This is a genomic window from Lutibacter aestuarii, assembly GCF_042676885.1.
GTDB lineage: Bacteria > Bacteroidota > Bacteroidia > Flavobacteriales > Flavobacteriaceae > Lutibacter > Lutibacter aestuarii.
Genome location: NZ_JBHTIC010000006.1, coordinates 57,672 through 115,342, shown reverse-complemented (window position 1 = coordinate 115,342; position 57,671 = coordinate 57,672). Strand labels below are relative to the sequence as shown.

General features: G+C 29.9%; 54 protein-coding genes (1 of these 54 only partly in view). 26 read left to right on the top strand and 28 right to left on the bottom strand.

Annotated elements, in window-relative coordinates; translation table 11 throughout:
- The first annotated feature begins 24 nt into the window (after positions 1 to 24).
- From ACFQZW_RS05215 to phoU, 5 genes are all read left to right on the top strand, one after another.
- Entirely contained in the window at positions 25 to 981 is a 957-nt protein-coding gene (locus ACFQZW_RS05215; RefSeq protein WP_298262859.1) for a PstS family phosphate ABC transporter substrate-binding protein, read from the top strand.
- Between the two features lie 70 nt (positions 982 to 1,051).
- Positions 1,052 to 1,930: a phosphate ABC transporter permease subunit PstC gene (gene pstC, locus ACFQZW_RS05210; RefSeq protein ID WP_298262860.1), complete on the top strand. Its 879-nt coding sequence runs from the start codon at positions 1,052 to 1,054 to the stop codon at positions 1,928 to 1,930.
- Complete coding sequence (pstA, locus tag ACFQZW_RS05205) at positions 1,923 to 2,777, top strand: phosphate ABC transporter permease PstA (protein ID WP_298262861.1); 855 nt, start codon at positions 1,923 to 1,925, stop codon at positions 2,775 to 2,777. The genes pstC and pstA overlap by 8 nt, the downstream gene beginning before the upstream one ends.
- Positions 2,768 to 3,592 carry a phosphate ABC transporter ATP-binding protein PstB gene (pstB, locus tag ACFQZW_RS05200; protein ID WP_298262962.1) on the top strand — a complete coding sequence of 275 codons (825 nt, stop codon included), beginning with the start codon at positions 2,768 to 2,770 and terminating at the stop codon, positions 3,590 to 3,592. Before pstA ends, pstB begins: the two co-directional genes overlap by 10 nt.
- Positions 3,593 to 3,604: 12 nt before the next feature.
- Entirely contained in the window at positions 3,605 to 4,270 is a 666-nt protein-coding gene (gene phoU, locus ACFQZW_RS05195) for a phosphate signaling complex protein PhoU (RefSeq protein WP_298262862.1), read from the top strand.
- 34 nt (positions 4,271 to 4,304) lie between these two features.
- On the opposite strand, the gene ACFQZW_RS05190 is transcribed toward phoU, so the two are convergent.
- From ACFQZW_RS05190 to ACFQZW_RS05170, 5 genes are all read right to left on the bottom strand, one after another.
- The gene (locus ACFQZW_RS05190; RefSeq protein WP_386781610.1) at positions 4,305 to 6,086 is read right to left on the bottom strand and encodes a Na/Pi cotransporter family protein; all 1,782 of its coding nucleotides are present in this window, start codon (positions 6,084 to 6,086) and stop codon (positions 4,305 to 4,307) included.
- A gap of 92 nt (positions 6,087 to 6,178) precedes the next feature.
- A complete protein-coding gene (locus tag ACFQZW_RS05185) occupies positions 6,179 to 8,434 on the bottom strand; it encodes an inorganic phosphate transporter (protein ID WP_298285328.1) in 2,256 nt (751 codons plus the stop codon).
- 230 nt (positions 8,435 to 8,664) lie between these two features.
- Entirely contained in the window at positions 8,665 to 11,046 is a 2,382-nt protein-coding gene (locus ACFQZW_RS05180; protein ID WP_386781607.1) for a ribonucleoside-diphosphate reductase subunit alpha, read from the bottom strand.
- Positions 11,047 to 11,168: 122 nt separating this feature from the next.
- Positions 11,169 to 12,140, bottom strand: a complete 972-nt coding sequence (locus tag ACFQZW_RS05175) for a ribonucleotide-diphosphate reductase subunit beta (RefSeq protein ID WP_386781605.1) — start codon at positions 12,138 to 12,140, stop codon at positions 11,169 to 11,171.
- Positions 12,141 to 12,421: 281 nt separating this feature from the next.
- Positions 12,422 to 12,988, bottom strand: coding sequence for a DUF3109 family protein (locus ACFQZW_RS05170; RefSeq protein WP_386781603.1), 567 nt, complete (start codon positions 12,986 to 12,988; stop codon positions 12,422 to 12,424).
- A gap of 89 nt (positions 12,989 to 13,077) precedes the next feature.
- On the opposite strand from ACFQZW_RS05170, the gene ACFQZW_RS05165 reads away from it, so the two are divergent.
- On the top strand, positions 13,078 to 13,659 hold the full coding sequence (locus ACFQZW_RS05165) for a MarC family protein (protein ID WP_386781602.1): 582 nt from the start codon (positions 13,078 to 13,080) through the stop codon (positions 13,657 to 13,659).
- A gap of 11 nt (positions 13,660 to 13,670) precedes the next feature.
- Entirely contained in the window at positions 13,671 to 14,282 is a 612-nt protein-coding gene (locus tag ACFQZW_RS05160; RefSeq protein ID WP_386781601.1) for an FAD-dependent oxidoreductase, read from the top strand.
- On the opposite strand, the gene ACFQZW_RS05155 is transcribed toward ACFQZW_RS05160, so the two are convergent.
- Genes ACFQZW_RS05155 through ACFQZW_RS05140 form a run of 4 tightly spaced genes read right to left on the bottom strand, consistent with a single transcriptional unit; the run spans position 14,279 to position 19,075 of the window.
- Positions 14,279 to 14,830 (bottom strand): toxin-antitoxin system YwqK family antitoxin, encoded by a 552-nt coding sequence (locus tag ACFQZW_RS05155; RefSeq protein WP_298285339.1) that lies wholly within the window; start codon positions 14,828 to 14,830, stop codon positions 14,279 to 14,281. The genes ACFQZW_RS05160 and ACFQZW_RS05155 overlap by 4 nt on opposite strands.
- 15 nt (positions 14,831 to 14,845) lie before the next feature.
- On the bottom strand, positions 14,846 to 16,696 hold the full coding sequence (gene glmS, locus ACFQZW_RS05150) for a glutamine--fructose-6-phosphate transaminase (isomerizing) (RefSeq protein ID WP_298262871.1): 1,851 nt from the start codon (positions 16,694 to 16,696) through the stop codon (positions 14,846 to 14,848).
- Between the two features lie 14 nt (positions 16,697 to 16,710).
- Entirely contained in the window at positions 16,711 to 18,240 is a 1,530-nt protein-coding gene (locus ACFQZW_RS05145) for a DUF4270 domain-containing protein (protein ID WP_298262872.1), read from the bottom strand.
- A gap of 28 nt (positions 18,241 to 18,268) precedes the next feature.
- Entirely contained in the window at positions 18,269 to 19,075 is an 807-nt protein-coding gene (locus tag ACFQZW_RS05140; protein WP_298262873.1) for a glycogen/starch synthase, read from the bottom strand.
- A gap of 108 nt (positions 19,076 to 19,183) precedes the next feature.
- Between ACFQZW_RS05140 and panC the strand changes: the two genes are divergently transcribed.
- From panC to radA, 4 genes are read left to right on the top strand one after another with little or no spacing between them, the layout of a single operon-like run.
- Positions 19,184 to 20,023: a pantoate--beta-alanine ligase gene (panC, locus tag ACFQZW_RS05135; RefSeq protein ID WP_298285345.1), complete on the top strand. Its 840-nt coding sequence runs from the start codon at positions 19,184 to 19,186 to the stop codon at positions 20,021 to 20,023.
- 38 nt (positions 20,024 to 20,061) lie between these two features.
- On the top strand, positions 20,062 to 20,412 hold the full coding sequence (gene panD, locus ACFQZW_RS05130) for an aspartate 1-decarboxylase (protein ID WP_386781600.1): 351 nt from the start codon (positions 20,062 to 20,064) through the stop codon (positions 20,410 to 20,412).
- A 2-nt stretch (positions 20,413 to 20,414) separates the two neighbouring features.
- Positions 20,415 to 21,392 carry a lysylphosphatidylglycerol synthase transmembrane domain-containing protein gene (locus ACFQZW_RS05125; protein WP_372801282.1) on the top strand — a complete coding sequence of 326 codons (978 nt, stop codon included), beginning with the start codon at positions 20,415 to 20,417 and terminating at the stop codon, positions 21,390 to 21,392.
- Positions 21,393 to 21,428: 36 nt separating this feature from the next.
- On the top strand, positions 21,429 to 22,787 hold the full coding sequence (gene radA, locus ACFQZW_RS05120; RefSeq protein ID WP_298285351.1) for a DNA repair protein RadA: 1,359 nt from the start codon (positions 21,429 to 21,431) through the stop codon (positions 22,785 to 22,787).
- Between the two features lie 48 nt (positions 22,788 to 22,835).
- Here radA and ACFQZW_RS05115 read toward each other — a convergent pair whose 3' ends face one another.
- A complete protein-coding gene (locus ACFQZW_RS05115; protein WP_298262878.1) occupies positions 22,836 to 23,582 on the bottom strand; it encodes a uroporphyrinogen-III synthase in 747 nt (248 codons plus the stop codon).
- A 19-nt stretch (positions 23,583 to 23,601) separates the two neighbouring features.
- The gene (locus tag ACFQZW_RS05110; protein ID WP_363317270.1) at positions 23,602 to 24,264 is read right to left on the bottom strand and encodes a DUF4271 domain-containing protein; all 663 of its coding nucleotides are present in this window, start codon (positions 24,262 to 24,264) and stop codon (positions 23,602 to 23,604) included.
- A 69-nt stretch (positions 24,265 to 24,333) separates the two neighbouring features.
- Between ACFQZW_RS05110 and ACFQZW_RS05105 the strand changes: the two genes are divergently transcribed.
- Genes ACFQZW_RS05105 through ACFQZW_RS05095 form a run of 3 tightly spaced genes read left to right on the top strand, consistent with a single transcriptional unit; the run spans position 24,334 to position 26,828 of the window.
- Positions 24,334 to 25,053 carry a polyprenol monophosphomannose synthase gene (locus ACFQZW_RS05105; RefSeq protein ID WP_298262879.1) on the top strand — a complete coding sequence of 240 codons (720 nt, stop codon included), beginning with the start codon at positions 24,334 to 24,336 and terminating at the stop codon, positions 25,051 to 25,053.
- Between the two features lie 13 nt (positions 25,054 to 25,066).
- On the top strand, positions 25,067 to 26,416 hold the full coding sequence (locus tag ACFQZW_RS05100) for a dihydroorotase (RefSeq protein ID WP_298285354.1): 1,350 nt from the start codon (positions 25,067 to 25,069) through the stop codon (positions 26,414 to 26,416).
- A complete protein-coding gene (locus tag ACFQZW_RS05095; RefSeq protein WP_298262881.1) occupies positions 26,409 to 26,828 on the top strand; it encodes a DUF4296 domain-containing protein in 420 nt (139 codons plus the stop codon). The genes ACFQZW_RS05100 and ACFQZW_RS05095 overlap by 8 nt, the downstream gene beginning before the upstream one ends.
- On the opposite strand, the gene ACFQZW_RS05090 is transcribed toward ACFQZW_RS05095, so the two are convergent.
- Entirely contained in the window at positions 26,829 to 27,830 is a 1,002-nt protein-coding gene (locus ACFQZW_RS05090; protein WP_298262882.1) for an NAD-dependent epimerase/dehydratase family protein, read from the bottom strand. It abuts the gene before it with no gap.
- An 83-nt stretch (positions 27,831 to 27,913) separates the two neighbouring features.
- Between ACFQZW_RS05090 and tyrS the strand changes: the two genes are divergently transcribed.
- Positions 27,914 to 29,200, top strand: coding sequence for a tyrosine--tRNA ligase (gene tyrS / locus ACFQZW_RS05085; RefSeq protein ID WP_298262883.1), 1,287 nt, complete (start codon positions 27,914 to 27,916; stop codon positions 29,198 to 29,200).
- A 47-nt stretch (positions 29,201 to 29,247) separates the two neighbouring features.
- Here tyrS and ACFQZW_RS05080 read toward each other — a convergent pair whose 3' ends face one another.
- Entirely contained in the window at positions 29,248 to 30,225 is a 978-nt protein-coding gene (locus ACFQZW_RS05080; RefSeq protein WP_372801290.1) for an acyl transferase, read from the bottom strand.
- A gap of 88 nt (positions 30,226 to 30,313) precedes the next feature.
- Here ACFQZW_RS05080 and ACFQZW_RS05075 point away from each other — a divergent pair, with 88 nt between their 5' ends.
- The 3 genes from ACFQZW_RS05075 (at position 30,314) to amaB (ending at position 33,773) form a co-directional block, all read left to right on the top strand.
- Positions 30,314 to 30,850, top strand: a complete 537-nt coding sequence (locus ACFQZW_RS05075; RefSeq protein WP_386781599.1) for an RNA polymerase sigma factor — start codon at positions 30,314 to 30,316, stop codon at positions 30,848 to 30,850.
- Between the two features lie 12 nt (positions 30,851 to 30,862).
- A complete protein-coding gene (locus tag ACFQZW_RS05070; protein ID WP_298262886.1) occupies positions 30,863 to 32,086 on the top strand; it encodes an outer membrane beta-barrel protein in 1,224 nt (407 codons plus the stop codon).
- 133 nt (positions 32,087 to 32,219) lie between these two features.
- Positions 32,220 to 33,773, top strand: a complete 1,554-nt coding sequence (gene amaB, locus ACFQZW_RS05065; RefSeq protein ID WP_386781598.1) for an L-piperidine-6-carboxylate dehydrogenase — start codon at positions 32,220 to 32,222, stop codon at positions 33,771 to 33,773.
- Between the two features lie 48 nt (positions 33,774 to 33,821).
- On the opposite strand, the gene dxs is transcribed toward amaB, so the two are convergent.
- On the bottom strand, positions 33,822 to 35,591 hold the full coding sequence (gene dxs, locus ACFQZW_RS05060) for a 1-deoxy-D-xylulose-5-phosphate synthase (RefSeq protein ID WP_386781597.1): 1,770 nt from the start codon (positions 35,589 to 35,591) through the stop codon (positions 33,822 to 33,824).
- Positions 35,592 to 35,649: 58 nt separating this feature from the next.
- On the opposite strand from dxs, the gene ACFQZW_RS05055 reads away from it, so the two are divergent.
- On the top strand, positions 35,650 to 36,099 hold the full coding sequence (locus ACFQZW_RS05055) for a nucleoside deaminase (RefSeq protein ID WP_386781596.1): 450 nt from the start codon (positions 35,650 to 35,652) through the stop codon (positions 36,097 to 36,099).
- Here ACFQZW_RS05055 and ACFQZW_RS05050 read toward each other — a convergent pair.
- The 4 genes from ACFQZW_RS05050 to aspS form a co-directional block, all read right to left on the bottom strand.
- Positions 36,096 to 36,341, bottom strand: a complete 246-nt coding sequence (locus tag ACFQZW_RS05050) for a hypothetical protein (protein ID WP_298262890.1) — start codon at positions 36,339 to 36,341, stop codon at positions 36,096 to 36,098. The two genes, ACFQZW_RS05055 and ACFQZW_RS05050, sit on opposite strands and share 4 nt — an antisense overlap.
- A 63-nt stretch (positions 36,342 to 36,404) precedes the next feature.
- Positions 36,405 to 38,195, bottom strand: coding sequence for a chloride channel protein (locus ACFQZW_RS05045; RefSeq protein ID WP_298262891.1), 1,791 nt, complete (start codon positions 38,193 to 38,195; stop codon positions 36,405 to 36,407).
- Between the two features lie 272 nt (positions 38,196 to 38,467).
- A complete protein-coding gene (locus ACFQZW_RS05040) occupies positions 38,468 to 40,240 on the bottom strand; it encodes an APC family permease (protein ID WP_386781595.1) in 1,773 nt (590 codons plus the stop codon).
- Positions 40,241 to 40,306: 66 nt separating this feature from the next.
- The gene (aspS, locus tag ACFQZW_RS05035; RefSeq protein WP_386781594.1) at positions 40,307 to 42,064 is read right to left on the bottom strand and encodes an aspartate--tRNA ligase; all 1,758 of its coding nucleotides are present in this window, start codon (positions 42,062 to 42,064) and stop codon (positions 40,307 to 40,309) included.
- Positions 42,065 to 42,260: 196 nt separating this feature from the next.
- Here aspS and ACFQZW_RS05030 point away from each other — a divergent pair, with 196 nt between their 5' ends.
- The 4 genes from ACFQZW_RS05030 to rsmI all read left to right on the top strand — a co-directional run bounded on the left by ACFQZW_RS05030 (position 42,261) and on the right by rsmI (position 47,941).
- Entirely contained in the window at positions 42,261 to 42,620 is a 360-nt protein-coding gene (locus tag ACFQZW_RS05030; RefSeq protein WP_298285377.1) for a cupin domain-containing protein, read from the top strand.
- Entirely contained in the window at positions 42,621 to 44,417 is a 1,797-nt protein-coding gene (locus tag ACFQZW_RS05025; RefSeq protein ID WP_386781593.1) for an AMP-dependent synthetase/ligase, read from the top strand.
- Between the two features lie 139 nt (positions 44,418 to 44,556).
- Positions 44,557 to 47,136, top strand: coding sequence for a carboxylesterase family protein (locus ACFQZW_RS05020; RefSeq protein ID WP_372801538.1), 2,580 nt, complete (start codon positions 44,557 to 44,559; stop codon positions 47,134 to 47,136).
- Between the two features lie 130 nt (positions 47,137 to 47,266).
- A complete protein-coding gene (gene rsmI / locus ACFQZW_RS05015; protein WP_298262897.1) occupies positions 47,267 to 47,941 on the top strand; it encodes a 16S rRNA (cytidine(1402)-2'-O)-methyltransferase in 675 nt (224 codons plus the stop codon).
- An 84-nt stretch (positions 47,942 to 48,025) separates the two neighbouring features.
- Here rsmI and ACFQZW_RS05010 read toward each other — a convergent pair whose 3' ends face one another.
- Genes ACFQZW_RS05010 through ACFQZW_RS05000 form a run of 3 tightly spaced genes read right to left on the bottom strand, consistent with a single transcriptional unit; the run spans position 48,026 to position 50,475 of the window.
- The gene (locus tag ACFQZW_RS05010) at positions 48,026 to 49,186 is read right to left on the bottom strand and encodes an iron-containing alcohol dehydrogenase (protein WP_386781592.1); all 1,161 of its coding nucleotides are present in this window, start codon (positions 49,184 to 49,186) and stop codon (positions 48,026 to 48,028) included.
- Between the two features lie 25 nt (positions 49,187 to 49,211).
- Positions 49,212 to 49,844, bottom strand: coding sequence for a nitroreductase family protein (locus ACFQZW_RS05005; RefSeq protein WP_386781591.1), 633 nt, complete (start codon positions 49,842 to 49,844; stop codon positions 49,212 to 49,214).
- Between the two features lie 52 nt (positions 49,845 to 49,896).
- Positions 49,897 to 50,475 carry a TetR/AcrR family transcriptional regulator gene (locus ACFQZW_RS05000; RefSeq protein WP_298262900.1) on the bottom strand — a complete coding sequence of 193 codons (579 nt, stop codon included), beginning with the start codon at positions 50,473 to 50,475 and terminating at the stop codon, positions 49,897 to 49,899.
- A gap of 128 nt (positions 50,476 to 50,603) precedes the next feature.
- On the opposite strand from ACFQZW_RS05000, the gene rlmF reads away from it, so the two are divergent.
- The gene (rlmF, locus tag ACFQZW_RS04995; RefSeq protein ID WP_386781590.1) at positions 50,604 to 51,521 is read left to right on the top strand and encodes a 23S rRNA (adenine(1618)-N(6))-methyltransferase RlmF; all 918 of its coding nucleotides are present in this window, start codon (positions 50,604 to 50,606) and stop codon (positions 51,519 to 51,521) included.
- A 2-nt stretch (positions 51,522 to 51,523) separates the two neighbouring features.
- Here the strand turns inward: rlmF and ACFQZW_RS04990 are convergent, their stop codons facing one another.
- Positions 51,524 to 52,387 (bottom strand): alpha/beta hydrolase, encoded by an 864-nt coding sequence (locus ACFQZW_RS04990; RefSeq protein WP_386781589.1) that lies wholly within the window; start codon positions 52,385 to 52,387, stop codon positions 51,524 to 51,526.
- A 174-nt stretch (positions 52,388 to 52,561) separates the two neighbouring features.
- Between ACFQZW_RS04990 and ACFQZW_RS04985 the strand changes: the two genes are divergently transcribed.
- Positions 52,562 to 53,056, top strand: a complete 495-nt coding sequence (locus ACFQZW_RS04985) for an OsmC family protein (protein WP_298262903.1) — start codon at positions 52,562 to 52,564, stop codon at positions 53,054 to 53,056.
- Between the two features lie 103 nt (positions 53,057 to 53,159).
- Here ACFQZW_RS04985 and ACFQZW_RS04980 read toward each other — a convergent pair whose 3' ends face one another.
- Genes ACFQZW_RS04980 through ACFQZW_RS04965 form a run of 4 tightly spaced genes read right to left on the bottom strand, consistent with a single transcriptional unit; the run spans position 53,160 to position 55,693 of the window.
- Positions 53,160 to 54,398, bottom strand: coding sequence for a DEAD/DEAH box helicase (locus ACFQZW_RS04980; protein WP_298262904.1), 1,239 nt, complete (start codon positions 54,396 to 54,398; stop codon positions 53,160 to 53,162).
- Positions 54,399 to 54,449: 51 nt separating this feature from the next.
- Positions 54,450 to 54,971 (bottom strand): TlpA family protein disulfide reductase, encoded by a 522-nt coding sequence (locus tag ACFQZW_RS04975; protein ID WP_372800731.1) that lies wholly within the window; start codon positions 54,969 to 54,971, stop codon positions 54,450 to 54,452.
- A gap of 37 nt (positions 54,972 to 55,008) precedes the next feature.
- Entirely contained in the window at positions 55,009 to 55,467 is a 459-nt protein-coding gene (locus ACFQZW_RS04970; protein WP_298262906.1) for a GNAT family N-acetyltransferase, read from the bottom strand.
- Positions 55,460 to 55,693, bottom strand: coding sequence for a VF530 family protein (locus tag ACFQZW_RS04965; protein ID WP_298262907.1), 234 nt, complete (start codon positions 55,691 to 55,693; stop codon positions 55,460 to 55,462). Before ACFQZW_RS04965 ends, ACFQZW_RS04970 begins: the two co-directional genes overlap by 8 nt.
- Positions 55,694 to 55,778: 85 nt before the next feature.
- Between ACFQZW_RS04965 and ACFQZW_RS04960 the strand changes: the two genes are divergently transcribed.
- Positions 55,779 to 56,513, top strand: a complete 735-nt coding sequence (locus ACFQZW_RS04960) for an NYN domain-containing protein (RefSeq protein ID WP_386781588.1) — start codon at positions 55,779 to 55,781, stop codon at positions 56,511 to 56,513.
- A gap of 65 nt (positions 56,514 to 56,578) precedes the next feature.
- Here the strand turns inward: ACFQZW_RS04960 and ACFQZW_RS04955 are convergent, their stop codons facing one another.
- Both ACFQZW_RS04955 and ACFQZW_RS04950 read right to left on the bottom strand, forming a co-directional pair.
- Positions 56,579 to 56,743, bottom strand: a complete 165-nt coding sequence (locus ACFQZW_RS04955) for a hypothetical protein (protein ID WP_298262909.1) — start codon at positions 56,741 to 56,743, stop codon at positions 56,579 to 56,581.
- A 270-nt stretch (positions 56,744 to 57,013) separates the two neighbouring features.
- A protein-coding gene (locus ACFQZW_RS04950) for a DEAD/DEAH box helicase (protein WP_386782038.1) crosses the window boundary here: on the bottom strand, positions 57,014 to 57,671 show its 3' portion. It continues 620 nt past the right edge of the window; 658 of the gene's 1,278 nt are visible here — the last part of the coding sequence; its start codon lies beyond the right edge, outside the window; the stop codon is at positions 57,014 to 57,016.

Genomic DNA, 57,671 nt, shown 5'->3' with positions numbered 1-57,671 from the left:
GCAAGCAAATAATAAAAGACAAAAATGAAAAAATTAGTATTTATTTTATCACTAGCATTTATAGTAGGTGCTTGTGGAGACAAAAAATCACAAAAAGAAAACAAAGAAGAAACTACAGGAAAACTTTCAGGAACTATTAAAGTTGATGGTTCAAGTACTGTGTTTCCTATTACTGAAGCTGTAGCCGAAGAATTTAGAGCAGTTCAACCAGATGTTAAAGTAACGGTAGGTGTTTCAGGAACAGGAGGAGGTTTTAAAAAATTCTCAAGAGGGGAAACTAACCTATCAAATGCTTCTCGCCCAATTAAAGAAAAAGAAATTGCTGCCTGTAAAGAAAATAACATCAATTACTTAGAATTAGAAGTTGCTTATGATGGCTTAGCAGTATTAGTAAACCCAGAAAATGATTGGGTAGATAGTTTTACGATTGAAGAACTAAAGAAAATATGGGAACCTGCCGCTCAGGGTGTAATTATGAAATGGAATCAAATTAGACCAGAATGGCCTAATGAAGAAATTCATTTATTTGGTCCTGGAGTTGCTTCTGGTACCTACGATTATTTTACGGAAGCTATTGTTGGTAAAAGTGGTTCAAGTAGAGGTGACTTTACAGCTAGTGAAGATGATCATGTATTGGTTCAAGGTATTGCAGGAGATAAATTTGCCTTAGGATTTTTTGGATTGGCATATTACACTGAGAACAAAGATAAATTAACATTGATAGGTGTTCATAATGGAGAAGAAGTGATTAAACCAACATTAGAAACCGTAAGTAACGGAACTTATAAACCACTATCTAGACCTTTATTTGTATATGTAAATAGTACTTCTGTAAAATCGAAAGAGGTAGTAGAGTTTGTTAATTTTTACATTGATAACTCAGGTGAATTATCTAAAGATGTAGGATACATTCCTTTACCTTCTGAACTATACGTACAACAAAAAGAAAATTTTAAAAATTTTGTTGAAAACAACCAATAAATTTTTGGTTTTATTTATAAATCAGGCATTACCATAATGCCTGATTCACATTCTTTAAATTATCTTTTTAATGCGAAAAATTAGAGAACTAGTAATAGAAAAATCACTTTTAGGAAGTGCTTTAATTACTATTGCAGTTACTGTAGGTATCATTTCAGTTCTTGCAATTGAAGCAGTTCGTTTTTTTAAAGAAGTCTCTTTATTTGATTTTTTTACGGATACCCAATGGACTCCTTTATTTACAGATAAACATTACGGAATTTTACCATTACTTTCAGGAACATTTTTAACATCTTTAATTGCTATTTCTGTTGCGTTACCTATTGGGTTATCAATAAGTATTTATTTAAGTGAATATGCTCCTAAAAGTTTCAGAAAAACAATCAAACCTTTATTAGAGCTTTTAGCAGCTATTCCAACAGTTGTTTATGGTTTTTTTGCTTTAATAGTAGTAACTCCATTTTTACAACAATTTATTCCAAACCTATCTGGGTTTAACTCACTTTCTGCAGGTGTTGTTATGGGAATTATGATAATTCCATTTGTATCTTCCATTAGTGAAGATGCTTTACATGCAGTTCCAAGAGCATTAAGAGAAGCTTCTTATGGAATGGGGGCAACTAAATTGCAAACAGCTTTTAAAGTAGTGGTTCCAGCTGCTTCATCAGGAATTATAGTTTCTATAATTTTAGCTATTTCTAGAGCCATAGGAGAAACCATGATTGTTGCGGTAGCCGCAGGTCAGCAACCTCGTTTAACATTAGATCCTACTGTTCCAGTTGAAACTATAACCGCTTATATTGTTCAGGTTAGTTTAGGTGATGTTGAACATGGTTCCATAGAGTATAGGACCATATTTGCTGCAGGTATTACCTTGTTTGTGTTTACGTTTTTGTTAAACACGTTGAGTTACAGAATCAGAAAAAAATACCAAGAAAAGTATGAATAGTATTCAAAAAAATAGATTGAAAGATCAACTGTTCAAAATCTGGGGAATAGTTTGTACACTTATAGGATTGGTGTTATTGATTATTTTTATTGGAGATATTTTTATTGATGGGATAAGTAGAATTGATTGGGAGTTTATAACTGACTTGCCATCTAGAAAAGCTGAAAAATCTGGTATATATACAGCCCTAATGGGAAGCATTTGGATTTTAATTTTAACAACAATCATTTCTTTTCCAATTGGAGTTGCAGCAGGTGTTTATTTAGAAGAATATAGTAAAAAGAATAGGCTTTCAGCTTTGTTAGAAATTAATATTTCAAATTTAGCAGGTGTACCATCCATTATTTATGGATTATTAGGACTCGAATTATTTGCTAGAATTATGAATTTAGGAGCCAGTGTTTTAACAGGAAGTTTAACACTGTCTTTATTAATTTTGCCAATTATAATTGTAGCAACTAGAGAAGCTATAAAATCAGTTCCAAACTCTATTAGAGACGCTTCATTTGCTTTAGGAGCTTCCAAATGGCAAACTATTTGGCATCAAATATTACCTGCTTCTGGAGGAGGTATTTTAACAGGTGTTATTTTAGCACTTTCAAGAGCAGTTGGTGAAACAGCACCATTAATAGTTATTGGAGCTTTGGCTTATGTGCCTTTTGCACCTTCTACACCAATGGATGAATTTTCGGTATTGCCTATCCAAATATTTAATTGGATTTCAAGACCACAACATGGATTTATTGAAAATGCAGCAGCAGCAATTATTATATTATTACTTATTACATTTGTAATGAATGGTATCGCTGTTTATTTTAGAAATAGATGGCAAAAGAAATGGAAATAATGGAAAAAATTAAAGAGAAAAAAGAAGTGAAGAATATAGTTGATAATAATCAATCTAAATCTTTACAAAAAATTGATATAAAAAATGTAAAAGTTTGGTACGATGATTTTAATGCCATTAAAGGTATTGATATGAACATAAAACCAAATAGTGTAACGGCTTTTATTGGTCCTTCAGGTTGTGGAAAATCTACGTTTTTGCGATTGTTTAATAGAATGAATGATTATGTTGATGGCTTTAAAATGGAAGGTAAAATTAAAATAGATGGTAAAAATATATACAAGAAGAAGGTGAATGTTGAAGAACTTCGTAAAGAAATTGGAATGGTGTTTCAAAAACCAAACCCATTTCCTAAATCTATTTTCGAAAATGTAGCCTATGGTTTAAAAATCCAAGGAATAAAAGATAAAAAATTCATAGAAGCAAGAGTTGAAAAGGCTTTAAAGCAAGCAGATTTATGGGACGAAGTAAAAGATAACTTAAAAAAATCTGCCTTAGCTTTATCAGGAGGTCAACAACAGCGTTTATGTATTGCTAGAACCTTAGCAGTAGAGCCATCTATAATTTTAATGGATGAACCAACTTCAGCCCTAGACCCCATATCAACAGCTAAAATTGAAGATCTTATCTTTGAGCTAAAAGAAAAATATACAATTATTATTGTAACTCATAACATGCAACAAGCTAGTAGAATAAGTGATTATACGGCTTTTTTCTACCTTGGAGAATTAATTGAATACAATAAAACAAAAACAATTTTTACAAATCCAGAAAAAAAACAAACAGAGAATTATATTACTGGACGTTTTGGATAAAAAATATACATTATGGTTATAAATGCTGAACAACAAAGAGCCTCTTTAAATCAAACAGGGCTTGAAATGCTTAATTTGTGTACTTCACAATTGGAAAAAGCCACAGAAGCTTTAAAGAATCACGACAGTGATTTAGCCGAAGAAGTTATGAATGGCGAAACTCGTGTAAATGCACTTGATTTAAAAATTGAACGTGATTGTGAAAAATTTTTAGCACTTTACAATCCTGTTGCAATAGATTTGCGCTTTATCATGGCTATTAGAAAAATTAACCTAGACCTAGAAAGAATGGGAGATATAGCTTATGAGATTTCTAATTATGTGGTTGATGAAGATAAAAAAATACCTGCAAGTTTGTTTAAGGCGTTAAGTTTTGATAAAATGTACGAAACCTTAACTTCAATGCTTGAAGATATTACTGTTGCATATGAAGAAAACGATGTTAAAATTTCAAGAAAAGTTTTTAAAAAAGGAAAAGCATTAAATAAAATAAATGCCAAAGCATTTGATATTTTAGAGGCAGAAATTAAAAAGGATAATGAAATTATTAAACAAGCATTATTATTATTTGTTGTTGTAAAAAAATTAGAACGTGTTGGAGGTTTAATAAAAAATATTGCTGAAGAAATTATTTTTTATATTGATGCTGAAGTGTTAAAACACAAAAAGAAAAAGTAATAAGAATGTTATTTTATACGCAAAAAAGAGTGCTTTAAGCACTCTTTTTTTGTGCCTCATTACCATTGTTTTCAAAAATTGAATGTTTTTCATTATACAATAATTCAGCAACTTCAATAAGCTTTTTAATCATTTCGTTAACATTGGCATAGTCGTTAAAAAGTGAAGATGCCATTTCAGACGTAATTAAATTTTTTCTAATTAACATATCAATGGATTTATTATTTTGTTTTATATTTTCTTTGGCTTGTTTTTTTAATTCAATTAATTTTTCTGCGTATTTCAAGGTTTTATTTTCAGTTCTAAACAAATAAATAATTCGTAAAACTTTAATTACTTTTTTTCTAAAACCATCATATTCTTTTAATAAGTACTTATTGTCTAAATTTAATGATTTGGTGACGTTTTTATTTAACTCTCTAACTTCTTTAATAATTTCAACCATTTTTCGGTTAGCAATTTTTATGTTGGTAATTGTAGAATTTTGTTTTTTATTTAAATGAAGTGTGTTTTGTGCAGTTGAAGCATATCTTATAATTTCTCCATAAATACTTTTTACTTTTTTATAGTACAATTCTTCAACATCAATTTGCATATCAGTTGTAGATTTTTTAACAATACTTTTAATTTTTTTATCAGAAATGATATCTTCTCTATGAATGTTTAATGCATGAGCTACAATTTCAAAAATGGCATTTTTATACAAATGTTTGGTTTCATTTATTAGTGAGGATATGACTGTTCCTGGAAATTTTAAAACGGCTTCATTTAAGTATTTTGGTTCATCTGTACCTTTAATTTTTTCTTTAAAAATTCTTAATAAAAGAGTTTCAATAGATTTAATAAAAGGAATCATTAAAATAACACCTAAAATATTAAATATAGTATGAAATAAAGCCAGTTTTAAGGTATAATCACTATATTTTATTCCAAAAATTTCAGCTAAATAATTAACTAAACTTGCTAGTGGAAAAATAAATATAAGAGCAATTATACCTGTTACAATGTTAAAAATTAAGTGAGCACCTGCCAATCTTTTACCAGAAACATTAGAGCTTATGGCTCCTAAAATAGCAGTTACTGTGGTGCCTATATTAGCGCCAATAGTTATGGCTAATGCATTTTCATAGGTTATTTGTCCAGCAGCTAAAGCTGTTAATACCAACACCAAGGAGGCAGCACTTGATTGTAGTAAAACCGTTATAATAATACCGATTGCTGTATATAATAAAACTCCTAAATATCCTGAAACGGCATATTGAGTTAAATCTATGTATTTGCTAAATACTTCAAATCCTTCTTTCATAAAATAGATACCTAAGAAAAAGAATCCTAAACCTGCTAATACATTACCAATACCTTTAAATACTTCATTTTTTTGAATAGAAAATATAATTCCAAATACTAACATTGGCATTGCTAAAGCTGATATTTTTATTTTTAAACCAAAACCAGCAACTAACCATGCGGTTGCAGTACTACCAATATTTGCTCCAAATATTAGACCTAAACCACCTGTTAAACTAATGAGTCCTGCACTAATGAATGAAATGGTAATTACGGAAACTAAAGAGCTAGATTGTAATAATGCTGTAACCAAAGCACCAACAGAAATACTTTTGTAAAGTTTATTTGTTGCTTTTTTTAATAGATTTTGAAGTGGTCCTTTAGTGAAAACTCTAAAACCTTCTTCTAACATTATCATACCAAAAAGGAGTATGGCAATACCTGCAGAAATAGTTTTAAAATTTGGATTAAGTACTAATACCACAGCTAAAACAACTAAAAAAACAATAAATAGAAGCCTCCTAAACATAAGTAAATACAAAAATTAAAAAGTAAATATAGCTAAAATAAAAAAGGCCTTCAATTAAATTTGAAGACCCTTTAAAGTATGTTTAACTAGTATTACTTGTTTCTTTCTTCCATAATATGAAATTCTTGATATAGTTGTAATAAGCTCATTAAAGCTGATATTAAATCTTTAGTTTCAAGAAGAATACCAAAATATAAAGTACTGTTTTTAGGACTTGTTTCATCGGTTCTAATTCTTGAAATTTGTTTGTCAATAGATTCAGATACATGATTGAAAATATCTTGTTTTGCATCTATAATTTGTGCCAAATTGTGGAATGTATTTTCACTAAAATCTTTTTCAATTTGATTGAATAAAACTTTCAATTCTTCGTTAATAGCTTTTAAATCATTTATTTGAGGTTTCTTTAAATGTTTGTGTTGGTTATTAACGTGTTTATAACTTGTAGTGGATATATATTCGATAGATTGTGTAATATCTTGTAAATACCCTAAAACTAACAAATAGAACCTACTTGCTTTAACCGATGTATCATCAAGTGATTTAATAAAGTAGAAAACATCTTCTTTTAACTCATTAACTTCTTTATTTAGTTTTTTTACGTGTTTTTCAGTTTTAGAAAGCTTGTTTAAATCGTGAGTTGATAAATCGTTGACAACATTAGTAAACAGTTTATTTACTCTTCTAACTACTTCTGAAATATGATCTGTACTTTCATTTATAACTTCATTAATTGTAATCAACTCTGCACGCTCCATATATCTTTTAGCTTTCTTTTCCTTAGCTTTTCTTGTGTGTCTAATTGAACTGCGTCCAATTAAGAACAATACAATTATTAATAAAATTGATACTGATACTATTTCTCCAAGATAGATAATATATGCAAAAACTGCAGCAACGGTAAAAGCTGATAATGCAGTTAAAAACCAACCTCCAATCACATTAAATACACCAGCAACTCTGTAAACTGCGCTTTCTCTTCCCCAAGCTCTGTCTGCTAAAGAAGTACCCATAGCTACCATAAATGTAACATAGGTAGTAGATAAAGGTAATTTTAAGGAAGTACCGATAGAGATTAAAATACCTGCAACAAATAAATTTACAGAAGCTCTAACCATGTCAAAAGCAGGCAACTCATATGATTTATCTTTTGGGAGTTCAATTACTGGTTTTTGAAATTTTGAATCTACCCAATCTAAAGTTTTTTGAGGAAAAATTTTATTGATTCCTTGACTAAATAAAATAGCGCCTCTTACAACTGTTCTTGAAACTACATTTGCTTGAAACTTTTCGTGCCCATCACCTTGTCTAGATAAGTTGATGCCTGTTTCAATAACTGATTTTGCTTTTTTTGAAAACCAAAGGGTAATCACCATAATCATTCCAGCTAGAAAAAGTAATGTTGGGTTTGAAGGTACTTTTTTAGCAAGTACACCCATAGAAAATTCATTAGCGGCGATACCAGATGCATCCCATTCTTGATATGAATTCCAAGCAGCAATAGGAACACCAATAAAGTTTACTAAATCGTTTCCGGCAAAGGCCATGGCCAATGAAAATGTACCAATTATTACAATAAATTTTAGAATATTTACTTTAAATATAGAAATTAATAGCTGTGATAAAATGGTCCAAAAAATAAATCCATAAATAATAATTTGATAGGTTCTACCTTCAATTAAGTGTTTAACATCATCGTAAAAAGGAGTTCCTTTTAATCCTTTTACAAAAATAAAATAGGTAATGGCAGTGATAGCAAAACCTCCAAATAGAGCATTTACATAACTTTGTCTTTTATCAAATTGGAATGAATATAATAAACGCGACAAGAACTGTACAATAGCACCAACTGTAAAGGCTATAAAAACAGAAAGTAAAATTCCAGAGATAATAAGCAATGCTTTTTCAGAATTGATGTATTTACCTACATTTACTAATGTTTCTGCATCATTATTAGAAATTTTTATTAATGCCATAGCCACAGCTGCTCCTAATAATTCAAAAACTATAGATACTGTAGTTGATGTTGGCATTCCTAAGGAATTAAACACATCTAATAGCAAAATGTCTGTTATCATAACTGCCATAAAAATGAACATAATTTCATTAAAATAGAATTCTGAAGGATTGAAAATCCCTTTTCTTGCAACTTCCATCATACCACTTGAAGTAATAGCTCCAAGTGCCACACCTATACTGGCAATTATTAAAATAGCTTTTATTGAAACGGCTTTTGAGCCAATTGCAGAGTTTAAAAAGTTAACGGCATCGTTGCTAACTCCAACTACCAAATCAATTATTGCTAATACTGTAAGTGCAACAAGCATTAAAATGTAAATATCTCCCATTTTTTATTTTTTTAATTTTGCAAAATTACTTTCAAATATGTTAGTGTATATTAATTTAATGTTACCAACTTTAAATTAATGTTAAATTAATGTTACGTAATCATATTTTTATGATTGTTAGTTGATATTTAAAGATACTAATTAATTCAATTATTTTTTTAAAAAAGATCCCCAACTTTTAAAATAAAAGTTGGGGATTCATTAAATAAAAGGGGTGATTTTAGTATTGTTTATGATCCACACATTTCACAATCATCAGGATTATTTTGAGATGCAATTAACATGGCTTTTAATTCTTCAGGTGATAAAGGCGCATCTTCTACTTTCTTTTTATTAGAAAGTGTAAATTGGATTGCGTTTACAGCACTTTTTGTTCTTAAATAATACATTCCTGTTTTTAAACCACTTTTCCAAGCGTAGAAATGCATAGATGTTAATTTTGAGTAATTAGCATCTTGCATAAATAGGTTAAGTGATTGAGATTGATCAATGAAATATCCTCTTTGGCGAGACATATCAATAATGTCTTTCATACTCATTTCCCAAACAGTTTTATACAAGTCTTTTAATTCTTGAGGAATTGCTTCAATATGTTGAATAGAACCATTGGCTCTCATAATACTTTCTTTCATTTCGTTGTTCCACAATCCTAATTCTACTAGGTCTTCTAATAAATGTTTGTTTACAACAATAAATTCTCCACTTAAAACTCTTCGAGTATAAATATTAGAAGTATAAGGCTCAAAAGCTTCGTTGTTTCCTAAAATTTGGGAGGTAGAGGCTGTTGGCATTGGAGCTACTAAAAGTGAGTTTCTTACCCCATTTTCTTTTACATTTTTTCTAAGAGCTTTCCAATCCCATCGACCGCTTAAATCATCTTCGGAAATTCCCCACATATTAAATTGGAATTCTCCTTGTGAAATTGGGGAACCTTCATAAGTTGAGTATGGTTCTTTTGCTTTTGCTATTTCCATTGAAGAGGTAACAGCAGCGAAATAAATAGTTTCAAATATTTCTTCGTTTAATTTTTTAGCTTCATCGCTTGTAAATGGCATACGTAACATAATAAAAGCATCGGCTAAACCTTGAATTCCAAGTCCAATTGGTCTGTGACGGAAGTTAGAGTTTTCTGCTTCTTTTACAGGGTAATAATTACGGTCTATAACCGTATCTAAGTTGCGCGTAATTTTTTTGGTTACTTCAAATAGTCTTTGGTGGTTGAAAAACTTCTCTCCTTTTTCATTTTCTTCTATAAACATGGGTATTGCAATTGAGGCTAAGTTACAAACAGCAACTTCATCTTTTGCAGTATATTCCATAATTTCGGTACATAAATTTGAGGAGCGAATAGTCCCTAAATTCTTTTGATTAGATTTGCGGTTGGCAGCATCTTTATATAACATATAAGGATTGCCTGTTTCAATTTGCGCTTCTAATATTTTTTCCCAAAGCTCACGAGCTTTGATAGTTTTACGTCCTTTGCCAACCTTTTCGTAACCAGTATATAGCTTTTCAAATTCATCTCCATAAGTGTCAAATAAATGAGGGCACTCATTCGGACACATTAGTGTCCAATCTCCATTTTCTTCTACACGTTTCATAAATAAATCTGGAATCCACATTGCGTAAAATAAATCACGAGCACGCATTTCTTCTTTTCCGGTGTTTTTTCTTAAATCAAGAAAATCAAAAACATCAGCGTGCCAAGGTTCCATATAAATAGCAAAGGATCCTTTACGTTTACCTCCACCTTGATCTACATAACGAGCGGTATCATTATACACTTTTAGCATTGGTACAATTCCATTTGAAGTTCCATTAGTTCCACGAATATAACTTCCTGTAGCTCTAACATTGTGAATAGATAACCCAATTCCTCCGGCAGATTGTGATATTTTAGCAGTTTGTTTCAAGGTATCGTATATACCATCAATACTGTCTTCTTGTATTTGTAGTAAAAAACATGAAGACATTTGTGGTTTTGGTGTTCCTGAATTAAATAGAGTTGGAGTGGCGTGTGTAAAAATTTTCTTCGACATTAACTCGTAAGTTTCAATCGCTTCATCAATATCTTCTTGATGAATACCAATTGCTACACGCATTAACATATGTTGAGGACGTTCGGCTATTTCTCCATTTAATTTTAATAAATAAGATCGTTCTAATGTTTTGAATCCAAAGTAATCGTATCCAAAATCTCTATTGTATATGATGGTTGAATCTAATTTAGCTGCGTTGTCCATAATTACCTTATAGGTTTCATCAGATAATAATGGGGCTTTTTTTCCAGTACGAGGATTTACATAATTGTATAAATCCGTCATTACTTCAGAAAATGTTTTTTTAGTGTTTTTATGTAGGTTTGAAACAGCAATACGTGCGGCAAGTTTAGCGTAATCTGGATGTTGAACTGTCATAGTAGCAGCTGTTTCTGCAGCTAAGTTATCTAATTCTGAAGTTGTTACACCATCGTAAAGACCTTCAATAACTCTCATGGCTACTTTAACAGGATCCACTAAACTGTTTAATCCGTAACACATTTTTCTAACTCTAGCTGTGATTTTATCGAACATCACAGGCTCTTTTCTTCCGTCTCTTTTTAATACAAACATAGGTTACACTTTATTAATTTTTAGTTAGTTTTTTATTGTAATATACTAGTATGCCATTGAATTTGAAGTCTTCAAATTCAATAGGGGTTTACCTGTAATTTGATTTAAATTTTTATTGTTTTTTAGAAATCTGCATCAAAACTTATGCTTCCTGTTCCTCCACTTTTAACACCAGCTTTTTGATATTCTGATACTCTTTTTTCAAAGAAATTAGTTTTACCTTCTAATGAAATCATTTCCATAAAATCAAAAGGATTTGAAGCATTATATACTTTTTCACAGCCAAATTCAGTTAATAGGCGATCGGTAACAAACTCTAAATATTGAGTCATTAATTTAGCATTCATTCCTATTAAACTTACGGGTAAAGACTCAGTAATAAATTTGCGCTCAATATCTAATGCATCAACAATTATTTCCGTAATTCGTTCTTTGGAAACTTTATTTATAATGTGGTTGTTGTGTAGGTGTACTGCAAAATCACAATGTAAACCTTCATCTCTAGAAATAAGCTCATTAGAGAAAGTTAATCCAGGTAATAATCCTCTTTTCTTTAACCAAAATATTGAACAAAAACTTCCTGAAAAGAAGATGCCTTCAACTGCTGCAAAAGCTATTAAACGTTCTGCAAAACTTGGACTTTCTATCCATTTTAAAGCCCATTCAGCTTTTAATTTAATGGCAGGAAAAACCTCAATAGCTTTAAATAGTTCGTTTTTTTCTTCTTCATTTTTAACATAAGTATCAATTAATAATGAATATACTTCAGAGTGTATATTTTCCATCATTATTTGAAAACCATAAAAGAATTTAGCTTCAGAATATTGAACTTCACTTACAAAATTTTCTGCTAAATTTTCATTTACAATACCATCAGAAGCTGCAAAAAAGGCTAAAATATGTTTAATAAAATATCGTTCATCGTCAGTTAATTTAGTTTCCCAATCTATAACATCTTGGTGTAAATCAATTTCCTCAGCAGTCCAAATACTTGCTTCTTGTTTTTTGTACCACTCCCATATATCATGGTGTTGAATAGGAAAAATTACAAATCGATCTTTATTTTCTTGTAAAATAGGTTCAATAAACGACATTTATCTTTCTTTTTTGATTTTTAAATTTAGGTTAGTTTTCGTAAAGTACGAGAAAAACAAATATTGAAAAAAATAAGACACCAAAAAAGGTTTACTTATTCACATTTGCTTATAAGTTTTTAACATTTTTACTTTTTTTAACCTTTTTTCAATTTAGTTAAAATACAGAAAAACAGATAGATAAATTTTTAAATACTAGCTCCCTAATTGATTTTGTTGGGTTTAAATAAAAGATCCTAAAACTTAAAAATAATTTTAAATTTTAGATTGTTTTGATGTGGTTATTTTTTATAATTTTCAGCTACTTTTTCTAATTCACTATACCAATCTTTTCCAAACTTTCTTATTAAAGCATCTTTTACAAATTTATATACGGGAACTTGTAATTCTTGTCCTAAAACACAAGCATCATCACAAATAGGCCATTTGTGGTAGTTTACGGCTATAAATTCACTATATTCCATTAACCTAACAGGATATAAGTGGCAAGAAATAGGCTTTTTCCATTTAATTTTACCTTGATTATAGGCTTCTTCAATACCACATTTAGCAATATTATTTTTATCAAAAATAACAAAAGCACAATCTTTATCATCAATTAATGGAGTTTCATATTCTCCTTCATTGGTAATAAATAAACCTTGATCTTCTATAGCTGCAATACCTTCTTTTCTTAAAAAAGGTTTAACTTTTGGATAAATATCTAATAGTATTTGAAGTTCATTTTCTTCTAACGGAGCACCAGCTTCGCCATCAATACAACATTTACCTTTACAAGCATTTAAATTACAGACAAAGTCTTTGTCAATAATATCTTCTGAAACGATCGTTTTTCCTAATTGAAACATGTGGCAAAAATAAACTATTTTTTACATTATTTTTGTTATAATTTAAATTGTGAATGTATAATTTTGCCATTTAAATAAAATAAAATGTTATGGTAGTAGATTTTAAAGAAATTTTTACAGCAACTATGGTATTGTTTGCTGTTATTGATGTAGTTGGAAATATTCCTATAATAATTGATTTAAGAGCAAAGTTTGGACATATTCAATCTGAAAGAGCATCAATTGTTGCAGCGATTATTATGATTGCATTTTTATTTTTAGGAAAAAGTATTTTAAATTTAATAGGAATTGATGTGAATTCATTTGCTGTTGCAGGTGCTTTTATATTGTTTTTTATTGCTTTAGAAATGATTTTAGGGGTTTCGCTTTATAAAGAAGACGAAACCAATGCTAAAACAGCGTCTGTATTTCCCTTAGCATTTCCATTAATTGCGGGTCCTGGAAGTTTAACATCTATTTTATCTTTAAGAGCTGAGTTTGAAACCATTAATATTATAATAGCTATAATAATTAATATTATATTTATGTACATAGTTCTTAAAACCTCTAATAAATTAGGAAGGTTAATTGGAGACAATGGTATTTTAATTATTAGAAAAATATTTGGTGTGATTCTTTTGGCAATAGCGGTTAAATTATTTGCGTCTAATATTCAAGGTTTAATTTCATAAATTTTAGCATAATGAAAGATTTTGATGTTTTAATTATTGGTGCAGGTGCGGCAGGTTTATCCTGTGCATTAATTTTGGGATCGGCTAATAACAAGCCTTTTGCTGTTGATAAAAAAATAGGAATTTTAGCACACCAAAAATCTTCAGCACTTCAAAATGCAGAATTAAATAATGTGTTAGGGTTTAAAAAAGGAACCAAGGGAGTTACAATACTTAATGAAGGATTAAATCAATTATCCAATCTATATCCTCATATAACTCAAATTGAAAAAGAAAAAGTGAATAAAATTGAAGGGAATGCGCCTAACTTTACAATTTATACCAATAAAGAAGTTTATAAAGCAAAATTAATTGTGGTAGCAGTAGGGCCTTCAAATTTATTTAATATCAAGGGCTTAGAACAATTTGTAACATTACATCCAAGTTTGCCGCCAAAAAAGGAACGAATTATGTTAAAAAACAACAATCATTTGGTAATAAATGGTATTTATGTTGCAGGAGTTTTAGCTGGCTGGAGAAGTCAGTTTGCCATTGCAGCAGGCAGTGGAGCTCAAGTGGCTACCGATATTTTAACTGCTTGGAATGATGGAAACCAAACCATGATTCATGATAGTGTTAATTAAGGATTGATAAACCCAAACAATCGTTTAAAAAAACCTTTCTTTTCTTCTGTATTTACTCCAGAAATTAAAACTCCGTTTTCATCCCATTGTTTCCATAATCCTTCAATTTTATCATCTACATAATAAATTTCAGACTTTATTTTTCCATTTTTATACCATTCTTTGTGTTGCCCAATTTTTTTACCATACTCAAACCTTCCAATCCATTTTAATTGACCATTTTGATAATATTCCTTATTTATTCCGTGGTATTTTTCGTCAGAATAGTTTCTTTCATGTTTAATTTCACCATTTTGAAAATATTCAATCCATTTGCCATCAATTTTCCCTTCATTTAAATTGCCATCAACTTTAATGTTCCCTAAAGAATCTTTTATAATTAATGCTCCTGTGATGGGTTCATTGGAATTGAGAGAAACAGGATAAATTTTACTGGCATTTTGGTTTATTGAATTTGAATCGTGCGTATTTTTATGGCATCCAATAAATAGTATAAAAACACTTATTAGCTGTATAAATAAACTAAAAGATTGCTTTCTTTTAAACATTTATAAAGAATTAAATTATTCTACAGTTACCGATTTTGCAAGGTTTCGAGGTTGGTCCACATTACAGCCTCTCATAACTGCTATATGATAAGAAAGTAATTGCAATGGAATTGTTGTTAAAAGAGGGGTAAATGCTTCTTCGGTTTCAGGGATTTCAATTACATGGTCTGCAATTTCTTTTACAACGGTATCTCCTTTAGTAACAATCGCTATTATTTTACCATTACGAGATTTTATTTCTTGAATATTGCTTACCACTTTTTCATAATGTCCTTTTTTAGTTGCTATAACAACTACAGGCATAGATTCATCAATTAAGGCAATTGGGCCATGTTTCATTTCTGCGGCAGGGTATCCTTCAGCGTGGATGTATGAAATTTCTTTAAGTTTTAAAGCGCCTTCCAATGCTACTGGGAAATTATAACCTCTTCCTAAATATAAACAATTAGGAGCATCTTTATAAATGGCAGCAATTTTTTCAATTTCTGTATTAATTTTTAATAAATCCTCTACTTTTGAAGGAATTAAGCTCATTTCTTGTATGAAGTTATAATGCTCAGAATTTGAAAGTTCCCCTTTTAAATTACCTAGTTTTAATGCCATTAAAGCTAAAACGGTTATTTGAGTGGTAAATGCCTTAGTAGAAGCTACTCCAATTTCAGGACCTGCGTGCGTATAAGCACCGGTATCTGTTTCTCTGGCTATTGATGAACCAACCACATTACAAACTCCAAAAACAAAAGCGCCTTTAGATTTTGCTAATTTGATAGCTGCTAATGTATCAGCAGTTTCGCCAGATTGTGATATAGCAATTACAATATCATCTTTATTTATAATTGGGTTTCGATATCTAAATTCTGAAGCATACTCTACTTCAACGGGAATTCTTGCTAAATCTTCAAATAAATATTCTGCAACCAAACCAGCATGCCAAGAAGTACCACAAGCAACAATTACAATTCTTTTTGCATTTAAAAATTTAGCAATGTGGTTATCTACACTACCCATTTTTATAATGCCTTTATCGGCTAATAATCGTCCTCTATAAGTATCTAATATTGCGTTTGGTTGTTCATGAATTTCTTTAAGCATAAAGTGGTCAAAACCACCTTTTTCAATTTGCTCTAAATTAAGCTTTAATTCCTGAATGTTTGGTTCTACAAAAGAATCATCTTGAATTTTTCTAATTCTTATATTTTTACCTAATTTAATAATCGCTAACTCCTCGTCATCTAAATATACAGCATCTTTGGTATATTCAATAAAAGGTGAAGCATCAGATGCTACAAAAAATTCTTTATTATCTTCTCCAATTCCTATTGCAATAGGACTTCCCAAACGCGCTACAATTATTTCATCGGGTTTTTGAATGTCAAAAACAGCAATTGCATAGGCACCAACTACATTTGTTAGAGCTAACTGAACAGCTTTACCTAGTTTACAGTTGTTTTTAAGTTTTACTTCTTCAATTAAATTAATTAAAACTTCTGTGTCTGTATCACTATTAAAAGTATATCCTCTTGCTGAAAGTTCTTTTTTGATGGTATTGTAATTTTCAATAATACCATTATGAACAATCACTAGGTTTCCAGAATTGGAAAAGTGAGGATGAGAATTTATGTCATTTGGAATTCCATGGGTGGCCCAACGCGTATGCCCTAAACCTAACTTGCCTTTGGTGTTTTTATTTTCAGCAATTTTTTTTAAAGTTGCTACTTTTCCTTTAGCTTTATAAAGGTTAGTTTCATTGTCATTATTTAAAACAATTCCAGCACTATCATAACCCCTATATTCTAAGCGTTGTAAACCGCTTATTACAATTGGGTAGGCTTCTCTATTTCCTAAATATCCAACAATTCCACACACAGTAAGTTTGTATTTTAGTTATTAATTTCAGTATAAAATATTTCAAGTTTTACTTTTTTATCACCCGAAATTTCAGAACCATCATATAACACAACTCCTTTAGGATTCCAACTTTTATTTTCAATTTTAACATCGGTTATAGAGGTTGGAATATCGGTAGAGCTGTTGTATACTTTTAAACCTAGCTTAACTAATTCAGTTTCATCTTCAGAAGATAATAGACTTGAAATATAGTCTGTAATTTTAAATTTATAAAGGAATGGATTTCCATCTTCATCTCTTTCAAGAGTACCACCAACAGCAGCTATCCCTTCTGTAATTATATCCCTAATTTGAAGGTTGTCTTCATAATTATATAAAAATAATTGTTCAGGTACAATATTGCTTGAAGCGTTTTGATCTACATAAAAAGTTAAGTTGGCTTCATTAATTAACCAATTTTTACTTTTTAGATTTTCTAAATTTTCACTTTGTAATAACTCAACGGTGGCTTCTGATCCAGCAGCACCTTGAACGTACAATCTATTATCTCCACTTTCTTTAGACTGGGTATAATCTCTTGTCAATACGTTTGATTTCAAATTACTAAATAGAAATTTGAAATCATGTTTTGTACGTACACCTGTTTCTCCTGTTGTTCCATTTCCATCTAAATCTTCATCAGCATCTTCATCTTCGTCTTTAGAGTAGTAGATGGTCATTTTTGCATTGGTCATGCTTAATGAAATTAAGTGCGACTCTAAGCTGTTTAACTCAGTTGCTTCAATATATAAACCTCTAAAATAATGGTTAAAATCATCTAAACTTGAAAATTCTGAACCTGATGCGTTATCAACAAAAAGTTGTTGTATCATAGTTTCATTTAAAGGAATTTTTATTGATGGACTTACATCGGTTTCTTTAATGGTGTCGGTATCATAAACCGTAATTGCATCAGCTTTATAGCGTTTGATATAAGCAACCGTATCACTCGGATTTATTTTAAAAGCACCTGAATACAGTGGAGTATCGCCTTTTTGGAACTCTTTATCGGAATAGTAAATCGCTTTTTTTGAAGGGTCATTTGGATCGAGAGTGTTTAAAAAAGTTTTTAATTCATATACATTAATTAAAAATTCTTCATCTTTATTTCCAATGACAGAATCTATAGAGAATTTAGGTTTACCATCACTTTCATCATCTTCTTTTGTAAATTGATAGGGGATATTAATTAATACAGAATCAATAGCTGGGTTTGTTCCAAAATTGTAATTATCACCTGTTGATGGAAGTATTAATTGGCTTACTATAGAAGCCTTTAAAGAACCAAATTCTTTATCAGAATAAACACCTAATAAATATTGTTCTATTCCATTTGCAGGAACATTTTCAATATTTTTATTTTCAGTTATTACATTTGAAGTAAATTTATCGGTGCTAAATTTATCATTATCAACTAGGTTAACCCCTATACTTTCTATTTCTTTTTCACATGAAATTATTGAAAAAAATACGAAAGAAAACAATCCAGCGTATTTAAAAGTGTTTATAACTTTAGTAATCATTTATAAATTCTGATTTTTTTTTATTAAACTATAAAACCTTGTTCGTATAAAATTCTGTATATGGATCTTCAAATTGTTCTACAGAAAAATATTCTAAAATTGGTTTATTAACGGCTTTTAAAAACTCTTCCAACTCACTAGGAATTGCGTCGCTTGCCTTAATAACAGCATCAGAGTTTTCAATAGCATTGATTAAAATATTTGTATAGTTTGGGTTAGAATAAGGTTCAATTTTTGTTTCACTAATACCATCAAATTTTACTTTATTGATGAGTTCAGTATTTAACGTTCCTTCAAAACCATTATTGTATAATGAAACCACAATTTTACTGTCAGAAAATAAAGGATCGTCTTTGTAATATTCTTTAATATATAAAGGGAGTAAAGAAGCCATCCATCCATGTACGTGAATAATATCTGGTGCCCAATTTAATTTTTTTACAGTTTCAACAACTCCTTTTGCAAAAAATATGGCACGTTCATCATTATCTTCAAACATGTTATTATCTTCATCAGTGAATAGTGCTTTTCTTTTAAAATATTCGTCGTTATCAATAAAATATACCTGCATTCTTTCTTTTGGAATTGAGGCTACTTTAATAATTAAAGGCATATCCATGTCGTTAATTACCAAATTCATACCAGATAAGCGAATAACTTCGTGTAATTGATGTCTTCTTTCATTAATTAAACCATAACGTGGCATAAAAATTCTGGTTTGACCGCCCTTGCCATGAATCATTTTTGCAGTTTCAAATGAGGTTGTAGATAGTTCGTTTTCAGGTAAATAAGGAACAACTTCAGAAGATACTACCAATACTCTCTTGTCTTTCATATATCAACTCTTTATTTTAAAGAATATGCAAAATTACGAAAATTTATACAGTTTTTAGCTTTAAAAATGTAAGTTTGCACGCTTTTAACGTTTATTAACAAATACGTTATGTTAGTTTTTGCTAAAATAAAATCAGTACAACAAAAGTTAAGTTCTTTTAAAAAAGGAACTACGATAGGCTTTGTTCCCACAATGGGAGCACTTCACAAAGGACATTTATCTCTTATTGAGCAAGCAAGAAAAGAAAACGACATTGTTGTTGTTAGTATATTTGTAAATCCAACTCAATTTGACAAACAAGAAGATTTAATAAATTACCCTAAAACAATAGATCAAGATTTATTGTTATTAAAATCGGTGTTTTGCGATATTGTTTTTGCTCCTTCTTCTCAAGAGATTTATGCAGATAATGTTAAATCACAATCTTTTAATTTTGATGGGTTAGAGCATCAAATGGAAGGAAAATTTAGAACTGGTCATTTTGACGGTGTTGGAACTATCGTAAAGCGTTTGTTTGAAATTGTAAGACCTAACAAGGCTTATTTTGGAGAAAAAGATTTTCAGCAACTCCAAATAATTAAAAAGATGGTGGAAAAACACCATATACCAGTAAAAATTATTGCCTGTGATATTTATAGAGAAGATGATGGCTTAGCCATGAGTTCTAGAAATGCCAGATTGACACTCGAGCATAGAAAAGCAGCTCCATTTATTTATAAAACTCTAAAAAAGGCAAAAATTAAATTTGGCACAGAAAATGCTTTAAATATAGTAAAGTGGGTTGAAAATGAATTTAAAAATCAACCTCTATTAGAATTGGAATATTTTGAAATAGCTAACGAAGAAACCTTAAAAACAATAGAAACTAAAAGTTTGAACCAAAAGTATAGAGCTTTTATAGCAGTTTTTGCAGGAAAAATAAGACTTATTGATAATATAAGTTTATAAATATTAACAGATTAACACAAAATTATTAATTTTGCAGCATGCAGATAGAAGTAGTAAAATCTAAAATTCACAGAGTAAAAGTTACGGGAGCTGATTTACAATACATTGGCAGTGTAACTATTGATGAAGATTTAATGGATGCATCCAATATTATTCAAGGAGAAAAAGTTCAAATTGTAAATATTAACAATGGCGAACGTCTTGAGACGTATGCAATTCCAGGTCCTCGAAAAAGTGGTGAAATTACTTTAAACGGTCCAGCAGCTAGAAAAGTAGCTAAAGGAGATATCATTATCATTATTTCTTATGGAATTATGGATTTTGAAGAAGCAAAATCGTTTAAACCAACACTAGTTTTTCCAAATGAAAACGATAATTCGTTAACATAAGTTTGAGAAAAAAAATTAAAAAAACAGCTTTTCTTATACTCCCAATTGTATTGGGAGTTTTTTTAATTTGGTACTCCATATCTCAACTATCGCCTAGCGATATTCAATCCATAAAAACATCATTCAAAACTGCCAATTATTGGTGGGTTTTATTATCAATAGTTTTTGGAATTTTAAGTCATTTGTCAAGAGCTTATCGATGGCAATTTTTATTAGAGCCTTTGGGGTATAAACCTCGTTTTGTCAATAGTGTAATGGCTGTGCTAATAGCCTATTTATTAAATTTATTAATTCCTAGATCAGGTGAATTTGCAAGAGCAGCAAGTATAAAAAAATATGAAAAAATTCCTTTTGAAAAGGCAATGGGAACCATTGTGGCTGAGCGTGTGGCAGATGTTATAATGTTATTATTTATTATGGGGATTGCTTTTTTTCTTCAAACGGATTTAATAGGAGGTTATCTTTTTAATAATAAAGAAGAAAGCAGTATTTATACTAAAATATTCTTTTTTGTAGTGATGCCAATCGTTGGATTTTTCATCTATAAATCTTTAAAAAAGTCTAGAAATCCTTTTATTGTTAAAGTTATTTCATTTATTAATGGATTAATGGACGGTGCTAAGAGTATTGTTACTATGAAAAAGAAATGGAAATTTATTTTTCATACCATATTTATTTGGGTAATGTATGTGCTTATGTTTTATGTAGTAACCTTTGCTTTACCTGAAACAACTAACTTGCCATTTGAAGCTATTATTGTAGGTTTTGTTGTTGGGGGCTTAAGTATGGCTTTAACAAATGGAGGATTAGGTACTTATCCTGTATTTGTGGCTAGTGCATTGATATTATATCACGTACAAGATAATCCTGCAAAGGCTTTTGGATGGATTATGTGGACAGCTCAAACATTAATGGTTATTGTGTTTGGAAGTCTTTCATTTATTTTCATCCCTATTTATAATAAATACCAAAAAATATAGGTATTTCTTTATATATTTACTTCTTAAATTTTAAAAATGGCTAAAACAAAAACTTCTTTTTTTTGTCAAAATTGTGGTGCGCAATATGCAAAATGGTTAGGACAATGTAATTCTTGTAATGAATGGAATACCATAGTTGAAGAAGTTATTCGAAAAGAAGAAAAAAGAAATTGGAAGCAAACATCGTCTCCCAAAAAAGCCAACAAAGCCCTTAAAATAAATGAAATTTCTTTAAACGAAGAAGATAGAATTTCAACAAAAAACAACGAATTAAATAGAGTTTTAGGCGGTGGTTTAGTAAAAGGTTCAATGTTGTTATTGGGAGGTGAACCAGGTATTGGAAAATCAACATTACTTTTGCAAATAGCATTAACAATTCCAAAAAGAGTATTGTATGTTTCTGGAGAAGAAAGTCAGTCACAAATTAAAATGAGGGCTGAACGCCTACAAATTAAAAACACCAACTGCTTAATTTTAACCGAAACAAACACGCAACATATTTTTAGAGCTATTGAAGAGGTGCAACCTGAAGTAGTAGTTATAGATTCTATTCAAACCTTACATACCGATTTTATTGAAGCTTCACCAGGTTCAATTTCACAAATACGAGAAACTACAGCTGAGCTTATAAAGTTTGCTAAAGAAACTGCTACACCAGTACTGTTAATTGGACACATAACTAAAGATGGAAATATAGCTGGTCCTAAAATTTTAGAACATATGGTAGATGTTGTTTTACAGTTTGAAGGAGATAGAAATCATACCTATAGAATTTTAAGAGCAAATAAAAATCGTTTTGGTTCTACTGCCGAATTGGGTATTTATGAAATGCAAAATATAGGTTTACGAGAAGTTAATAATCCTTCTGAAATATTAATTTCTCAAAAAGAAGAAGCTTTAAGTGGTACCGCAATTGCAGCAACATTAGAAGGAATGAGACCTTTAATGATTGAAGTTCAAGCCTTGGTTAGCACAGCAGTTTATGGAACTCCTCAGCGTTCTGCAACGGGTTATGATACTAAACGATTAAATATGTTATTGGCAGTTTTAGAAAAACGTGCAGGATTTAGATTAGGCGCTAAAGATGTGTTTTTAAATATTGCAGGTGGTATTAAAGTTGATGACCCAGCTATTGATTTGGCAGTAATAAGTGCTATTTTATCATCTAATGAAGATGAGGCAATTCCGCAAGATTATTGTTTTGCAGCTGAAATTGGTTTAGCAGGTGAAGTTAGGCCAGTAAATCGTGTTGAACAAAGAATTTTAGAAGCTGAAAAATTAGGATTTCATAAAATTTTCATTTCTAAATTTAATAAAATAAGCAATGCTAGTTTTGCTATAAAAGTGGTGAAAGTTACTAAAGTAGAAGACGTTTTTGCCAATCTTTTTTCATAAAAAAACCGAGTAATTAAACTCGGTTTTAGTAATATTTTAATGTATTTTTTATTTTTTATTTACCTCAACGATATACTTTTCTAAAGCCATTGTCATAGAAGGTGTTTCTGGTGTGGGTGCTTGAATGTTGCATTTTAATCCAGCTTGGGTTGCTGCTTTTATCGTTGAATTTCCAAAAACTGCTATTCTAGTATTGTTTTGTTTAAAGTTTGGGAAGTTTTTAAATAATGAATCAATTCCTGAAGGGCTAAAGAATACTAAAATATCGTAAAAAACATTTTCTAAATTAGATAAATCACTAACCACGGTTTTGTAAAAAATTCCTCGATTCCAATTTACGTTAAGTTCATTTAAAGTTTGAGGAACAATGTCTTTTAATTTATCAGAAGATGGCAATAAAAATTTCTCATCTTTATACTTTTTAATAATTTTTGCTAGTTCAGGAAAAGTACGTTCTCCAACATAAATTTTACGTTTACGATACACTACATATTTTTGAAGATAGTAAGCAATAGCTTCCGATTCACAAAAATATTTCATAGTGTCAGGCACAGTAAAGCGCATTTCTTCGGCAATTCTAAAAAAATGATCTACAGCATTTCTACTAGTTAAAATAATAGCAGTATAATTTCTTAAATCAATTTTTTGAGTTCTAACTTCTTTTGCAGAAACCCCTTCAACATGAATAAATGGAACAAAATCAATTTTTACTTTTTGTTTTTCCGATAATTCTGAATAGGGAGAATGTTCTGTTTTGGGAGCTGGCTGAGAAACCAAAATTGTTTTCACTTTCATAAAATTTCAATTTTGTCTTTTAAATAGTTAATTTTATTATAATTAGTAAGGGTGCTATTTCAAGAGCGCAAAGGTACAAAATAAAATAAAACAAGTTGTTAAAAATGAGCTTTTTATTGTTGGAAAGCACCAAAATGTATCTGATAGCCAATAAAATAAGAAATATTACACATGTAATTTTAAAGAAAATAATATGGAAATTCTGGGCATATATGCTTATTATTAGAAATGGAATTATCCATAAAATCAAATTATTAAAATAATTTACCTTATCATAAATAATTTTAGAGTGCTCTAACTTTAAATTAAAAAGAAATGTTAAAAATAAACCTACCAAATAGCGTATTCCAAAGTAAAGAGAAACACCTAGTAAAATAGATAAAAATTGAGTAAAATTTGATTCGTTTAATGAAGACCCAAAATAAGCAAAAGAAAAATATATGATTAATGATAGTATAAGCGATTGAACTACAAAAAGAGAAATTTGAAATACGCTTAAAATAGTACTTCTATCTTTATTGAAATGAATTAATAAATATTTTTTGGATAAAAATAAGGTTAAAATTTGTGACAATCTTTCTTTAAATAAAATTTTAAGGAAAGTTAAAATCAATAAAATAGCAAAGAAAATAAGTGTCACCCAGTCTTTATTTTGATAAATTATTTCTTTTGCTTCAAACATTAAGTAACTTCTTATTTTAACGCAAAATTAGTAATTATTTGTTTTATCTTTGTCGCATAAATTTGTTATATGTCAAATACGCTTGTTATAATTCCTACTTATAATGAAAAAGAAAATATTGAAGCCATCATTAGGGCTGTATTTTCACAAGAAAAGCAATTTGATATTTTAGTTGTGGATGATAGTTCTCCAGATGGAACCTCAAATATTGTTAAAAATTTACAACAAGAATTTGCTAACCTATTTTTAGAAATTAGAAAAGAAAAAACTGGATTAGGAACTGCATATATTCATGGTTTTAAATGGGCTTTAAAAAAAGAGTATGATTATATAATTGAAATGGATGCAGATTTTTCACACAATCCAAACGACTTAATTAAATTATACAATGCTTGTGCTATTGATGGAGCAGATTTTTCTGTAGGGTCTAGATATTTAAATAACAAAATAAATGTGGTTAATTGGGACTTTAAAAGGTTGTTTTTATCATACTTTGCTTCAAAATACGTACGAATAATTACTCAGATTCCAATATTTGATACTACAGCAGGTTTTGTATGTTATACTAATAAGGTGTTGAAAAACATAGAATTAGATAAAATTAAGTTTGTAGGTTATGCCTTTCAAATAGAAATGAAATTTAAAGCCTGGAAAAGAAATTATAAACATAAAGAAGTTTCTATTATTTTTACCGACCGAAAAAAAGGAACATCTAAAATGAGCGGATCAATAATTTCAGAAGCTGTTTTTGGAGTTGTTAAAATGAGATTGCAAGGATTACCAAAATAAAAAGAAAAGGAAAATGAGTTTAATACTAATAAAAAATGCCCAAATAGTAAATGAAGGTGAGGTAATAGAAGGAGATGTACTAATTGATGGAGAGTATATTGTAGATATTGATACTTCTATAAGTTCAAAATCTTCTGATACAATTGTTATTGATGCGGAAGGAAAGTATTTAATTCCTGGAGCAATTGATGATCAAGTCCATTTTAGAGAACCTGGGCTTACACATAAAGCAACAATAGAAACCGAAAGTAAAGCTGCTGTTGCAGGAGGTATTACATCGTTTATTGAAATGCCAAATACAGTTCCACAAGCAACAACACAAAAATTATTAGAAGATAAATTTAAAATTGCTGCCAATTCATCTTATGCAAACTATTCCTTTATGTTTGGAGGAACAAATGATAATTTGGAAGAATTATTAAAAACTAATCCTTCAAATGTAGCTGGAATCAAATTATTTTTAGGTTCATCAACAGGAAATATGTTAGTTGACAATGAAGAAGTTTTAGAAAAAATATTTTCTTCAACTAAAATGTTAATTGCTGTTCATTGTGAAGATGAAGCTACAATACAACATAATTTAGAAACCTATTTAAAAGAATACGGAGATGATATTCCAGTTGAATTGCACCCTAAAATCAGAAGTGAAGAAGCGTGTTATTTATCATCATCAAAAGCAATTAAATTAGCTAAAAAAACAGGAGCGCGTTTACATATTTTTCATGTGTCAACTGCCAAAGAAACAGAGTTGTTCACTAATAAAATTCCATTAGAAAAAAAACAAATTACTGCTGAAGTTTGTGTGCATCATTTATGGTTTGATGAAGCCGATTATAAAACCAAAGGGACTCATATTAAATGGAATCCTGCAGTCAAAACAGAAAAAGATAAAGAAGGACTATGGAAAGCATTATTGGATGATAGAATTGACGTGCTTGCTACCGACCATGCGCCGCACACTAAAGAAGAAAAATTACAAGTTTATACCAAAGCTCCAAGCGGCGGCCCACTAGTGCAACATGCGTTACCTGCGTTGTTTACTGCGTTTAGACAAGGAAAAATATCAGTTGAAAAAATAGTCGAAAAATTTTGCCATAATCCAGCTAAAATTTTCAAAATTGAAAAAAGAGGTTTCATAAAAAAAGGGTATTATGCTGATTTGGTTTTAGTGGATCCAGCTTCGCCTTGGACAGTTACTAAACAAAATATTTTATACAAGTGCGGCTGGTCTCCTTTTGAAGGAACTACATTTTATTCAAAAATAACACACACTTTTGTAAATGGTTCTTTAGTTTATGAAAATGGAGTTTTTCACAATAATTTAAAAGGTAAGAGGTTATTATTTAATAGAACTCATGAATAAACTACTATACATAATAATTTTAAGCTTTCTACTTGTAGCTTGCACAAGTAATACCATTATAGAGAAGCCTGATAATTTAATTCCAAAAGATAAAATGGTTGACTTAATGACCGATTTATTATTGGCTACTGGAGCTAGAAATATTAAAAATATTAATGAAGAACGTAAAGTAAATTACTTTCCCTTAGTTTTTGAAAAATATAATATTGATAGTACACAGTTTAAAGAAAGTAATTTTTATTATACCTCTAAAATTGATGATTATGATATCATGTTAAAAGAGGTAGAAAGAAGGCTCAAAAAACTAAAGTCGGAGTTTGATAAAGAACGAGAAAAACAAGATTCTATTACCAACTACAAAGGAATTTTAATCGAAGATGAAATAAAAAATAATAGAAGAGAAATTGATTAGTTATTTTTTATAAAGCATACAAATAGTTTTAATTGTTTGTTCTATAGGTGTAAAACTATAATTTAACTGTTGTATTATTTTTTCTGAAGAATAATAATGTTTATTATGAATTGATTTTGCAGAGTTTTTTGTTAGTATTGGTGCTTTTCCCGAAAAAAAAGAAATAAAACGGCCGACTCTCCAACCAATTTCACTCATAAATTTGCTAACTTTAATTGTTGGAGGCTTTTTTTGAAAGTTTTTAGAAATTTCTAAAAATACATCTTTAAAACTTCTGTTTTCAGAAACTACAATAAAACGCTCATTTTTTATAGTACTCTCCATTAATTGAATCATAATTTCAACAACATCTTTTACTGAAACATAACCAGTAACCCCTGTTGAATAAAAAGGAAGCCCTTTGTAAATTTTAGTAAACATTTGTCCAGATCCTTGATGCCAAAAACCAGCGCCTAAAATAACTCCAGGATTCACAATTACCATATCAATTCCCTCCTGAGAAGCTCTCCAAATTTCCATTTCAGCACCATATTTGGTAATGGCATATCCGTAATTATTTTTTTCAATATTCCATTCGCAAGTTTCATCAATAGGTTTAAAGTTTAAATTTTTTTCAAGAGTAGCAATGGAACTTACAAAACACAATTTATCAATTTTATTTGCAATGCATAAATTAACAATATTAGATGTGCCTTCAATATTAATTTTACGCATTGTACGATAGTCTTTTGGATTAAATGATATCATTGCAGCGGCATGATATACTTTTTTAACATTATTAAAAGCTAATTCTAACGAGTAAACATCAGTAATATCGGCTTCAACCCATTCAATTTTATTAAAAAGAGGCTCAAAATCTTTAGAGTAATAACTAAAAACGTTCTTTACAGCATTCAAATTGCTGGTATTTCTATAAATAGCTTTAATTGAATCATGTTTTAAAGAAAGATGATACAATAAATGCGAGCCTACTAAACCTGTTCCTCCGGTAACTAAAATCATAAAACGAAAGTAATAAAAATGATGGTTTAAAGTAATTTCTACAAAGTAAAATTTTATCTTTGCTGAAATTTAAAATTTTTAAAATGAATTTTGTTGAAGAACTACGTTGGAGAGGTATGTTGCATGACATTATGCCTGATACGGAAGAGTATTTATTAAAAAATAAAACAAGAGGTTATATTGGTTTTGATCCAACTGCAGACTCATTGCATATTGGAAGTTTAGTGCCAATTATTATTTTAATGCATTTTCAAAAAGCGGGTCATTATCCAATTGCTTTAGTTGGTGGTGCTACGGGAATGGTTGGAGATCCTTCAGGGAAGTCTGATGAACGTAATTTATTAGATGAAGAAACCCTAAACAAAAATGTAGCTGGCGTAAAAAGTCAACTAGCACGTTTTTTAGATTTTAACAGTGCTTCAGAAAACGGAGCAGAACTGGTAAATAATTACGATTGGATGAAAGAAATTTCTCTAATAGATTTTGTACGTGATGTTGGTAAGCACATTACTGTAAACTATATGATGGCTAAAGATTCAGTAAAAAAACGTTTTGCCCCTGATTCTGAAACAGGAATGAGTTTTACAGAATTTACCTATCAACTATTTCAAGGATACGATTTTTATCATTTGTACAAAGAAAAAAATTGTATGCTTCAAATGGGAGGTTCAGACCAATGGGGAAATATTACTACTGGAACGGAATTGATTAGAAGAAAAGCTCAAGGTAAAGCATACGCCCTTACTTGTAAATTAATAACTAAAGCTGATGGCACCAAATTTGGTAAAACTGCGGGTGGAAATGTTTGGCTAGACGCCAATAGAACTTCGCCTTATAAATATTACCAATACTGGTTAAATTCATCTGATGAAGATGCGGAAAACTATATAAAAATATTTACGTTTTTAGATAAAGAAACTATTGAAAAATTAATTGAAGAACACAAACAAGCACCACATTTACGTATTTTACAAAAAACAATAGGTAAAGAGGTTACCATTATGACCCATGGTGAAGAAGCTTATGAGAACGCAATTAAAGCTTCAAATATTTTATTTGGAAAATCAACTGCTGAAGATTTAAAAAGTTTAGATGAACAAACCTTTTTAGATGTTTTTGATGGGGTGCCACAAGCAGAAGTTAAACGTTCTGTAATTGACAATGGTTTAGAAATTGTTCCAGCTTTTGCTGAAAATGGATTTTTAAAATCTAATGGAGAGGTTAGAAGAGCTTTAAAGGAAAATTCAATTTCAGTAAATAAAGAAAAAGTAATTGAAGATTTTGTAATTACACCATCAGATTTAATTGCTGATAAGTTTGTGTTGTTACAACGTGGTAAAAAAAGCTATTTTTTATTAAGAGTAGTTTAATTTTGACTAAAATCATAAAAAAAGGTCGCATTTAATGCGACCTTTTTTTATAACACTAATAAATTACATCCTCTAATATCTGAATGGTCGAAACGACCCAATACTTCAAAGGTATTATTAGGATAAACTTTGCCTAAATCTTGTGTGGCAATAAAAGAACAAGAGTTGATATTTGCCAGATCAATGATATTTAGCCCACCAGATTTGCCTTTGGGTAAAATTGTAAGAGGGTCTTCTGTGTCACGTGTTAAAACTTTCATCCAAGGTGGACATTCAAAAATTCCATTTCCTTTAGAATAAGCTTGGCTTAATAATTCTGTCATTCCATATTCAGAATGAATTTTTTCTACACCAAATCCTTTTTGTAAAATGTAATGAAGCTCTTCTCTAATGAGTTCTTTTCGTTTACCTTTCATTCCACCTGTTTCCATTACAACGGTATTTTTTAGGTTAAATTGGTATTTTTCAATTAAATCTAACAAAGCAAAAGACACTCCTATAAGTAAAACTTTATCATTATTTTGGTCTAATTTTTTAAGATTTTCACTCAATTCATCTAAATTATTTAAAAAGAAACCACTTTTTGGATTGTTTGATTTTTGGATAAAATCATTAACCATATAAATTAATGATGACCCTTTACGCTCTAAATAAGAAGGCAATAATGCTAAAACAGTATACGCTTCTATTTTTCCATAAAAATATTCAAAACCTTTTCTAAAACTTTTTTCATAAACAGCCAAGTCAGTAACAAAATGCTTACTTTGATTATTACCTGTGGTTCCACTACTTAAAAAAACTTGTTGTTCTTTTTTAGAAGAAGAAACTACTTGATGAGTTTTAAAAAACTGAATGGGTAAAAAAGGTATTTGTTCAATTTTTTGAATGGAATTTACATTTATATTTAAAAGGTTAATAAAGTTTTTATATACGGTATTATGACTAGCTTGAAATTTAAAAATTTCAAGAGCAATCTCATTAAATTCGGTAGCAGTATGTAACTTAAATAGCGTATTTCTTTTCATAAAAATTGGGAAACAACACAAAAGTAATGTAAATTTACGCAACCTATTATCTTTTTAGGCATCTAATTAACAATTAAAACGCTAGCTTTTGGGGTTGAATAAACTCATAAAACAATGTGCAAATAATGATAGAAAGGCACAAAAAGAGATTTATCAGCTTTTTGCGGGTAAGTTATTCTCAATATGCCTTAAATATTCAAAAAACAAACAAGAAGCTCAAGACAATTTTCAAGATGGTTTTGTTACCATTTTCAATAAAATTGGGCAGTTTAATTTTGAAGGTTCATTTGAAGGTTGGTTAAAGCGAGTTATGGTAAATACAGTTTTATTAAAGTATCGTAAAAAAACTGTATTAAATATTGTTACTGAAGAGGTTCCTGATGAGGTGATTGTTGACATTGATGATGATGAAATTTCTTTAGATTTTTTATTGAATCTCATAAAAGAATTACCCGATAGATACAGAATGGTTTTTAACCTTTATGTATTAGACGGATTTTCACATAAAGAGATTGCAGAAATGTTGCAAATTGCTGAAGGTACATCAAAATCTAATTTAGCCAGAGCAAGAGCCATTTTAAAACAAAAAATTGAAATTTATCAAAATGGACAACTGTCTATTTAATAAAAGATAGTAGTGAGAGATTATAAAAATATTGATAGGTTATTCCAAGAGAATTTAAAGGACTTTGAGGTGTTTCCACCAAATAAAGCTTGGGATGCTATTGAAAAAAAATTAGTACCTATACCTAAAAGACGCAAAGTACCTTTTTGGGTTAAAATTTCAAGCGTAGCAGCGTTATTAATATTGTTTTTTAGTATTGGAACCATTTACTTTATTCCTAAAAATACACTTACCAATAGGATTCTTCAAAATAAAAATAATCCAAATGATTCTTTAGAAAGTAATACTACTAAAAAAGAGGTATTAGTAACTGAGAAAAAAGAAACTAAAGTTATACCGCTTAGAAATTCTCTTTCAGAAAAACAAGAAGTATTACAAGAAACTACCTTATCTAATAATATTGATAGTCATACATCTAGTAAAGCTGAAAATTCATTAAAAGAAAAAAACTCTTCAACAAAGTCTTTATTAGCTGATTTAGACAATATTTCGGATAAAAGTACAACTTCAACTAAAAACAATAATCTAAAAAAGGAAGTTATAGATAGTAGATTTTCGGTAGCAACTATTTATGCACCAATTTATATAAATTCATTTGGAGATGGCTCTGGAGTAGATGCTCAATTTAGTGAAAACCCTACATCTGGGAGCTCTTCATACTCATATGGTGTTAAATTTGCATATCAATTAACAGATAAATTTAGCTTACAATCAGGGGTTAATATGATTAACCTTGGGTATAAAACAAGTAATATATACATTACACCTGGAGTGTCTGTTGTTGGTTTTTCACATTTGTCATCAAATCCAGTTTTAAGTAGATCTGCAAATGTAGCTACTTCAAAAGAAAGTAACGTAGATTTAGAAGATCCAAATAAAGGAAGCTTAAATCAAGTTTTTGGATATATAGAAATTCCAGTTGAAATAAAATACAATATCACTGATGGAAAATTCGGGGTAAACTTAGTTGGAGGATTTAGTACATTACTTTTAAATAGAGATGAAGTTTTTGTTGAAACCAATAGCTTTTCTCAAAGCCTAGGATCCTCTAATAATTTACGTTCAGTTAATTTCAGTGGAAATATAGGCTTAGATGTAGATTATTCTATTAAGAAAAATTTATACATCAACATTTCTCCTATGTTTAAAGTACAAACAAATACCTTTTCTAAAAACCCTGGTAGTATTCAACCTTACTACTTAGGGGTTTATACAGGTTTAAATTATAAGTTTTAGTTGGTTTATTATTTGGTTGGTTACCAAATATTGAATGAAGAGAGCCATTTCAATTTTGAAATGGCTTTACTTTTATAAACACTTTTTATTTGTAGATTTGTAATAAATCAATTATTTAAATTTAATCCAATTTATGGAAATTTCAACAATACATAAAACAATAGAAAACGCTCTTGAAAAATTGGGAGTAAAAGAAGTTAATCAAGGAACTTCAACAGGAAATAATTTCTTTGGTAATGGGCAAATTATTAAGTCTTATTCACCAGTTGATGGAAAGCTAATAGGTAAAGTTATCACCACCACTAAAGAAGATTATGAAAATGTGATGGAAAGTGCTCAAAGTGCATTTAAAAGTTGGAGGTTAGTACCAGCTCCTCAAAGAGGAGAAATAGTTCGTCAATTTGGAAATAAGCTTCGCGAGTTGAAACAACCTTTAGGTGAGTTGGTCTCTTATGAGATGGGAAAGTCATTACAAGAGGGCTTAGGCGAAGTCCAAGAGATGATTGATATATGTGATTTTGCAGTTGGTTTGTCTCGTCAATTACATGGGTTAACCATGCACTCTGAACGCCCAGGACATAGAATGTACGAACAATACCATCCATTAGGAATAGTAGGCATTATTTCCGCATTTAATTTTCCAGTAGCTGTATGGAGCTGGAACACAGCGTTAGCTTGGATTTCTGGGGATGTATGTATTTGGAAAGCTTCTGAAAAAGCTCCATTATGTAGTATTGCTTGTCAAAATATAATAGCTAATGTTTTAAAAGAAAATAATTTGCCAGAAGGTATTTCTTGTATCGTTAATGGAGATTATAAAGTTGGTGAATTTTTAACTACTGATAAAAGAATTCCATTAATTTCGGCAACAGGTTCTATTAGAATGGGGAAAATTGTTGCTAAAACTGTAGCAGAACGCTTAGGAAAATCTTTACTAGAATTAGGAGGAAACAATGCAATTATTGTAACGCCTGATGCAGATATTAAAATGACAGTAATTGGAGCTGTTTTTGGAGCTGTTGGAACAGCCGGACAACGTTGTACATCTACTCGTAGATTAATCATTCACGAATCTATATACGATAAAGTAAAAGATGCTTTAGTGGCTGCATATAAACAACTTAGAATAGGAAACCCACTTGATGAAAACAATCATGTTGGACCATTAATTGATAAAGAAGCTGTTAAAATGTATGAAAACGCCTTGATAAAAGTTGTTGAAGAAGGTGGTAAAATTTTAGTAGAAGGCGGTGTATTAAGTGGAGAAGGTTTTGAAAGTGGATGTTATGTAAAACCTGCAATTGCAGAAGCTGAAAATCATTTTGAAATTGTTCAACATGAAACATTTGCACCGGTATTATATTTATTAAAATACTCTGGAGATGTAACCAACGCTATTGAAATTCAAAATGGAGTTGTTCAAGGACTATCATCAGCAATTATGACTAATAATTTGCGTGAAGCAGAACAGTTTTTATCTCAGGCAGGCTCAGATTGTGGAATTGCCAATGTAAATATTGGAACTTCTGGCGCTGAAATTGGAGGTGCTTTTGGAGGAGAAAAAGAAACTGGAGGCGGAAGAGAATCTGGTTCTGATGCTTGGAAAATATATATGAGACGTCAAACAAACACCATTAATTATACTACAGAGTTGCCTTTAGCACAAGGGATAAAATTTGATTTATAAAGTAGAGGTTTATTATAATTTTGAAAAGGCTCCTTTAAAGGAGCCTTTTTATAAATTAAGTAGAAAATTTAATAATGCTTCATTTGACAAATGAATGCTTTGAAATAACTCATCAACTTTTCCATGTTCAATAAAATTATCTGGAATTCCTAATTGTTTTATAGAATTTGTGGAGTAATTATTTTCTGAAGCAAATTCTAAAATTGCACTTCCAAAACCACCAACAATAGTTCCATCTTCAATGGTTACGATTGTCTTAAATTTTTGAAAAATTTGATTTAATAATGTTTGATCTAATGGTTTTACAAATCTCATATTGTAATGCGCAAATTTATTTTTAGGTAAGGAATTTTGAATTTCAATTATTTTATTTCCAAAGGTTCCTATACTTAAAATGGCAATTTCATTTCCTTCAGTTATACAAGTTCCTTTGCCTATTTCAATAGTTGAGAAGGGTTGTTTCCAATCAATTAAAACGCCTCTTCCTCTTGGATATCTTACGGTTAATGGGAAAGTAATGCCTAGTTGTGCAGTGTACATTATGTTGCGCAATTCTAATTCATTTAAAGGGGCAAATATGACTAAATTAGGGATGCATCTTAAATATGCAATATCAAAAGCTCCATGATGAGTTGCTCCATCTTCACCAACAATGCCAGCCCTATCTATACAAAAAACGACAGGTAAATTTTGCAAGGCAACATCATGTATTATTTGATCGTAGGCGCGTTGTAAAAAAGTAGAATAAATATTACAAAAAGGAATTAAACCTTGAGTTGCCATTCCAGCAGCTAAAGTTACAGCATGTTGTTCGGCAATACCAACATCGAAAGCTCTGTCGGGAAATTCTTCGATCATTAATTTTAATGAAGACCCTGTTGGCATAGCAGGTGTAATTCCTACTATTTTAGTGTTTTTTTTGGCTAACTCAATAATGGTTTCACCAAAAACATCTTGAAATTTTGGAGGTAGTATTTCATTACTTTTAGCAATTAATTCGCCTGTATTTTTATCAAATTTACCAGGCGCATGGTATTTAACTTGATCTTGTTCAGCTTTATCTAAACCTTTTCCTTTGGTGGTAATGATATGTAAAAACTTTGGTCCTTTTATTGATTTTAAGCGTTCTAATTCTAAAATAACGGCTTCAATATTATGCCCATCAATTGGTCCTGAATAGTTAAAATTTAAGGCTTCAATAATATTATTCTTTCTAACTTTTTTACCTGCCTTAACATTGGTAAAATAGTTTTTTAACGCTCCAACACTAGGGTCAATACCCATAGCGTTATCGTTTAAAATAATTAACAAATTAACATCTGTAACACCAGCATGGTTAAGCCCTTCAAAAGCCATACCACTAGCAATTGAAGCATCACCAATTACGGCAATATGATGTTTGTTGAAATTACCTTTTATTTTTGAAGCAATTGCCATTCCTAAGGCTGCTGATATAGATGTTGAAGAATGACCAGTTCCAAAAGGGTCATAGACACTTTCTTTTCTTTTAGGAAAGCCAGAGATGCCTCCTAATTGTCTGTTAGTATAAAAGTTTGTCCTCCTTTCTGTCAAAATTTTATGCCCATAGGCTTGGTGACCAACATCCCAAATTAACAAGTCATTAGGTGTATCAAAAACATAATGTAATGCAATGGTAAGTTCAACAACTCCTAAACTAGCTCCTAAATGGCCTTCTTTAGTTGCCACAATATCAATAATAAATTCGCGTAATTCTTTAGCAACTAAAGGAAGTTGTTCTTTTGCAAGATTTCGCAAATCTTTAGGAGTGTTAATATGGTTTAAAAAAGTTGTTTTCACAAGTACAAAACTACAATATTTAAATTGTTCAATGTGATAAAATAATTACTTTTGAAATATGATACACCCTTTTGATGATACTTATTTTATGAAACGTGCTTTACAAGAAGCACAAATGGCGTATGACAAAAATGAAGTTCCAATAGGAGCGGTTATTGTTATGAATGATCAAATAATTGCTCGAGCTCATAATTTAACGGAAACTTTAAATGATGTTACCGCTCATGCCGAAATGCAAGCTTTTACTGCTGCTGCAGATTTTTTGGGTGGAAAATATTTAAAGGAATGTACATTGTACGTTACTTTAGAACCTTGTCAAATGTGTGCTGGAGCAAGTTATTGGACACAAATTGGCAGAATTGTTTATGGAGCTTCTGAAGAAAAAAGAGGTTTTTTAGCAATGAAAACGACGTTGCATCCTAAAACAAAAGTAATTGGAGGGGTTTTAAAAGAGGAATCTGCTAAACTTTTAACTCGTTTTTTTATAGAAAAAAGGAACTTAAATTAATTGTTGTCTTCTTTTTTACGATGTTCTTCTAACTCTTTTCTGTAGTTGTCAAAAGTAAAATCTTTCAAATTTTTATTTTTATAGCGATGAAATATAAATAAAGGCATAAATACAAAAGCAATAACAAGAACACTAATTCCAATTATTATTTGACCATTAGAATCTCCCAAGTTTTGTAAATAAAACCCATAGACTAAACCTCCAAGCACCAATACAAGCAATATATTTAACACTAATTTCATAATCAGAAACAATTTGATAGTTTGTAAAGTTACAAAATGTAATACTTTTAAAACTCATTTAAATTAGGAAGTAACATCAATTAATTTTCTTCGGTAAGCAGTTAATAATCTTGATTTAGAAATGAAACCAAAATATTTTCCATCTTTAATAACAACTAAATTCCATGCGCCACTCATTTTAAATTTATTTAAAATTTCTTCTGCAGAATCTTTTTTATAATAAATTATATCAGAAGCAGCATGCATTAAAGAGCTAACCTTAACGGTATCGTAAAGTTCTTTATTAAACATAATTGATCTAATATCATTAAGTGTTAATATTCCTAAAAATTCGTTTTCTTCATTAATTACAGGAAAATGATTACGAGATGATTTTGCTACGGCATTATTAACAATTTCACCTAGAGTCATTTCTGGATAAAGCAATACAAAATTAGTTTCAATAACTTTATCAATATCTAGTAACATCAATACATTTTTGTCTTTATCATGAGTTAAAAGCTCTCCTTTTTTTGCTAATTCTGAAGCATAAATATTATGAGGAATGTATTTTTTAGTAATAATAAAAGAGATAGAGGAAACAATCATTAAAGGCACAAATAACTCATAACCTCCAGTAATTTCTGCAATTAAAAAAATAGCGGTTAAAGGAGCTTGTAAAACGCCTGCCATTAAACCTGCCATACCAACCATTGCAAAATTTGTTGATGATAATTGGTGGTTAAATAAGTTACTATAATTCATAACCATTGCAAATACATAGCCTGTAATACTTCCAGTAAATAATGTTGGAGCAAAAACTCCTCCAATACCTCCAGCACCAAAAGTCAATGAGGTTGCCACAATTTTAAACAGTATTAAGCCAACTAAAAATCCAGTAATAAGCCAAATATTATCAATAACAATATGAAATATATTATTTTGTAAAACACTTGTAATATTTCCTTTTAAAATATTATTAATGGTTTCATAACCTTCCCCAAAAAGAGGTGGAATAAAATAAACAAGTAAACCTAGTAAAACACCTCCAATTAGAAGTCTTTTATACGGGTTTTTATATTTTTTAAAAAAGCTTCCTATTGAAAAATAAACTTTGCTAAAATATATTGAAGCCATTGAGGAGCATACACCTAGTAAAACGTAAAATAACACATCGTTTAAATGAAATTTATCTTGAATGTTAAAATGAAGCAATACATCATCACCAAAAAAGAAATACGAAGTTAAAACAGCTGTTATAGAAGCCAATATTAAAGGAATCATTGAAGCTAAAGTTAGTTCTAAACTAAATATTTCAACAGCAAATACAATGGCAGCAATAGGGGCTTTAAATATTGAAGACATAGCTCCGGCTGCAGCTGCACCAATTAATAATGTTCTAGTAGTTTGATTTAAATGAAATAAACGCGAAAAATTTGAACCTAACGCTGCGCCAGTAGCTACTGTTGGGCCTTCTAATCCCACAGACCCACCAAAACCAACGGTTAATGGCGCAGTTATTATAGATGACCACATTTGAAAACGAGGCATAATTCCTTTTTGTTTAGAAATTGCATAAAGCGTTGAGGGAATGCCATGACCTACTTTTTTCTTAATAAAATATTTAATAATTAGCAATACTATTAACAATCCAATGATTGGAAATATAAAATAAAATGCTACATGAATTTCTTTTATTAATTCACCTTCGAGTAGGTGTTGTATAAAGTGTGTAAGATTTTTTAATGTTACAGCTCCAAGACCAGCTAATAATCCAATAATGGCACTAGCAATGCCTATAAATTGTTTATTTGAAATATGTTGATATCTCCACTTTAAAAATTTACGGATTAAATTTTTTGACTGTAACGACATTTTTTTTTTGAAATAAGTAAATGCAAAAGTACCAAATTTAAGTGATTATGGTTAGCGCTTAGGACAACTTTTGCACTTCTTTTCACCTTTTTTTTGATATTTTTTACAACATTCATCTTTAATTTTACCTTTGTTTTTTTTATTTGAATGCTGTTCCCATTCAAAATTATAATTAAAAATGTCTAAAGGTTTTTGCACTGTGATTTTTTATTTAGAATGATTTTAAACAAAAATACAAATACTTTGACAATCAGTCTAAAAAAATATTTTTTTTATATAATTAATCGAACTCCGCCTAATTCTTCAATTTTATAAGGAAACTTATCACTTGGAGAGCCAATAAACATAAAATTAATTGGGATATTCCATTTTTTAGAAAGCTCTTTAATTAGTTGAGGACTAAATTTACCATCTATAAGCACAAATTCAATTTTAATTTCTGGATATTCTCTTCCTAAAAAGTCTATTTCCAAAGGCAAATTATCTGGAACTTTCTGATCATTTTCTAAGGCTAAAACAATTTTAATTTTTTTAGTATGTTCATTTTTTATAATATAAAGCATTACTTTATTTAATGAAGCTATATTATCTCCTTTTGTAAAAAATACAAATTCTTGAGAATTAATTTTATTTATTGTAAAAAGTATTTTTTTATCAATTTTAAATACAAAATTTCTAACAGGATCAAAAATTGTATGTATAGTATTTAACAATAACTTTAGAAGGATTGTTCTATTCAACATAATCATTATAAAAATAATGGATGGAATAAAGTAATCAAGAAAAATGGTTAAGTTACTTGGTAAATCACCTTTAGGTTTCATAGTTATATTTCCAATAAGCGCTATGGTAACAGCAATAATGGCTAATAAAACTGAGAGCCAAGATGCTTTTTCTGGTCGAGGTAATTTATTCCTTTTAACTTTTAATAAAATATTACCAATACCAAATAAAACCATTACAGATAAAAATGAAATAGTATAAACACCAGCTAACAGTTTTACATTTCCATTGGTAATTAACAATACAGAAACTGACAAAAAGAAGAACATTAAAATAATTCTATATGAGCTGCCTTGTTTGTTTTTTTTCAAGAAAAATGGAGGTAAAATTCTATCTAAAGTCATACGCTCTAATAGCCCGGAAACTCCTACAAAACTTGTAAGCACTGCTCCGCTTAGAACTAAAAAAGCATCTACAGATATTAGTGTAGCTACCCATTTTCCACCAACATGTTTTCCCATTTCAACCAATAACGTATTTTGAAATTCGGAGCTTTGTAATACTGGAACTGTAAATAAAGCTAATGCTAGTATTGCCATTAAAGGGTTGATAATACTTACAATAATCCACATGTTTTTTAATGTTTTTGGGAAAACACCTTTTTTTTGTTCTTCAACAAAATTAGCAGAACTTTCAAACCCAGAAACTCCTAACATTGAAGCTGCAAACCCAAAAAAGATAGCATTAGAAATACTTCCATTATTTTCTGAAAAATGCCAGTTTTTAATAAGCAATTCAATTCCGTTGTTGGTTATTAAAAAGTATATAATAAATGTACTTAATATCAATAATGAAGTTAAATGGAAAAGGAAAATACCTATAGCTACTCTAGCAGATTCAGTTATTCCTCCAATGGTTAAAATTGCAAATAATGCCAACAATACAATTGTAGCTATAATAATAGGTAAAGAAGGAATTAAATGGTGTAAATAATGAATTCCTTCATTTGCAGAAATTACAGCTGTGGCCATATATGAAAGCAATGTTAATGTTGCAGCAAAAGAAGCCATTCTTTTACTAGTAGTATTTAGTAATGCATTGTATGCCCCACCGTTTAATGGTAATGCTCCTACAACTTCGCCATAAATTTTCCTAAAAAGAAATAAAACAACTGAAACAATAAGTAAGGTTATCCAAGCGTATTGACCTGCAAAAGCAATTGCTAAGGCAGAAACATATAAAACTGAAGAACTTATGTCGTTACCACAAATGGCTGTTGCAGCTAATTCATTTAACTTTTTATGAATTTTTTTAACTTCCATTACTCAAAATTTTTAACTATAATATTAAGAAAAAAAAACCTCGATTAATTTATCGAGGTTTTTTATTTAAGTTTTTTTTAAATCTAATTTTAAATTTAATTCATCTAATTGTTGGTCATCAATTTTTGAAGGAGCATCAATCATTATGTCTCGCCCACTATTATTTTTAGGGAAAGCTATAAAATCTCTAATGGTTTCTTGTCCTCCAAGAATGGCAACTAATCTATCCAATCCAAAAGCTATTCCACCGTGTGGAGGCGCTCCATATTCAAAGGCATTCATTAAAAATCCAAATTGTTCTTTTGCTTGTTCAGGAGTAAATCCTAAATGACCTAACATTAAAGCTTGTGTAGCCTTATCGTGAATTCTTATAGATCCTCCACCAATTTCATTTCCATTTAAAACCAAATCGTAAGCATTTGCTCTTACTTTTCCAGGATCAGTGTCTAATAGTGTCATATCCTCTGGTTTAGGTGAAGTAAATGGATGATGCATTGCATGGTAGCGTTCGGTTTCTTCATCCCATTCTAATAAAGGAAAATCTACAACCCATAAAGGTGCAAATTCATTAGATTTACGTAAACCTAAACGTTCAGCTAACTCCATACGTAAAGCACTTAATTGAGTTCTAACTTTATCAGCATTACCAGATAGTACACAAATTAAATCGCCAGATTTTGCTCCAGTTACTTGTGCCCATTTTGCTAAGTCGTCTTGAGTGTAAAATTTATCAACTGATGATTTATAAGTACCATCATCATTACAACGAGCATAGACCATACCTAAAGCTCCAACTTGAGGGCGTTTTACCCATTCAATTAATTTATCAATTTCTTTTCTAGTATAAGCATTTCCACCAGGTACTGCAATACCAACAACTAATTCTGCATTGTTAAAAACACCAAAATCTTTATGCTGTGCAACTTCATTTAATTCACCAAACTCCATCCCAAATCTAATATCTGGTTTGTCGTTTCCGTATTTTTTTATAGCCTCGTCATAAGACATACGAGGAAATTTAGTTACTTCAACACCATTAATTTCTTTTAACAAATGACGTGTTAACCCTTCAAATGTGTTTAAAATATCTTCTTGTTCCACAAAAGCCATTTCACAGTCTATTTGTGTAAACTCTGGTTGTCTGTCTGCGCGTAAATCTTCATCTCTAAAGCATTTTACAATTTGAAAATACTTATCTATTCCGCCAACCATTAATAGTTGTTTAAAAGTTTGAGGAGATTGAGGCAATGCATAAAATTGTCCTTCATTCATTCTACTAGGTACTACAAAATCTCGTGCTCCTTCAGGTGTAGATTTAATTAAGTACGGGGTTTCAACTTCAATAAAACCACTATCAGATAAATATTTTCTTGTTTCCATCGCCACTTTGTGACGGAAAATCAAATTATTTTTTACAGGATTTCTTCTAATGTCTAAATAGCGATATTTCATTCGAAGTTCATCACCACCATCAGTTTCATCTTCAATTGTAAAAGGAGGGATCACCGATTTGTTTAAAATGGTTAATTCTTTTACTAAAATTTCGACTTCACCAGTCGGTATATTTTTGTTTTTAGAAACACGTTCAATAACCTCTCCTTTAATTTGAATTACAAACTCACGTCCTAAAGTTTTAGCTCTTTCTACCATTTCTTTTGGAGTACGTTCTTCATCAAAAATTAATTGTGTAATACCATAGCGGTCACGTAAATCTACCCAAATCATAAATCCTTTGTCACGTGTTTTTTGCACCCATCCAGCTAAGGTAACTTCTTCACCAACATGTTTTAATCGTAATTCTCCGTTAGAATGTGTTCTATACATTGTTAAAATTTTATTAGAAAGTGCAAATTTAATGATTTCACACATAGATTATACACATATCACTTTATTTTTTGGAACTTCTATAGAGAAAATAGTTAATGGTTACATTTTTAATTTGGTAAGTAAATAACATCTTTCTAGAATTTGAGTTGATGTTAATACTTAGGCAATAAAAATCTTTGTAAATTTGCAACGTATGAAAGCAATTAATTTATTAGAAAAATTTCAACTTTTTAGTGAACACTGGACACCAAAAAAAATTGGAGAACTCAATGGGCAACAAGTACTATTAGCTAAATTAAAAGGAGAGTTTATTTGGCATACTCATGAGCATGAAGATGAACTTTTTTTAATTATTAAAGGAAAGTTGAAAATTGCATTTAAAGATACAACCATTGAACTTAATGAGGGGGAAATGTACATTATACCAAAAGGAATAGCCCATAAACCAATTGCTGAAGAAGAAGTTCATGTACTACTTTTTGAACCCTTAGAAATTAAACACACAGGGAATATTACAAGTAATTTAACCGTTAAAACATTTGAAACTATATAAATGAGTGTATTACATATTGGCGAAGAGATTAGAGAAAAGGTGGCGAAGTACCAACATAAAAAAGCCATTTATTATAAAAATAATGTATCAAAAAATTGGGAAGGAATAACTTGGAACAGCTTAGGAAAAAGAGTGGAAGAACTTTCTAAAGCGCTTATAAATTTTGGAATAGAAGCAAAACACAATATTGCAATTTTTGCTGAAAATATGCCTAATTGGATTATTGCTGATATTTCAATTATGAGTATTAGGGCTGTTACCATTCCTATTTATGCAACAAATTCAAAAAACGATGTTGAGTATATTATTAATGATGCAGAGGTAAGTTTATTGTTTGTAGGAGATCAAAATGAATACGATAAAACCTTTGAACTTTTGGAAACTTCTAAATATCTAAAGCTAATAGTTGCATTAACTCCAAACATAGTGCTCCAACCTTCTAATCAGTCAATTTATTTAGAAGATTTTGTAACATTTAAGCCAAAAGAACATCTTGAAGTTGAGCTTCAAAAAAGATATTTTAATGCGGCTTCAGATGATTTAGCCAGTATTATATATACCTCTGGAACTACTGGCGAACCGAAAGGAGTTATGTTAGATCATACCAATTTTTTAGAATCATTAAAAGCCCATGATTATGAATTAAATGTTTCAGAAAAAGATGTTTCATTAAGTTTTTTACCATTAAGTCATATTTACGAACGTAGTTGGGTATTCTTTTGTTTACACAGAGGAATTGAGGTTTATTTTAATCAAGATCCTAAACAAATTGCAACGGTTTTAAAAGAGGTAAAACCTACAATTATGTGTACAGTGCCAAGAATTTTTGAGAAAATTTTTGCAGCAATTCAAGACAAAAGAAAAGAAGCTTCACCTACTAAAATGAAATTAGCAAGCTGGGCCTTAGGTATTGGAAATAACTATTACAATAAGCATAAACGATTTGCTAAAAAGATACCATTGCCGTTAAAATTAAAATACAAAATAGCCGATAAATTGGTGTTGAGTAAATTGCGTGAAGTTTTTGGAGGTCGTATAAAATTTATGCCTTGTGGAGGAGCTCCATTAGCAGCTGATATGGTTTCGTTTTTTCATTCTTTTGGATTGAATATAAAATGTGGATATGGATTAACCGAAACTACTGCTACAGTTTCATTATTTGGAGATACGCATTTTGAATTTAATTCAGCCGGAAAAACAATTCATGGCTCACAAATAAAAATTGGCGATAATAATGAGATTTTAGTTAAAGGGCCAGGTGTAATGAAAGGGTATTATAAAAAACCAGAAGAAACAGCTAAAGTTTTTAAAGATGGTTGGTTTTGTACAGGTGATGCTGGGATTATTGATGAAAAGGGGAATTTAATGATTACAGATAGAATTAAAGACTTAATGAAAACTTCGGGAGGTAAATATATAGCTCCTCAAAAGTTAGAAACCGCATTAATTAACGATTCGTTTATTGAACAAATTGCTGTAATTGGAGATCAACAAAAATATGTTACGGCATTAGCTGTACCTAGTTTTGAAAATTTAAAAAAATATGCTTTAGAACACAAAATTACGTTTAAAGATATTGAAGATTTAATTGCAAACAATCAAATAAAAGATATGTTTGAAAAGCGTATTGAAGAACTTCAAAAAGAATTTTCAAGATTTGAAAAAATAAAAAAAATTACCTTATTACCTAAAGAATTTAGTATTGAAACAGGGGAAATAACCGCAACGTTAAAATTAAAACGAAAAGTAATTCAAAAAAAGTACAAAGAACTTATTGAAAAAATGTACTCAGATTAATTTGTAATTTTTAAAATTGTAAGGGTTACTTACAGAAAAAAATTCTTTTAACTAAAATAATGTGTTATTTGTCTAATATTTTTTAGTGCTTTTTATATTTATTGGATATTTATATTTTAATAAATCATAAAACGTAATAATGATTCAATATAGTTATAAAAAAGTTTCAAGTTTAATTTTGATTCTTTTAATCACCACCGTACAATTTGCACAACAAAGAACTGGAAATATTGTAGAATATTTTGGTAAAGAAAAAGTAGATGAAATTAGTGAAGGAAAATTACTTCATGTTTTTAAAACAGGACTGGCATTAAAAATTCAAGACTACTCGTTTAATTCATCTTCATTTCCTAAAGAACCAGTTTTTGATAAATTTTTAATGAATCCTAATTTAAAAGTATCAAAAGATGAGGTTTTTGATATTGATTATTTAGGAAATGAATTAAAATGGAAAGCTATTTCAACTGATAAAAGCAATACATTTAATAATGAAGATTTAAGATCGAGTTATGTGTATTTAACCTATAAATCTAACTCTGAAAAAACAGTACTTTTTGAAGCTTCAGGGCACACAATGTTGTTGATAAATGGATTACCACATGAAGGAGATCATTATGATTTTGGATGGAACTTAATTCCGTTAAAATTAAAAAAAGGAACCAATGTTTTTGTGTTAAAAGTTGGAAGATTTCCAAGAATTAGAGCACGTTTAATTGAACCTCAAAAACTAGTTCAATTTACCTCTAGAGATCTTACTATGCCCGATTTATTGGTTGAAGAAACTAAAGAATATAAAGGAGCTATTAGAGTTATAAACGCATCTACTAATTGGGTGAAAAATTATACCATAAGTTCAGAGTTATTGGGAAATAGTAAAGACTCAAAAGTTATTGCTATTCCACCAATGAGTGTACTTAAAGTCCCTTTTTCAATAGCTTCAGTAGCAAAAGAAACAACTTTTGGAAAAGTAGATTTAAATTTGGAGTTAAAAAATAATAAAAAACAAGTTGTTTCAAAACAACAAGTTAAGTTAGAAGTTAAAACAAAACATCAGCATCATAAAAAAACTTTTGTTAGCAGTGTTGATGGGAGTGTTCAATATTATAGTGTTGCTCCTTCCACAGATAAAAATTCAGAAAAACAAGCATTATTTCTTTCAGTACATGGAGCATCGGTTGAAGCAGTGAACCAAGCAAATGCTTATGAGAAAAAAGATTGGGGAAATGTGGTGGCACCAACTAACCGTAGACCTTTTGGTTTTGCATGGGAAGACTGGGGACGTTTAGATGCTTTAGAAGTTTTAGCAGATGCCAAGTCAATATATCAACCAAATCCTACAAAAATTTATTTAACAGGTCATTCTATGGGAGGTCATGGAACTTGGTATTTAGGAGCTACGTATCCAGATAAATTTGCTTCTATTGCACCTTGTGCAGGTTATCCAGACTTGTTATTATACCGTGATAGTTTTTTGAATAGAACTTTAGAACTTCCACAAGAAGAGCTAACAGCTAGAGGAATGACGCCAGAAGTTGTTCAACGTTTAAAAACACCTTACGTTCCAACTGAAGTTGAAAAATTAATGAAAAGAGCGGGTACTCCAAGTAGAACTTTAAAATTAATACGAAACTATTTACACTTTGGAGTATATGTTTTACATGGTGAAAAAGACAATGTAGTACCAACATTTATAGCAAGGGATATGCGAGAGCGTTTGGGTAAATTCCATAACGATTTTACCTATTATGAATATCCAGACGGAACACATTGGTACGGAAATCATAGTTTAGATTGGTACAAAATTTTTAATTTCTTTAAAGAACGTACACTTAGAAACCCTAACGATATTAAAAAATTAGAATTTTATACGGGATCTCCAGGAGTTTCAGCAACATCTAATTTTATCACTATTCATCAACAAAATAAGCCTTTTGAAGTAAGTTCGTTTAACTTTTCTAAAGAAAATTCATTTAAAATAGCTACAAATAATGTTAGTTTAATGGAAGTTGATTTAACAAAACTAAGCGACACAATTACCACAATTTTTGTGAATGAAAAAGAGGTTGCTGTAAACACTAATTCAAAAATATTTTTGAAAGCAGTAAACGGAGACTGGACAATTACCAAAGCCCCATCATTAAAAGAAAAAGGACCTCATAGAAACGGTGGTTTTAAAGATGCATTTAGACATCATGTAGTTTTTGTATATGCAACCAAAGGCTCGGCAAAAGAAAATGAATGGTACTATAATAAAGCGAAATTTGATGCAGAAACTTTTTGGTATAGAGCAAATGGAACTATTGAAGTGATAAAAGATACAGATTTCAATGCTAAAAAATATGCTGATAGAAACGTAATTATTTACGGAAACAAAAGTAACAATGCAGCTTGGAATAAATTATTAAAAGATAGTCCAATACAAGTTGATAACAACATAGTAAATTTTGGAACTAAAAAATTAACTGGAAATCAATGGGGTATGTATTTTACAGTTCCAAGAAATGATAGCGATTTTGCTAGTATTGGAGTGGTTACTGCAACAGGAGAAAAAGGAATGAAAGCTGCTTATGCAAATCATTATTTGGTAAATGGAACCACTTTTCCAGACGTATTGTTGTTTGATGATACAGTAATTAATAATGGAGATAAAGCAGTAAAATGTGCAGGTTTTTTTGGAAACGATTGGTCTATTGAAAAAGGAGACTTTAAATGGAATTAAATTTGGTTTTTTTAAATTGATGTTTGAAAAGAGGTGTTTTAATTTTTAAACACCTCTTTTTTATAAAGCAAATAAATTGTTATATTTAAAAACAGCAGTAACTTTGTTGATTTATAAAACAACTTAAATTTTGAAATCAAAATTATATTTAGTCCCAACACCAATTGGTAATTTGGAAGATATGACTTTTAGAGCGGTAAAAGTTTTAAAAGAAGTTGATTTAATTTTAGCTGAAGATACTCGTACTAGCGGAAAATTATTGAAGCATTTCGAAATAACTACACATATGCATAGCCACCATATGCATAACGAACATAAAACGGTTGACAACATTGTTAAACGAATACAAAATGGAGAATCGGTAGCATTAATATCTGATGCAGGAACTCCTGCCATTTCCGATCCTGGATTTTTATTAACAAGAAGTTGTATTGAAAATAATATTGAAATAGAATGCTTGCCTGGAGCCACAGCTTTTGTGCCAGCCTTGGTAAATAGTGGATTGCCAAATGATAAATTTGTATTTGAAGGATTTTTACCCGTAAAAAAAGGTCGACAAACACGGTTGACTTTTTTAGCTGAAGAAACCAGAACTATGATTTTTTACGAATCACCTCATAAACTATTAAAAACACTCACAAATTTTGCAGAATATTTTGGAGAAAATCGTCCGATTTCAGTATCAAGAGAATTGACCAAATTATACGAGGAAACGGTAAGAGGAACAGTTGCTGAGTTGATAGAACATTTTACAAATAAACCTCCAAAAGGAGAATTTGTAATTGTGGTTGGAGGTAAAAAATAATTACCGATAGAAATTAAAAAGCCAAAAAGTTTCATAAACTTTTTGGCTTTTTATGTAAATTATTTTTTTATTAAAAAAGATGAATCAATAGCTCATTTCAACTATTTTTTCAACATCACTTGGACTAACTTTTCCGTGTTCACCCAAACCTTTCCAGCCACGTTCTTCAAAGCGTTTTGAAATTTGTTGAGCAGTTCCTTGGTAATCCTCAGTATATTCCGATAATTTAGTTTTTATCCCTAATGATTGGAAAAATTCGGTTGTTTTTTTAATTCCTGCTACTGCTTTTTCTTCTGGTGTTCCTTCGGTAACATTCCAAACACGTTCAGCATATTGTGCTAATTTATCCTTTTTGTCTTCTAAATTATAGGTGTAATGACTTTCAGCAATAATAGCTAATGTTCTAGCGTGATCAATTCCAAATAAGGCGGTTAATTCATGTCCCATCATGTGAATAGCCCAATCTGACGGAACTCCTTGTTGAATCAATCCGTTTAAAGCCATAGTGCAACTCCACATAAAGTTTGACGCAGCTTCATAATCAGAAGTGTCATTTAATATGGTAGGAGCAACTTCAACCAAGGTTTGTAAAATACTTTCAGCAAAACGATCTTGTATTTTTGCATCTACTGGATAAGTCATATATTGTTCTAAAACATGAGTAAAAGCGTCTGCCAATCCATTTGCAATTTGACGTTGTGGAATTGATTTTACTACTTCAGGATCTAAAACTGAAAATACAGGGAACAAGCCTGGACCACCCATTGCTAATTTTTCTTGAGTTTCAGCTCTTGTAATTACAGCACCAGAATTCATTTCAGAACCAGTGGCTGGCAAGGTAAGTACAGCGCCAAAAGGCATCCCATTTAAAGATCTAATATTTTTTGTTAAAATATCCCAAGGGGTATCTCCTTCAAATAAGGCAGCTGCTGATAAAAATTTTGTTCCATCAATAACTGAACCTCCGCCAACGGCTAATAAAAAAGTAATATTTTTTTCTTTAATTACTTTTAGAGCTTCCATTAAAACAGCGTATTCTGGATTTGCTGGAATTCCACCAAATTCAATCACTTCAAAATTTGAAAGTGCAGATGTTACTTGTTCATAAACTCCGTTTTTTTTAATACTTCCACCTCCATAAAGTAATAATACTTTAGAGTTTTTTGGAATTTCAGTTGAAAGGTTTTCAATTTGACCTTTACCGAATAAAATTTTTGTCGGATTTTTATATTGAAAATTATTCATAATTAAAGCTTTTTATATTTAGTATTTAGGCAATTTCGGTCACTAAATCTTCGGTGCTTTTTCTAACTTTAGGAAGATTTACTAACCAGTCGTTTTCAGCATCTCTGTAACCAATAGGTAATAGTACACAACTACGAAGCCCTTTTTCACGTAACTTTAGAATTTTATCCACAGCTTCAGGTTCAAAGCCTTCAATTGGGGTCGAATCAACGCCCTCATATGCTGCGGCAATGATAGCAGCTGAAAAAGCAATGTATGCTTGTTTTGCTGCGTGGTTAAAGTTAATTTCAGGATCTTGTTGTGGGTAAAAACTTAATAGTTTTTGACGATATGCTTCCCAGCCTTCGTTTTTAAAACCACGAACTTCATTTACTAAATCAAACATTTTATTAATTCTTTCTTCAGTATAGGTATCCCAAGCAGCAAAAACTAACAAATGAGAACAATCTGTAATCATAGATTGATTCCAAGAAACAGATTTAATTTGCTCTTTGATTTCTTGATTTGTGATGACCAAAATTTCAAAAGGTTGTAAACCGCTTGAAGTTGGCGCCAAGCGAGCAGTTTCAATAATATTATCTATTTTTTTTTGAGATACTTTTTCACCATTCATAGCTTTGGCTGCGTACCTCCATTTTAATTTATCTAATAATTCCATAATTTTTATTGTGAATTTACTTTTTTAGTTATTTTTTTGATATAATTTGATGTTATAATTTTATACTATCCCAAGCAATGTTAAAAGCTTCTTTTAGCTTTTCATTATTCAATGGGCAATGTTCTTTATGTTGAGTATTGGTTAAAAATGCTAGAGGATAAATTGTAAACGCATACATTAAATATGGTGAAACAGGCTTAATAATTTTTTCTGAAACGCCTCTTTCCCATAAGTTAACTAAAGGTTGTAAATGTTTTAACCCTTCACGTTTAATATTTTCATCAATAATAGGGGTGTTGTCACATTGAGATAAAAAATTAGATTCCTCTGTTTGGTTTAATTTAAACTTAGCAATGTTATACCATATTTGTTTAAAGCTCTCTTTAACGCATTGTTCTTCATTATAATTTTTAAATGCTTGAGCACTAAAAACAGCCTTCATTTCTAAATACAGCTGATTGATTAAATCTTGTTTGTTTTCAAAATAAATATAAATAGTTGCAGGAGACATTTCAGCCATTTTTGCAATTTTGGACATAGGAGCGTCATGAAATCCATTATTATTCACTAAGTGAAGTGTGGCTTTTAATAACGCTATCCTTTTTTTATCACATTTTTGTCGAATTGCCATAAAACTCAATTTAGTATTTTGATGCTGCAAATATACATAAAAAAACCTACAAAACGAATATTCATTCATTTTGTGAATTTAAAATTATGTTAAATTTAAAATATAGTACTTTTGTTTTTTAAAATATTATGGCAAAAATTAAGAAAAAGCAAAATTTACTTCACCCCAGAAATAAACACCAGCAAGGGTATAATTTTACAGAATTAGTTGAGATATATCCAAATTTAAAGCAAGTTGTTTTTACAAATAATTTTGGAACTACTACTATAGATTTTGCAAATGCAGCAGCTGTTAAACTATTAAATACTGCATTATTAGTTAAACATTATCAGATAAATTATTGGGAGTTCCCCAATGAAAATTTATGCCCTCCAATACCAGGAAGAGTAGATTACATACATTATTTAGCAGATTTATTAAATGAAACAAGACTTATAAATAATGTTAAAATTTTAGATATCGGTACTGGAGCAACTTGTATTTATCCATTATTAGGAAATGCAGAATATGGTTGGAGTTTTGTAGGTACTGACATTGATAAAAATTCTTTAGCAATTGTAAATAATATTGTTAAAACAAATAAATTATCCAATCAAATAAAATTAAAATATCAACAAAATAGTGCTCAAATCTTAAAAGGTATTTTAACTGATAATGATAAATTTTCTGCAAGTATGTGCAACCCACCATTTTATAAATCACAAGAAGATGCAAAGGAAGCTAATTTGAAAAAGTTAAAAGGGTTAGGAAAAATGAATGAGGGGAGAAACTTTAGTGGAAAAGCACAGGAATTATGGTATAAAGGAGGAGAAAAAGCTTTTATTCACACATATTTATACGAAAGCTCATTATTTAAAACTCAATGTTTTTGGTATACTACATTAGTTTCTAAAAAAGAAAATGCAGAAAGTATGTTTCCTTCCTTAAAAAAATTAGGAGCTACAGAAATAAAAATAATTCCTATGTATCAAGGGAATAAAGTGACACGAATTATAGCTTGGACCTTTTTAACTAAGGAAGAGCAATTAAAATGGGAAACTAGTTAACACTAATGTTGATGAAAAGCGTCAGAAACAAATGATAACACAGCAGGTAAAGATTCTCTCCAATAAGTCCAAGTATGTGCTCCATCTCTAACTCTATACTCATGTGGTACGTTTTTTTTTCTTAAGGCAATATGAGCCAAGCTATTGCCTTCATATAAAAAATCGTCATCTCCACAATCAATAAACCATCTAACCGATTTTAAATCATCTAGAGTTTTATTTTCTATTAATGAAATTACATAATGTTGTTCAAAATAGGTTTGTATTTTTGTTTCATCTGTAATACTACTATTGTTGTTTTTAAGACGATTTTTAAAACTTTCTAAAGAAAGAGGCCCTAAAGAAGCACTTAATGGACATGCAGAGGAGAATAATTCTGGATGATGTAGCGCATATACAAATGTACCTCCACCACCCATTGAGAGTCCGGCAATGGCTCTAAACCTTTTATCGCTTTTAATTCTGTATGTTTTTTCAACATATGGCATAAATTCTTTAAAAAAGAAATCTTCATACAACCAATGTTCTTCAATAGAATTAAAATACCCTTTTTTGCCAGTATTAGCATCGGGCATAACAACAATCATTGAAGTTGAAGTACCTTCTTTTATGGATTTATCAGCAATATGAAGTATTTCACCAAATTGCACCCAACCTGTTTGATCATCACCAGAACCATGTAATAGGTAAAGAACTGGATAACTACGTTGTGAAGTTTCATAATCAGGAGGTAGGTAAACAGCAAATTTACGCTCTCCTTTTAAAATTGAGCTTTTCATCGTTAAATTATCGTACACTTTTCCATTTTGACTGAAACTTATAAGAACAGAACAAATGCTAAAAATTAAAAGGAGTTTATTTTTCATTGTTTTATACGGTGATAATTAAAATACTAAAAATAATAAATTTTCAATAAAAATAGGCTCATTTTAATACGTGTTAATAATGCAATTTTGCATTGTAAATCATAAGTAAATTCATTTAATAAACTTCATTCATTTTTTGGAGAAATTGTAATTTTAATAAGAAATAATTTATTCATGTTAAACCCTAAAATTGGAATGGAAGATTTAAAATTTAGAGTACAAGCACATAGTGAAAACTCAACTAAAACAGTAGTAAAAGCAAGAGGTTTTGAAATAATACTTGATGAACCTGCAAGTTTAGGTGGTACTAATGAGGGAGCAAACCCTGTGGAATACATACTTGCAGCCTTTTGTGGATGTATAAATGTTATGGGACATGTAATTGCTAAAGAAATGAATTTTGAGCTAAGAGGAATGAAAATTAAAATGTGTGGAAGCTTAAATCCTGAACGATTGTTTGGAACTTCATTTACTGAACGAGCAGGGTATAAACAAATTGAACTTTCAATTGAACCAGATTGTGATGCTCCAATTGAAGTATTAGAGGAATGGTTAGAAAGAATAGAAGATAGATGTCCGGTTTCTGACAATTTAAGTAATAGAACTCCAATGAACTTATTGTTAAAAGGAAAATTTCATTCTATTCAAAAAATAAGTGAATTAAATTAAATAGTATTAACGAATGTTTGTTTTGAATCGCTGCTATAAGAAATTCGAAGTGTTTTTGTGTTTTAATTTAAAAATTTTTCATACTTCTGTCTTGTAGTAGCGATTAATACCATCTTTTTTTCTTCTTTTTAGACGCTTCAGATTTACGTCCTTTTTTATGTTTACTCTTTCCAGGAGTTTTATGAATTTGAGGTTTTGCTTTAGGATCTAATGGGTAAGGATGATTTTCTTCAACAGGAATTATAGTATTTATTAGTTTTTGAATATTAGTAATGTAATTTTTCTCATCAGCGGAACAAAAAGAAAAAGCATTTCCAGTATTTCCTGCTCTACCAGTTCTTCCAATTCTATGTACATAGGTTTCTGAAACATTTGGAATATCAAAATTAATAACGGCATCTAAATTATTAATATCAATTCCTCTTGCAGCAACGTCAGTAGCAATTAAAATATTTACAGTACCATCTTTAAATTTGTTTAAAGATGCTTCTCTGTCTTTTTGAGTTTTATCTCCGTGGATACTTGCTACATTATAATTATTTTTTTTCAGAGTTTTTTCCAATTTTGCGATACCAAATTTAGTACGTCTAAAAATTAGAATATTTCCTTTTAAAGTGTTTCTAAGAAGGTATAAGCATAGTTCCATTTTTTTTTGCTTTGGAACATAATAAAGTTTTTGAACTATAGTTTTTGCAGCAGAAGTTGATGGTGTGGTATCAACAGTTTCAGGATTTTTTAAAATTGAGTTTGCTAATTCAGCAATTTTTGGAGGCATGGTTGCTGAAAATAAAAGAGTTTGTTTTGCTTTTGGGCATAGGCGTTCAATTTTTTTTACATCATCAATAAAACCCATGTCTAACATTAAATCTGCTTCATCCAAAACCAACACTTCAATAAGGTTTAAATGTATGCAATCTTGTTTATGCAAATCTAAAAGCCTACCAGGAGTAGCCACTAAAATATCAACACCTTTTTTAAGGATGTCTTTTTGAGGTTCAATAGAGGTTCCACCATAAATAACGGTAGTTCTTAAATTTGAAAATTTGCCATAGCTTTTAAAACTTTCTTCAATTTGTAAAGCCAATTCCCTAGTTGGACTTACAACTAATGCGCGTATTTTTTTAGCTCTTTTACCAGCATCTTGTTTATCAAATAATAATTGTAAAATAGGTAACGCAAATGCGGCTGTTTTACCTGTACCAGTTTGAGCAGATGCAATAATATCTTTTTTTTCTAAAACCAAAGGAATGGTTTTTTCCTGAACAGGAGTTGGAGTTTCGTAACCTTTGGCTGCGATTGCTTTTAAAATAGGTTTGTTTAACTGTAGGTCTTTAAATTGCATAGGTTTTGTTTAAAACAACATTTTTGCAAAGATACAGTATTATCAAATAGATTATGGTTTCTTTAAAGTTGCATCTATAATTGATATCATTTCGGCAAATTCTTTCTCTTCGTAAAGTCGTGATAAAAAAATGATTTCTCCTTGTTTGTTCAATACAATATTTCTGGTAACACCTGCATTGGGTAATGTAAAACTTTCAAACAATGTACCATCAGAGTCTATGGCAAAAGGATAGGTTACTTTCATTTGTTCAATAAAATGCTTTACTTTTTCTGGAGTTTCTTTTAAATCAATTCCAATTAAAATAAAATCATCATTTTTAAATTGTTGCCATACTTCTTTTTCTAAATGAGGCATTTCTTTTCTACATACGCTACACCAAGAAGCTGTAAATTGTAAAACAACAACTTTCCCTTTTAAATTTTCATTGGTGATTGATGTTCCATCCATTAAAGAAAAATTTAATTTTGGAGATTGGTCACCAACTTTAACTTTATATCCTCTTGTAGAATCTTCTTGTGAGTGAGTTAATTGAGTTAAAAATAAAATGGCTACAATTAGAATATTTTTCATTTTTTAAATTTTGAAGTGTAAATATAGAAAGATATTATTAAGAAGTTCTTAAATTTTTTTCAAAACAAACGCTATTTTCAACGTTTTCATAAAATCCAAAATTAGGGGTAATAGCATAGCCACTTTTTTTGTAGAGTTCAATAGCTTCTGGCTGTTGTTTTCCAGTTTCTAATATGCATTTAGTATAACCAAGCTCTTTAGCCCACAATTCTAATTCGTTTAAAACTTTAGAAGCAATTCCTTTTCTTCTCCCTAAAGGAGAAACAAACATTCGCTTAATTTCAACAGTTTTATTTTTATGAAATTTAAATGCACCACACCCAATAGGCTTTTTATTTTCATAAGCTACTACCACATTTTTAATGGTGTCTAATTTATTAAATTGATCATAAAATGAATGATTATCTCCATCGCTAATTTTTAATTCCGCATCAAGTAATGGTATTAAATTTAAGAAATCTTTATTTTCTGTTGTTGTTCTAAGTAATTCAATCATTTTTTTGAATCGAATTTAAGTATAAATGTTCAACCTTATCTCTTGCCCAAGGTGTACGTCTTAAAAATTTAAGACTTGACTTTATGCTCGGATTGCTATTAAAGCAGTTAATTTTAATACGAGACCCTAATTCTTCCCAGCCATAAATAGCTACTAAATATTGTAAAATTTCTGATAATTTTACTCCGTGTAATGGATTGTTAGGCTGTAAATTATGTATACTCATGTTCTCTGCAAAAGTAAATTAATATTTTAAATTTCAATAATATACTTAAAAATGAGCTTCAATATTTTGTGTACCTTTAACAATTATGGAAAAAGACACAAAACTTGCCATACTAATAGATGGCGATAACATTCCTTCAAAGTATATTAAAGAAATGATGGAGGAAATTACAAAATATGGAACTCCAACCATAAAACGTATTTATGGTGATTGGACCAAACCTCATTTATCAAAATGGAAAAATATTTTACTTGAAAATGCCATAACTCCAATACAGCAATACGGCTATACAACAGGTAAAAATGCTACAGATTCGGCAATGATTATTGATGCGATGGATATTTTATATTCAGAAAAAGTAAACGGCTTTTGCTTGGTCTCTTCTGATAGTGATTTTACGAAATTAGCTACCAGATTGAGAGAAGCTGGATTGGTGGTTTATGGAATTGGCGAAAAGAAAACACCAGACCCTTTTATTGTAGCTTGTGATAAGTTTATATATTTAGAAATTTTAGAATTAGAAGAAGATTCATCTAATGGAAAACAAAAAGAGAAAAAAGCGTCAATTGATAAAATTACACCGAAAGTTATTAGGTTTTTAAAGCATACGGTTGATGATGTTGCTGATGATGATGGGTGGGCATTTATGGGTGATGTTGGTACTTTAATACTAAAAAAACAGCCAAACTTTGATGCACGTAACTTTGGTTTCCAAAAGTTAACACCTTTATTTAAATCTTTAAATCAATTTGAAATTGAAGAAAGAGATCGCTCTGGTGGACGTTTTAAATTAATATATGTTAGAAATAAGAAGAAATAGTATAATTATCTTAATACCCCTCTTTTAAAAGAGGGGTATTAAGATTTGAATAATAAACAATTATTTTATTCATATACATAGCGGATAAAACAATCATCATGATGATCCATGTGTGCATCTAATGCGTTTACTGAAATTGTAATTTCATGTCCATTATGCAAGATTACACATTTTTTTGCTTCAGGTTGGCATTCAAAAGCCATAAAAAGGAACGACCCTACAACTAACATAACTACTTTGCTTAAAACATTTTTTTTCATAATTTTTATTTTTAACAGTTAGATTTCAATTAATAAAAATGGGGTAATAGATGTTAAGGGTAAAAAATAAAATGTATTACTTTGATTCAAAAGTATTATAAAGTGACCTAACAATACTATGATAAAAATCATTTAACATATTGATTTTTATTAGTTTGTGTTTTTTTAAGTATCAAAATTATTTAGAAAAAGTTATTTTGAGGTGATAGGTGTCAGTTTTCTAAGCGTGTAAATAGTAATTTACTTTTTCTTTTTAGGGTAAAATTTATAACGTTTAGGGTTGTTAGTTTCACTTTCTTTTACAAGATGCTCTGCTCTTCGTTGAATTTTTTTTCGTTGATTTTTTGTGGGTTTTTTTGTAGGAGGAGTTTCTTCCATTTCATCATCTTGAAACGGATGTTTTTTAATGATTGGAATTTGCTGATTGATTAATTTTTGGATATCCTTTAGATAGGCTTTTTCTTCAATAGTACAAAAGGAAAGTGCAATTCCACTAGCTTTTGCTCTACCTGTTCTACCTATTCTATGTACATAGGTTTCAGGAATATTAGGCAAATCAAAATTAATAACTAATGATAATTCTTCAACATCAATTCCCCGAGCAGCAATATCCGTAGCAATTAATACATTTAATTCTCCTTTTTTAAAGTTTCCTAAAGCTCTTTGTCTTGCTCCTTGTGATTTATTGCCATGAATAGCTGCTGATTTAATATTGGCTTTGGCTAAAAAACGTACAATTTTATCGGCTCCATGTTTGGTTCTTGAAAATACTAATACCGATGAATTTGGGTTGTTTTCTAATAAATGTACCAATAATTTTGGTTTACTTTTTTTACTAACAAAATAAACAGCTTGCTCTACTTTTTCAGCAGTAGCTTGTTGTGGTTTTACAGTAACT

Bases quoted from the DNA above. Each gene is read 5' to 3' on its own strand.
- ACFQZW_RS05215 (WP_298262859.1), top strand. From the start codon at position 25: ATGAAAAAATTAGTATTTATTTTATCACTAGCATTTATAGTAGGTGCT.
- pstC (WP_298262860.1), top strand. From the start codon at position 1,052: ATGCGAAAAATTAGAGAACTAGTAATAGAAAAATCACTTTTAGGAAGT.
- pstA (WP_298262861.1), top strand. From the start codon at position 1,923: ATGAATAGTATTCAAAAAAATAGATTGAAAGATCAACTGTTCAAAATC.
- pstB (WP_298262962.1), top strand. From the start codon at position 2,768: ATGGAAATAATGGAAAAAATTAAAGAGAAAAAAGAAGTGAAGAATATA.
- phoU (WP_298262862.1), top strand. From the start codon at position 3,605: ATGGTTATAAATGCTGAACAACAAAGAGCCTCTTTAAATCAAACAGGG.
- ACFQZW_RS05190 (WP_386781610.1), bottom strand. From the start codon at position 6,086: ATGTTTAGGAGGCTTCTATTTATTGTTTTTTTAGTTGTTTTAGCTGTG.
- ACFQZW_RS05185 (WP_298285328.1), bottom strand. From the start codon at position 8,434: ATGGGAGATATTTACATTTTAATGCTTGTTGCACTTACAGTATTAGCA.
- ACFQZW_RS05180 (WP_386781607.1), bottom strand. From the start codon at position 11,046: ATGTTTGTATTAAAAAGAGACGGAAGAAAAGAGCCTGTGATGTTCGAT.
- ACFQZW_RS05175 (WP_386781605.1), bottom strand. From the start codon at position 12,140: ATGTCGTTTATTGAACCTATTTTACAAGAAAATAAAGATCGATTTGTA.
- ACFQZW_RS05170 (WP_386781603.1), bottom strand. From the start codon at position 12,988: ATGTTTCAATTAGGAAAAACGATCGTTTCAGAAGATATTATTGACAAA.
- ACFQZW_RS05165 (WP_386781602.1), top strand. From the start codon at position 13,078: ATGGTAGTAGATTTTAAAGAAATTTTTACAGCAACTATGGTATTGTTT.
- ACFQZW_RS05160 (WP_386781601.1), top strand. From the start codon at position 13,671: ATGAAAGATTTTGATGTTTTAATTATTGGTGCAGGTGCGGCAGGTTTA.
- ACFQZW_RS05155 (WP_298285339.1), bottom strand. From the start codon at position 14,830: ATGTTTAAAAGAAAGCAATCTTTTAGTTTATTTATACAGCTAATAAGT.
- ACFQZW_RS05145 (WP_298262872.1), bottom strand. From the start codon at position 18,240: ATGATTACTAAAGTTATAAACACTTTTAAATACGCTGGATTGTTTTCT.
- ACFQZW_RS05140 (WP_298262873.1), bottom strand. From the start codon at position 19,075: ATGAAAGACAAGAGAGTATTGGTAGTATCTTCTGAAGTTGTTCCTTAT.
- panC (WP_298285345.1), top strand. From the start codon at position 19,184: ATGTTAGTTTTTGCTAAAATAAAATCAGTACAACAAAAGTTAAGTTCT.
- panD (WP_386781600.1), top strand. From the start codon at position 20,062: ATGCAGATAGAAGTAGTAAAATCTAAAATTCACAGAGTAAAAGTTACG.
- radA (WP_298285351.1), top strand. From the start codon at position 21,429: ATGGCTAAAACAAAAACTTCTTTTTTTTGTCAAAATTGTGGTGCGCAA.
- ACFQZW_RS05115 (WP_298262878.1), bottom strand. From the start codon at position 23,582: ATGAAAGTGAAAACAATTTTGGTTTCTCAGCCAGCTCCCAAAACAGAA.
- ACFQZW_RS05110 (WP_363317270.1), bottom strand. From the start codon at position 24,264: ATGTTTGAAGCAAAAGAAATAATTTATCAAAATAAAGACTGGGTGACA.
- ACFQZW_RS05105 (WP_298262879.1), top strand. From the start codon at position 24,334: ATGTCAAATACGCTTGTTATAATTCCTACTTATAATGAAAAAGAAAAT.
- ACFQZW_RS05100 (WP_298285354.1), top strand. From the start codon at position 25,067: ATGAGTTTAATACTAATAAAAAATGCCCAAATAGTAAATGAAGGTGAG.
- ACFQZW_RS05095 (WP_298262881.1), top strand. From the start codon at position 26,409: ATGAATAAACTACTATACATAATAATTTTAAGCTTTCTACTTGTAGCT.
- ACFQZW_RS05090 (WP_298262882.1), bottom strand. From the start codon at position 27,830: ATGATTTTAGTTACCGGAGGAACAGGTTTAGTAGGCTCGCATTTATTG.
- tyrS (WP_298262883.1), top strand. From the start codon at position 27,914: ATGAATTTTGTTGAAGAACTACGTTGGAGAGGTATGTTGCATGACATT.
- ACFQZW_RS05080 (WP_372801290.1), bottom strand. From the start codon at position 30,225: ATGAAAAGAAATACGCTATTTAAGTTACATACTGCTACCGAATTTAAT.
- amaB (WP_386781598.1), top strand. From the start codon at position 32,220: ATGGAAATTTCAACAATACATAAAACAATAGAAAACGCTCTTGAAAAA.
- ACFQZW_RS05055 (WP_386781596.1), top strand. From the start codon at position 35,650: ATGATACACCCTTTTGATGATACTTATTTTATGAAACGTGCTTTACAA.
- ACFQZW_RS05050 (WP_298262890.1), bottom strand. From the start codon at position 36,341: ATGAAATTAGTGTTAAATATATTGCTTGTATTGGTGCTTGGAGGTTTA.
- ACFQZW_RS05045 (WP_298262891.1), bottom strand. From the start codon at position 38,195: ATGTCGTTACAGTCAAAAAATTTAATCCGTAAATTTTTAAAGTGGAGA.
- ACFQZW_RS05040 (WP_386781595.1), bottom strand. From the start codon at position 40,240: ATGGAAGTTAAAAAAATTCATAAAAAGTTAAATGAATTAGCTGCAACA.
- aspS (WP_386781594.1), bottom strand. From the start codon at position 42,064: ATGTATAGAACACATTCTAACGGAGAATTACGATTAAAACATGTTGGT.
- ACFQZW_RS05030 (WP_298285377.1), top strand. From the start codon at position 42,261: ATGAAAGCAATTAATTTATTAGAAAAATTTCAACTTTTTAGTGAACAC.
- ACFQZW_RS05025 (WP_386781593.1), top strand. From the start codon at position 42,621: ATGAGTGTATTACATATTGGCGAAGAGATTAGAGAAAAGGTGGCGAAG.
- ACFQZW_RS05020 (WP_372801538.1), top strand. From the start codon at position 44,557: ATGATTCAATATAGTTATAAAAAAGTTTCAAGTTTAATTTTGATTCTT.
- ACFQZW_RS05010 (WP_386781592.1), bottom strand. From the start codon at position 49,186: ATGAATAATTTTCAATATAAAAATCCGACAAAAATTTTATTCGGTAAA.
- ACFQZW_RS05005 (WP_386781591.1), bottom strand. From the start codon at position 49,844: ATGGAATTATTAGATAAATTAAAATGGAGGTACGCAGCCAAAGCTATG.
- ACFQZW_RS05000 (WP_298262900.1), bottom strand. From the start codon at position 50,475: ATGGCAATTCGACAAAAATGTGATAAAAAAAGGATAGCGTTATTAAAA.
- rlmF (WP_386781590.1), top strand. From the start codon at position 50,604: ATGGCAAAAATTAAGAAAAAGCAAAATTTACTTCACCCCAGAAATAAA.
- ACFQZW_RS04990 (WP_386781589.1), bottom strand. From the start codon at position 52,387: ATGAAAAATAAACTCCTTTTAATTTTTAGCATTTGTTCTGTTCTTATA.
- ACFQZW_RS04985 (WP_298262903.1), top strand. From the start codon at position 52,562: ATGTTAAACCCTAAAATTGGAATGGAAGATTTAAAATTTAGAGTACAA.
- ACFQZW_RS04980 (WP_298262904.1), bottom strand. From the start codon at position 54,398: ATGCAATTTAAAGACCTACAGTTAAACAAACCTATTTTAAAAGCAATC.
- ACFQZW_RS04975 (WP_372800731.1), bottom strand. From the start codon at position 54,971: ATGAAAAATATTCTAATTGTAGCCATTTTATTTTTAACTCAATTAACT.
- ACFQZW_RS04970 (WP_298262906.1), bottom strand. From the start codon at position 55,467: ATGATTGAATTACTTAGAACAACAACAGAAAATAAAGATTTCTTAAAT.
- ACFQZW_RS04965 (WP_298262907.1), bottom strand. From the start codon at position 55,693: ATGAGTATACATAATTTACAGCCTAACAATCCATTACACGGAGTAAAA.
- ACFQZW_RS04960 (WP_386781588.1), top strand. From the start codon at position 55,779: ATGGAAAAAGACACAAAACTTGCCATACTAATAGATGGCGATAACATT.
- ACFQZW_RS04955 (WP_298262909.1), bottom strand. From the start codon at position 56,743: ATGTTAGTTGTAGGGTCGTTCCTTTTTATGGCTTTTGAATGCCAACCT.